53 protein-coding genes (2 of these 53 cut by a window edge) are annotated in these 55,087 nt (G+C 71.8%); 29 read left to right on the top strand and 24 right to left on the bottom strand.

From position 1 onward, the window contains the following. Window positions 1-544 carry the beginning of an MFS transporter gene (locus ACZ5PB_RS23550; RefSeq protein ID WP_468693695.1) on the bottom strand. It extends 803 nt beyond the left edge of the window, so the window shows 544 of its 1,347 coding nt (coding positions 1-544); its start codon is at window positions 542-544; its stop codon lies off the left edge, out of view. Between the two features lie 62 nt (window positions 545-606). Here ACZ5PB_RS23550 and ACZ5PB_RS23555 point away from each other — a divergent pair, with 62 nt between their 5' ends. Further along, window positions 607-1,608 (top strand): LysR family transcriptional regulator, encoded by a 1,002-nt coding sequence (locus tag ACZ5PB_RS23555; protein WP_468693696.1) that lies wholly within the window; start codon window positions 607-609, stop codon window positions 1,606-1,608. On the opposite strand, the gene ACZ5PB_RS23560 is transcribed toward ACZ5PB_RS23555, so the two are convergent. Both ACZ5PB_RS23560 and ACZ5PB_RS23565 read right to left on the bottom strand, forming a co-directional pair. Then, window positions 1,598-2,713: a calcium:cation antiporter gene (locus ACZ5PB_RS23560; protein WP_468693697.1), complete on the bottom strand. Its 1,116-nt coding sequence runs from the start codon at window positions 2,711-2,713 to the stop codon at window positions 1,598-1,600. The two genes, ACZ5PB_RS23555 and ACZ5PB_RS23560, sit on opposite strands and share 11 nt — an antisense overlap. A gap of 97 nt (window positions 2,714-2,810) precedes the next feature. Then, entirely contained in the window at window positions 2,811-3,554 is a 744-nt protein-coding gene (locus tag ACZ5PB_RS23565; RefSeq protein ID WP_468693698.1) for an alpha/beta hydrolase, read from the bottom strand. A gap of 103 nt (window positions 3,555-3,657) precedes the next feature. Here ACZ5PB_RS23565 and ACZ5PB_RS23570 point away from each other — a divergent pair, with 103 nt between their 5' ends. Both ACZ5PB_RS23570 and ACZ5PB_RS23575 read left to right on the top strand, forming a co-directional pair. Continuing rightward, complete coding sequence (locus ACZ5PB_RS23570; RefSeq protein WP_468693699.1) at window positions 3,658-4,776, top strand: adenosine deaminase; 1,119 nt, start codon at window positions 3,658-3,660, stop codon at window positions 4,774-4,776. A 170-nt stretch (window positions 4,777-4,946) separates the two neighbouring features. Next, entirely contained in the window at window positions 4,947-5,300 is a 354-nt protein-coding gene (locus tag ACZ5PB_RS23575; RefSeq protein WP_468693700.1) for an ATP-binding protein, read from the top strand. A gap of 117 nt (window positions 5,301-5,417) precedes the next feature. On the opposite strand, the gene ACZ5PB_RS23580 is transcribed toward ACZ5PB_RS23575, so the two are convergent. From ACZ5PB_RS23580 to afsQ1, 5 genes are all read right to left on the bottom strand, one after another. Then, a complete protein-coding gene (locus ACZ5PB_RS23580) occupies window positions 5,418-5,618 on the bottom strand; it encodes a PspC domain-containing protein (protein WP_398417384.1) in 201 nt (66 codons plus the stop codon). 102 nt (window positions 5,619-5,720) lie between these two features. Further along, window positions 5,721-6,281, bottom strand: a complete 561-nt coding sequence (locus ACZ5PB_RS23585) for a VanZ family protein (protein ID WP_468693701.1) — start codon at window positions 6,279-6,281, stop codon at window positions 5,721-5,723. A 79-nt stretch (window positions 6,282-6,360) separates the two neighbouring features. After that, the gene (locus ACZ5PB_RS23590) at window positions 6,361-7,059 is read right to left on the bottom strand and encodes a hypothetical protein (RefSeq protein ID WP_468693702.1); all 699 of its coding nucleotides are present in this window, start codon (window positions 7,057-7,059) and stop codon (window positions 6,361-6,363) included. Continuing rightward, complete coding sequence (locus ACZ5PB_RS23595; protein WP_468693703.1) at window positions 7,059-8,618, bottom strand: ATP-binding protein; 1,560 nt, start codon at window positions 8,616-8,618, stop codon at window positions 7,059-7,061. Before ACZ5PB_RS23595 ends, ACZ5PB_RS23590 begins: the two co-directional genes overlap by 1 nt. Then, window positions 8,615-9,292, bottom strand: a complete 678-nt coding sequence (gene afsQ1, locus ACZ5PB_RS23600) for a two-component system response regulator AfsQ1 (protein ID WP_384358726.1) — start codon at window positions 9,290-9,292, stop codon at window positions 8,615-8,617. Before afsQ1 ends, ACZ5PB_RS23595 begins: the two co-directional genes overlap by 4 nt. A 549-nt stretch (window positions 9,293-9,841) precedes the next feature. On the opposite strand from afsQ1, the gene ACZ5PB_RS23605 reads away from it, so the two are divergent. Beyond that, the gene (locus ACZ5PB_RS23605; RefSeq protein WP_468693704.1) at window positions 9,842-10,645 is read left to right on the top strand and encodes a SigE family RNA polymerase sigma factor; all 804 of its coding nucleotides are present in this window, start codon (window positions 9,842-9,844) and stop codon (window positions 10,643-10,645) included. Window positions 10,646-10,915: 270 nt separating this feature from the next. Here the strand turns inward: ACZ5PB_RS23605 and ACZ5PB_RS23610 are convergent, their stop codons facing one another. Beyond that, window positions 10,916-11,605 (bottom strand): uridine kinase family protein, encoded by a 690-nt coding sequence (locus ACZ5PB_RS23610; RefSeq protein ID WP_468693705.1) that lies wholly within the window; start codon window positions 11,603-11,605, stop codon window positions 10,916-10,918. Window positions 11,606-11,734: 129 nt separating this feature from the next. Here ACZ5PB_RS23610 and ACZ5PB_RS23615 point away from each other — a divergent pair, with 129 nt between their 5' ends. Continuing rightward, on the top strand, window positions 11,735-12,145 hold the full coding sequence (locus ACZ5PB_RS23615; protein ID WP_468693706.1) for a hypothetical protein: 411 nt from the start codon (window positions 11,735-11,737) through the stop codon (window positions 12,143-12,145). Between the two features lie 32 nt (window positions 12,146-12,177). On the opposite strand, the gene ACZ5PB_RS23620 is transcribed toward ACZ5PB_RS23615, so the two are convergent. Continuing rightward, on the bottom strand, window positions 12,178-12,948 hold the full coding sequence (locus tag ACZ5PB_RS23620) for a PH domain-containing protein (RefSeq protein ID WP_468693707.1): 771 nt from the start codon (window positions 12,946-12,948) through the stop codon (window positions 12,178-12,180). Window positions 12,949-13,106: 158 nt separating this feature from the next. On the opposite strand from ACZ5PB_RS23620, the gene deoC reads away from it, so the two are divergent. The 4 genes from deoC to ACZ5PB_RS23640 all read left to right on the top strand — a co-directional run bounded on the left by deoC (window position 13,107) and on the right by ACZ5PB_RS23640 (window position 17,899). Continuing rightward, window positions 13,107-14,069, top strand: coding sequence for a deoxyribose-phosphate aldolase (deoC, locus tag ACZ5PB_RS23625; protein ID WP_468693883.1), 963 nt, complete (start codon window positions 13,107-13,109; stop codon window positions 14,067-14,069). 1 nt (window position 14,070) lies between these two features. Then, a complete protein-coding gene (locus ACZ5PB_RS23630; protein WP_468693708.1) occupies window positions 14,071-15,501 on the top strand; it encodes an aldehyde dehydrogenase family protein in 1,431 nt (476 codons plus the stop codon). Continuing rightward, the gene (locus ACZ5PB_RS23635; protein ID WP_468693709.1) at window positions 15,494-16,402 is read left to right on the top strand and encodes an aldehyde dehydrogenase family protein; all 909 of its coding nucleotides are present in this window, start codon (window positions 15,494-15,496) and stop codon (window positions 16,400-16,402) included. The genes ACZ5PB_RS23630 and ACZ5PB_RS23635 overlap by 8 nt, the downstream gene beginning before the upstream one ends. Before the next feature lie 189 nt (window positions 16,403-16,591). Further along, window positions 16,592-17,899, top strand: a complete 1,308-nt coding sequence (locus ACZ5PB_RS23640) for a papain-like cysteine protease family protein (RefSeq protein ID WP_468693710.1) — start codon at window positions 16,592-16,594, stop codon at window positions 17,897-17,899. Window positions 17,900-17,956: 57 nt separating this feature from the next. On the opposite strand, the gene ACZ5PB_RS23645 is transcribed toward ACZ5PB_RS23640, so the two are convergent. Next, window positions 17,957-18,982: a GlxA family transcriptional regulator gene (locus ACZ5PB_RS23645; RefSeq protein WP_468693711.1), complete on the bottom strand. Its 1,026-nt coding sequence runs from the start codon at window positions 18,980-18,982 to the stop codon at window positions 17,957-17,959. 154 nt (window positions 18,983-19,136) lie between these two features. On the opposite strand from ACZ5PB_RS23645, the gene ACZ5PB_RS23650 reads away from it, so the two are divergent. Continuing rightward, entirely contained in the window at window positions 19,137-19,727 is a 591-nt protein-coding gene (locus tag ACZ5PB_RS23650; protein ID WP_468693712.1) for a cysteine hydrolase family protein, read from the top strand. Window positions 19,728-19,895: 168 nt separating this feature from the next. On the opposite strand, the gene ACZ5PB_RS23655 is transcribed toward ACZ5PB_RS23650, so the two are convergent. The 3 genes from ACZ5PB_RS23655 to ACZ5PB_RS23665 all read right to left on the bottom strand — a co-directional run bounded on the left by ACZ5PB_RS23655 (window position 19,896) and on the right by ACZ5PB_RS23665 (window position 23,249). Then, window positions 19,896-21,584 (bottom strand): phospho-sugar mutase, encoded by a 1,689-nt coding sequence (locus ACZ5PB_RS23655; protein WP_468693713.1) that lies wholly within the window; start codon window positions 21,582-21,584, stop codon window positions 19,896-19,898. 172 nt (window positions 21,585-21,756) lie between these two features. Further along, entirely contained in the window at window positions 21,757-22,566 is an 810-nt protein-coding gene (locus ACZ5PB_RS23660) for a purine-nucleoside phosphorylase (protein WP_468693714.1), read from the bottom strand. A gap of 245 nt (window positions 22,567-22,811) precedes the next feature. After that, on the bottom strand, window positions 22,812-23,249 hold the full coding sequence (locus ACZ5PB_RS23665) for a gamma-glutamylcyclotransferase family protein (protein ID WP_266659360.1): 438 nt from the start codon (window positions 23,247-23,249) through the stop codon (window positions 22,812-22,814). Between the two features lie 276 nt (window positions 23,250-23,525). Between ACZ5PB_RS23665 and ACZ5PB_RS23670 the strand changes: the two genes are divergently transcribed. Together ACZ5PB_RS23670 and ACZ5PB_RS23675 are read left to right on the top strand one after the other, a co-directional pair. Further along, window positions 23,526-24,965, top strand: coding sequence for an NAD(P)H-quinone dehydrogenase (locus tag ACZ5PB_RS23670; protein WP_468693715.1), 1,440 nt, complete (start codon window positions 23,526-23,528; stop codon window positions 24,963-24,965). Between the two features lie 148 nt (window positions 24,966-25,113). Further along, entirely contained in the window at window positions 25,114-26,094 is a 981-nt protein-coding gene (locus ACZ5PB_RS23675) for a DeoR/GlpR family DNA-binding transcription regulator (protein ID WP_468693716.1), read from the top strand. Between the two features lie 48 nt (window positions 26,095-26,142). On the opposite strand, the gene ACZ5PB_RS23680 is transcribed toward ACZ5PB_RS23675, so the two are convergent. Then, window positions 26,143-26,709 carry a TetR/AcrR family transcriptional regulator gene (locus ACZ5PB_RS23680; RefSeq protein WP_468693717.1) on the bottom strand — a complete coding sequence of 189 codons (567 nt, stop codon included), beginning with the start codon at window positions 26,707-26,709 and terminating at the stop codon, window positions 26,143-26,145. 347 nt (window positions 26,710-27,056) lie between these two features. After that, window positions 27,057-28,811, bottom strand: a complete 1,755-nt coding sequence (locus ACZ5PB_RS23685; RefSeq protein ID WP_468693884.1) for an acetyl/propionyl/methylcrotonyl-CoA carboxylase subunit alpha — start codon at window positions 28,809-28,811, stop codon at window positions 27,057-27,059. 482 nt (window positions 28,812-29,293) lie between these two features. Here ACZ5PB_RS23685 and ACZ5PB_RS23690 point away from each other — a divergent pair, with 482 nt between their 5' ends. Next, complete coding sequence (locus ACZ5PB_RS23690) at window positions 29,294-29,758, top strand: hypothetical protein (protein WP_468693718.1); 465 nt, start codon at window positions 29,294-29,296, stop codon at window positions 29,756-29,758. A 3-nt stretch (window positions 29,759-29,761) separates the two neighbouring features. On the opposite strand, the gene ACZ5PB_RS23695 is transcribed toward ACZ5PB_RS23690, so the two are convergent. The 4 genes from ACZ5PB_RS23695 to ACZ5PB_RS23710 form a co-directional block, all read right to left on the bottom strand. Next, window positions 29,762-30,367: a Maf family protein gene (locus ACZ5PB_RS23695; RefSeq protein ID WP_468693719.1), complete on the bottom strand. Its 606-nt coding sequence runs from the start codon at window positions 30,365-30,367 to the stop codon at window positions 29,762-29,764. 46 nt (window positions 30,368-30,413) lie between these two features. After that, window positions 30,414-30,542, bottom strand: a complete 129-nt coding sequence (gene mmpB, locus ACZ5PB_RS23700; RefSeq protein WP_453326256.1) for a morphogenic membrane protein MmpB — start codon at window positions 30,540-30,542, stop codon at window positions 30,414-30,416. A gap of 117 nt (window positions 30,543-30,659) precedes the next feature. After that, window positions 30,660-30,893: an acyl-CoA carboxylase epsilon subunit gene (locus ACZ5PB_RS23705; protein WP_468693720.1), complete on the bottom strand. Its 234-nt coding sequence runs from the start codon at window positions 30,891-30,893 to the stop codon at window positions 30,660-30,662. A 16-nt stretch (window positions 30,894-30,909) separates the two neighbouring features. Then, on the bottom strand, window positions 30,910-32,502 hold the full coding sequence (locus tag ACZ5PB_RS23710; protein ID WP_468693721.1) for an acyl-CoA carboxylase subunit beta: 1,593 nt from the start codon (window positions 32,500-32,502) through the stop codon (window positions 30,910-30,912). A gap of 149 nt (window positions 32,503-32,651) precedes the next feature. Between ACZ5PB_RS23710 and ACZ5PB_RS23715 the strand changes: the two genes are divergently transcribed. The 6 genes from ACZ5PB_RS23715 (at window position 32,652) to ACZ5PB_RS23740 (ending at window position 38,707) form a co-directional block, all read left to right on the top strand. Next, window positions 32,652-33,557 (top strand): biotin--[acetyl-CoA-carboxylase] ligase, encoded by a 906-nt coding sequence (locus ACZ5PB_RS23715; RefSeq protein WP_468693722.1) that lies wholly within the window; start codon window positions 32,652-32,654, stop codon window positions 33,555-33,557. 160 nt (window positions 33,558-33,717) lie between these two features. After that, entirely contained in the window at window positions 33,718-34,911 is a 1,194-nt protein-coding gene (locus tag ACZ5PB_RS23720) for an adenylate/guanylate cyclase domain-containing protein (RefSeq protein ID WP_468693723.1), read from the top strand. Between the two features lie 147 nt (window positions 34,912-35,058). Beyond that, a complete protein-coding gene (locus ACZ5PB_RS23725) occupies window positions 35,059-35,865 on the top strand; it encodes an enoyl-CoA hydratase-related protein (RefSeq protein ID WP_468693724.1) in 807 nt (268 codons plus the stop codon). Between the two features lie 83 nt (window positions 35,866-35,948). Further along, on the top strand, window positions 35,949-37,127 hold the full coding sequence (locus ACZ5PB_RS23730) for a GGDEF domain-containing protein (protein ID WP_468693725.1): 1,179 nt from the start codon (window positions 35,949-35,951) through the stop codon (window positions 37,125-37,127). Window positions 37,128-37,425: 298 nt separating this feature from the next. Next, window positions 37,426-38,172, top strand: coding sequence for a class I SAM-dependent methyltransferase (locus ACZ5PB_RS23735; protein ID WP_468693885.1), 747 nt, complete (start codon window positions 37,426-37,428; stop codon window positions 38,170-38,172). Continuing rightward, a complete protein-coding gene (locus tag ACZ5PB_RS23740) occupies window positions 38,165-38,707 on the top strand; it encodes a DUF1990 family protein (protein WP_468693726.1) in 543 nt (180 codons plus the stop codon). Before ACZ5PB_RS23735 ends, ACZ5PB_RS23740 begins: the two co-directional genes overlap by 8 nt. Here ACZ5PB_RS23740 and ACZ5PB_RS23745 read toward each other — a convergent pair. Continuing rightward, window positions 38,668-40,053 (bottom strand): DUF2079 domain-containing protein, encoded by a 1,386-nt coding sequence (locus ACZ5PB_RS23745; RefSeq protein WP_468693727.1) that lies wholly within the window; start codon window positions 40,051-40,053, stop codon window positions 38,668-38,670. The two genes, ACZ5PB_RS23740 and ACZ5PB_RS23745, sit on opposite strands and share 40 nt — an antisense overlap. Before the next feature lie 93 nt (window positions 40,054-40,146). Here ACZ5PB_RS23745 and ACZ5PB_RS23750 point away from each other — a divergent pair, with 93 nt between their 5' ends. The 5 genes from ACZ5PB_RS23750 (at window position 40,147) to ACZ5PB_RS23770 (ending at window position 47,159) form a co-directional block, all read left to right on the top strand. Beyond that, window positions 40,147-40,824: a response regulator gene (locus tag ACZ5PB_RS23750; RefSeq protein ID WP_468693728.1), complete on the top strand. Its 678-nt coding sequence runs from the start codon at window positions 40,147-40,149 to the stop codon at window positions 40,822-40,824. A 112-nt stretch (window positions 40,825-40,936) separates the two neighbouring features. Beyond that, window positions 40,937-43,066, top strand: coding sequence for an ATP-binding protein (locus tag ACZ5PB_RS23755; RefSeq protein ID WP_468693729.1), 2,130 nt, complete (start codon window positions 40,937-40,939; stop codon window positions 43,064-43,066). A 64-nt stretch (window positions 43,067-43,130) separates the two neighbouring features. Further along, on the top strand, window positions 43,131-44,699 hold the full coding sequence (gene hutH, locus ACZ5PB_RS23760) for a histidine ammonia-lyase (protein WP_468693886.1): 1,569 nt from the start codon (window positions 43,131-43,133) through the stop codon (window positions 44,697-44,699). Between the two features lie 109 nt (window positions 44,700-44,808). Next, window positions 44,809-46,494, top strand: a complete 1,686-nt coding sequence (locus ACZ5PB_RS23765; RefSeq protein ID WP_468693730.1) for a DHA2 family efflux MFS transporter permease subunit — start codon at window positions 44,809-44,811, stop codon at window positions 46,492-46,494. A gap of 59 nt (window positions 46,495-46,553) precedes the next feature. Further along, window positions 46,554-47,159, top strand: coding sequence for a MarR family winged helix-turn-helix transcriptional regulator (locus ACZ5PB_RS23770; protein WP_468693731.1), 606 nt, complete (start codon window positions 46,554-46,556; stop codon window positions 47,157-47,159). Between the two features lie 15 nt (window positions 47,160-47,174). Here the strand turns inward: ACZ5PB_RS23770 and ACZ5PB_RS23775 are convergent, their stop codons facing one another. Next, the gene (locus tag ACZ5PB_RS23775) at window positions 47,175-47,552 is read right to left on the bottom strand and encodes a hypothetical protein (protein ID WP_468693732.1); all 378 of its coding nucleotides are present in this window, start codon (window positions 47,550-47,552) and stop codon (window positions 47,175-47,177) included. Between the two features lie 423 nt (window positions 47,553-47,975). On the opposite strand from ACZ5PB_RS23775, the gene ACZ5PB_RS23780 reads away from it, so the two are divergent. Then, window positions 47,976-49,247 carry a L,D-transpeptidase gene (locus tag ACZ5PB_RS23780; protein ID WP_468693733.1) on the top strand — a complete coding sequence of 424 codons (1,272 nt, stop codon included), beginning with the start codon at window positions 47,976-47,978 and terminating at the stop codon, window positions 49,245-49,247. Window positions 49,248-49,361: 114 nt separating this feature from the next. On the opposite strand, the gene ACZ5PB_RS23785 is transcribed toward ACZ5PB_RS23780, so the two are convergent. Beyond that, on the bottom strand, window positions 49,362-49,859 hold the full coding sequence (locus ACZ5PB_RS23785) for a GNAT family N-acetyltransferase (protein ID WP_468693734.1): 498 nt from the start codon (window positions 49,857-49,859) through the stop codon (window positions 49,362-49,364). Window positions 49,860-49,968: 109 nt separating this feature from the next. Between ACZ5PB_RS23785 and ACZ5PB_RS23790 the strand changes: the two genes are divergently transcribed. Beyond that, on the top strand, window positions 49,969-50,316 hold the full coding sequence (locus tag ACZ5PB_RS23790; protein WP_468693735.1) for a DUF1330 domain-containing protein: 348 nt from the start codon (window positions 49,969-49,971) through the stop codon (window positions 50,314-50,316). Window positions 50,317-50,320: 4 nt separating this feature from the next. On the opposite strand, the gene ACZ5PB_RS23795 is transcribed toward ACZ5PB_RS23790, so the two are convergent. Then, window positions 50,321-51,268, bottom strand: a complete 948-nt coding sequence (locus tag ACZ5PB_RS23795; protein WP_468693736.1) for a GntR family transcriptional regulator — start codon at window positions 51,266-51,268, stop codon at window positions 50,321-50,323. 246 nt (window positions 51,269-51,514) lie between these two features. On the opposite strand from ACZ5PB_RS23795, the gene ACZ5PB_RS23800 reads away from it, so the two are divergent. From ACZ5PB_RS23800 to ACZ5PB_RS23810, 3 genes are all read left to right on the top strand, one after another. After that, window positions 51,515-53,005 carry an MFS transporter gene (locus ACZ5PB_RS23800; RefSeq protein ID WP_468693887.1) on the top strand — a complete coding sequence of 497 codons (1,491 nt, stop codon included), beginning with the start codon at window positions 51,515-51,517 and terminating at the stop codon, window positions 53,003-53,005. Window positions 53,006-53,019: 14 nt separating this feature from the next. Continuing rightward, window positions 53,020-54,330: an alpha/beta hydrolase family protein gene (locus ACZ5PB_RS23805; RefSeq protein WP_468693737.1), complete on the top strand. Its 1,311-nt coding sequence runs from the start codon at window positions 53,020-53,022 to the stop codon at window positions 54,328-54,330. A gap of 217 nt (window positions 54,331-54,547) precedes the next feature. Further along, window positions 54,548-55,087, top strand: the 5' portion of a protein-coding gene (locus ACZ5PB_RS23810; protein WP_468693888.1) for a GNAT family N-acetyltransferase. The gene runs 270 nt beyond the window's last position; the window shows 540 of its 810 coding nt (coding positions 1-540); its start codon is at window positions 54,548-54,550; its stop codon lies beyond the right edge, outside the window.

The raw sequence follows: 55,087 nt of genomic DNA on the forward strand, positions 1-55,087 counted from the left end.
TCGCCGCGACCAGCGCCTTCGGCCGCACCTCCTCCGCCAGATAGGCCATGGCCGAGGCCGGCAGCCCGGCCAGCGCCGCACCCTGCACCGCGCGCAGCGCGATCAGCCAGCCGACGTTCGGCGCGAGCGGGATCAGTACGGCGACCCCGACCGCCACCACCAGGGAGTACGTCATCAGGGTCCGCCGCCCGAACCGCTCGGACAGCGCACTGAGCGGCAGCACGAACAGGGCGAGCGCCCCGGTCGCCGCCGACACCGTCCAGCTCGCCTGTGCGGCACTGACGTTGAGGTCGGCGGAGATCGCGGGCAGCAGTGCCTGCGTGGAGTAGAGGAGCGCGAAGGCCGCCATGCCCGCCGCGAAGAGCGCGAGGCTGATGCGCCGGAAGGCGGGGGAGGAGGGGCTGAGCCGCGTATCGGCAGGCGCTCCGGTCCCACCGGCAGCAGAAGTGCCACGGGACTCGGCGGAAACAGAGGAATCGAAGGAATCAGAAGGCTCGGCGCCCACAACAACAGGCATGGACGCCGTGGTACTGGCGGAAGGCATGCCAAGAACCTAGACCTGGCCTTCTCATGCGTCCAATGCACAAACCCGCGATAATTCATCCCATGCAGCATCAGCACAGCTCACAGCGTCGGCTGTCACCGAGTAGTTACGAAGAAGACATCCAAAGCAGGAGTACCGCCCAGGTACTGGCGCCGCGACTCGCCCAGTTCGCCGCGGTGGCCCGCCACGAGCACGTCACCCGCGCCGCCCACGAACTCGGCGTACCCCAGTCGACCCTCTCGCGGGCGATGGCCCGCCTCGAACAGGACCTGGACGTCGCCCTGTTCGCCCGCAAGGGCCGCACCCTCTCGCTCACCCCGGCGGGCCGCACCTTCCTCACCACCGTCGAGCGCGCCCTCGCCGAGGTCGAGAAGGCCGCCGATTCGGTCCGCGCGGACGCCGACCCCACCTCCGGCAAGGTCGCCTTCGGCTTCCTGCACACCATGGGCTCGGAAACCGTCCCTGCCCTGATCCGCGCCTTCCGTGCCGACCACCCCCACATCCGCTTCCAGCTCGTCCAGAACTACGGCGAGGCGATGCTGGAGCGCCTGCGGGCCGGCGAACTCGACCTCTGCCTCACCTCACCCGTCCCCGAGGCCCCCGATCTGGTTGCCCGACGCCTCGACGAGCAGCGCCTGCGCCTGGTCGTCCCCGACGACCACCGCCTCGCCACCCGCAAGCGGGTCCGCCTCGCCGAGGCCGCCGAGGAAACCTTCGTCACCCTGGAGCCCGGCTACGGTCTGCGCCGCATCACCGACGACCTGTGCGCCGAGGCCGGCTTCCGCCCGAGGGTCGCCTTCGAGGGCGAGGAGGCGGAGACCCTGCGGGGGCTGGTGGCGGCGGGCCTGGGCGTGGCCCTGCTGCCCCCGCCCGCGGTGGCCCGCCCCGGGGTGGTGGAACTGACGGTCACCGCCCCCAGGGCCGCCCGCGAGATCGGCGTCGCCTGGCTGGACGGCCACCCCGACACCCCACCGGTGGCCGCCTTCAAACGCTTCCTGCTCTCCCGGCGGGGCCACCTGCTCCCCACCTCCCTGACGGAAACCCTGGAAGCTCCTACGGACTGACCGCCAGCACCAGGTACGCCGCGAACAGCGACAGGTGCACGCCGCCCTGGAGCGTGGTCGCCCGCCCCGGTACGAGCGTCAGCGTGCCCACCGCCACGGTCAGCGCCAGCAGCACCAGGTGCGTGGCCCCGAGCCCGAGCAGCAGCGGCCCGTCCATCCAGATCGACGCGACGGCGACCGCCGGAATGGTCAGTCCGATGCTCGCCATCGCGGACCCGAGCCCCAGGTTGAGGCTGGTCTGTACGCGGTCGCGCCTGGCGGCCCGTACGGCGGCGATCGACTCCGGCAGCAGCACCAGCAGTGCGATCACCACACCGACCACGGACGCGGGCAGCCCGGCGGCGTCCACCCCGGCCTCGATGGTCGGCGAGACGCCCTTCGCGAGGCCGACGACGGCCACCAGCGACACGGCGAGCAGGGCGAGGCTGACGAGGGCGACGCGCCTGGTCGGCGGGTCGGCGTGGTCGTCCCCGTCCTCGTCGTTGATGACCTTCCCCTGCTGGGTGACGGGGAGGAAGTAGTCGCGGTGCCGGACGGTCTGCGTGAGCACGAAGAGTCCGTAGATCAGTACGGCGGCGAGGGCCGCGAAGATCAGCTGGGTGGGGCTGAACTCGGGGCCCGGCGCGCTGGTGGTGAACGTCGGCAGCGCCAGGCTCAGCCCGGCCAGCGTCGCCACCGCGCCGAAGGCGGCCACCGACCCCTCCGGGTTGAACACGGCCACCCGCCGCTTGAGCGCCCCGACCAGGAGCGAGATGCCGACGATGCCGTTGAGCGTGATCATCACGGCGGCGAAGACGGTGTCCCGGGCGAGCGACGCGCTCTTCTCGCCGCCATCGGCCATGAGGGTGACGATGAGCGCCACCTCGATGATCGTCACGGCGACGGCCAGCACCAGCGAGCCGAAGGGCTCGCCGACGCGGTGGGCGACGACCTCCGCGTGATGCACCGCGGCGAGCACGGCTCCGCCGAGGAAACACGCGAGCAGGGCGACTACGGGGCCCGGCATCTCCCGGCCCCAGGAGAAGGCGAGGAGGACGAGGGCGAGAACGGGGACGAGGGAGGCCCAGTGGGTGGGGCTGACGCGCTGATGACTGCTGGTGCTCATGCTCCCGAGGGTGTCAGAAGTGATCATATTCGGCCATGTCCGGCCGTATGCCACGGGCCCGCGAGAGCCCCGCGAGAGGCCACAGGCCCTACGACGGCTACCCCCGCCCGAACCCCAGCGCCAGCGGCATTCTCAGCCCCAGCGGCGGCGGAGCCGCCAGCGCGTCGGCGAGCGGGCGGGCGTACGGGCGGCCGAAGACCGCGCCCAGCACGAAGTCGGTGACCAGGGCACGGACCTCGGCCCGGTGCTGCCGCATGCCGTGGCCGTCGGAGTGGACCTCGAAGCGGCAGGTGTCCCGGTTGGCCTTCTTGGCCCGTTCCGCCAGCCGGAACGACAGCTCCGGATCGGCGCGTTCGTCATTGGTGCCGTGGACGACCAGGACCTGCCTGCCGACCAGCTGCCGTACCGGCTCGGCCTCGGCCGCCGCCCCCTCGGGCAGCCACGGCGCCAGCGCCGCCACCGCCCCGACCGCCTCGTGACCGGCCGCCCGCAGCGCCGCCCGGCCGCCCATGTCGAGGCCGGTCAGGCACACCGGTACGTCCCCGTACCGCCGTACGACCTCCTCCACCGCCCACCGCGCGTCGGCCGCCAGCCGTGCGGCGTCACCGTTCCACCCCCGGCCCCGGTAGCGCACCAGATGCACCGCCAGGCCCTCGGCGGCGCCCGCCGAGGCGAGCTCGCGGGCGAGCGGGCGGGCAGCCGCGTAGGCCCAGGGAGAGGGGCCCTTGGCGGACTCCGGCTCCCCGCCGGGGAGTACCAGCACCACCCCGGTCACCGTGCCCGAAGTCCCAACGGCCCGTCCCAGCCGGGCGGTCGGGCCCGGCTCGACTTGCTGTGTCATGGCAGAACAGTCTCAGAAGTCGAGATGGACTCCACCCGTCCGCACGGTCACTGTTACGTATCGACCGGGCGCGATCTACGCGCGTAGGGGCTACAGTGCCCAGATGACGAGCCAGACCACCCTCAACACGCCCACCGTGGACCAGATTCGCCGCGCACCGAAGGTGCTGCTGCACGACCACCTCGACGGCGGCCTGCGCCCCGGCACGATCGTCGAGCTCGCCCGCGAGAACGGCTACGAGAACCTCCCGGAGACCGACGCCGACAAGCTCGGCATCTGGTTCCGCGAGGCCGCCGACTCCGGGTCGCTGGAGCGCTACCTGGAGACGTTCGCGCACACCTGCGCCGTCATGCAGACCCGCGACGCACTGTTCCGGGTGGCCGCCGAGTGCGCCGAGGACCTCGCCGAGGACGGCGTCGTCTACGCCGAGATCCGGTACGCCCCCGAGCAGCACCTGGAGAAGGGCCTCACCCTCGAAGAGGTCGTCGAAGCGGTCAACGACGGCTTCCGCGAAGGCGAGCGGCGCGCCCGTGAGAACGGCCACCGGATCCGCGTCGGCGCCCTCCTCACCGCGATGCGGCACGCCGCCCGCGCCCTGGAGATCGCCGAACTCGCCAACCGCTACCGGGACTCCGGCGTCGTCGGCTTCGACATCGCGGGCGCCGAGGCCGGCTTCCCTCCCACCCGCCACCTCGACGCCTTCGAGTACCTCAAGCGCGAGAACAACCACTTCACCATCCACGCCGGTGAGGCCTTCGGACTGCCCTCCATCTGGCAGGCCCTCCAGTGGTGCGGCGCCGACCGCCTCGGCCACGGCGTACGCATCATCGACGACATCGAGGTCGCCGACGACGGCAGCGTCCAGCTCGGCCGCCTCGCCGCGTACGTGCGCGACAAGCGCATCCCGCTGGAGATGTGCCCCACCTCCAACCTGCAGACCGGGGCCGCCACCTCCTACGCCGAGCACCCCTTCGGCCTGCTGCGCAAGCTCCAGTTCCGGGTCACGGTCAACACCGACAACCGGCTGATGTCCGGCACCAGCATGAGCCGCGAGTTCGAGCACCTGATCGGCGCTTTCGGCTACACGCTCGACGACATGCTGTGGACCACGGTCAATGCGATGAAGAGCGCTTTCATTCCTTTCGATGAACGACTCGCCATGATCAGCGACGTCATCAAGCCCGGTTACGCCGAGCTGAAGTCGGAGTGGCTCTTCCAGTAAGCCACCCTGACCAGCGGTTTTACCGTACGGGAGCAACTGGTCTCAGGTGGATCACAAGCGGCCGGGAATATCAACTCCCGGCCGCTGAGTGGTGTTTGCGGGGCCCCTGGCGCTCTGACTAGCTTGCAGAGCCGCTCACTTCCCCCCCCATTTCTGAGGACGTTGTTTTCATGAAGCAGCTCTCTGCCAAGACCCTCGGTACCGCCGCCCTCGGCGCGGCCTTCGTCGCCGCCGCCGCAGGTTCGGCCAGTGCCGCGGCCGTCCCCGCCGTACCGGACGCGGCCGGCGCCCTCAGCGCCGTCACCTCGGCCCTCCCGGTCGACCAGGCCACCAAGGCCCTCCCGGGTGCCCCCGAGGCCCTGAGCGCCGGCAAGGACGCCCTCGGCAAGAGCGCCGCGACCGCCCCCACCGCCGCCGCGCAGGCCCTCCCCACCGGTGACAAGGCGGACCCGGTCAGCGGCCTCCTGGGCGGTCTGCCCACCAAGGGCCTGCCCACCGGCGCGGTCCCGGGCCTCGGCGGCTGATCCACCGGCCCGCCGAGCCGAGCACGCGAAAGGGGCGCACCTCCCGGACCGGGAGGCGCGCCCCTTTCACGTATCGCGTACGCACGTATCGCATACGCACACATCGAGTACGGACGGTTACCAGGCGGTCTTCGCCGTCTTCTCGCCCGGCAGGAAGACCCACAGTCCGAGGTAGATCAGGAACTGGGGTCCCGGCAGCAGGCACGAGGCCAGGAAGATCACGCGCATCGTGGTCGCGGAGGTGCCGAAGCGCCGTGCCAGCGCTGCGCACACTCCGCCGATCACACGGCCGTCGCGGGGGCGGACAAGTGCGGTCATGGCGGGCTCCTTCGCGAGCATCAGAGGCTCAGTGGGGGAACCTCCGTAGCGGGCTCCCGATGTCTTCCATACTCCCTCGGCAACGCCCTGACCGGCATCGCTCTACGGGGCGACGCCGACCCTGGAAATACTCGGGGTAGCCCCTACCCTCGTCTCGCCCTCAGTGAGGGGAGCACCCCCTACCCGAGTACGGGACGCCGCCCACCTGCGCCGCAGCCGGGCCCGCGACAGGGGTACGACGGCGAGGTGGGCGAGCGCCACCCCGACCGTGTTCAGCAGCAGCGAGTCGATGTCCACGACCTGGCCGGGCACCCCGGTCTGCCACAGCTCGATGCCGAGCGACAGCATCGCCCCGGCGGACACCGTACGGAGCAGGGAGACGAACGGCGTCGCGTTCAGCCGCCCGCCCGCCATCGGCAGCAGCACCCCCAGCGGCGCGAGCAGCAGCAGCCCCTCACCGATCCGGCGGGCCGCCTCCACGGGGCCCAGCGCCAGGTCGGCGCGGATGCCGGCCAGCGGCTGGAGATTGGGTGCGGTCACCCAGAGCACGTCGTCGAGGGGACGCAGGGTCACCCAGGCGACGAGCACGAGATGCGCGAGGAGGAGAAGACTCCCCGTCACGCGGAAGCGGATGACGGCACTGCTGCTCGGACCTGGACGCACGCCCCCCAAGACGCGGGGCGTGCGCGGATCGGTTCCCCGCGGACCGAAGTGGACCCGGAAGGTTCACCCCGAGGGCCCCTCAGGGCAGCCGCGGCGCCGACCCGGAAGGCTCGACGGGTGCCCCCGTCGCCGAGGCGGCCGACGCCGTCGGGCGCAGGTCACCGAGCGTCGGCACCCCCTCGGGCCGCGCCTTCAGTGCCGCCGTGCACTGGTACTTGCGCGGCGGGTCGTCCGAAGGGCCGCCCAGCTCCACCGAGCCCCCGCCGTCGTCCGCCGCGCTCCCCGAGTACGTACAGACGATCTGGGCCAGCGCGTGCGGCGGCAGGTCGTCGGGCTGGCGGCTGAGCCGCAGGGACTGGGCCGGATCGCCCTTCCGGGGCCCGGACACCGTCAGCGACCCCCGTACGTCCGTACTGAAACCGGCCTGCTCCTCCTGCTCGGAGGGCTCCTCCCGCAGCTCGTCGAGGAGCGCCCGCGCGGCCAGCATCCGGTCCGCCGCCATCTTCTCGGCGGACACGTTCACCACCCGCTGTACGGAGACCAGGCCGGCCCCGCAGACCAGGAAGACCCGCACCGTGGTGCCCGCCTCGGGACGGTCGGCGGCCGTCACTCCGGGCACGTCGCAGGACACCCGGGACGGCGCGGCGCCCGCGTCCACCGGCACCTGCGTGCTGCGGATCCCGCACCCGGCCACCGTGCCCGCGAGGGCGCCGAGCGCGGCGAGGGCGGCGGCGGTCCGCCGTCGTACGGACAGGGCTTTCGCGGCCGACGCGGTCATCAGGTCTCCTCCCGAACCGGGCCGTGGGCGGCTGCACCGTCGCCGGCACCGCTGTCGTCGCCCTCGCCGGGCTCCTCCGGCGACACGTCCCTGGGCAGCCGCAGCGTGAACACCGCGCCGCCCTCCAGGGAGTTCGCGGCGGTGATGGTGCCGCCGTGGATCAGCGCGTTCTCCATGGCGATCGACAGGCCGAGCCCGCTGCCCTCGGAGCGCGGGCGCGAGGCGCTCGCCTTGTAGAAGCGGTCGAAGACGTGCGGCAGGACGTCGGACGGGATGCCGGGGCCGTGGTCACGTACCTCGATCACCAGCTCACCGTCCACGGCCCGCACCGACACCCCCACCGGCGATCCGCCGTGCTTGAGCGCGTTGCCGACCAGGTTGGCCAGGATGACGTCCAGCCGGCGCGGGTCGAGCCGCACCATCAGCCCGCGCTCCGCGTCGAGCTCGACGGCGTCCAGCCAGGCCCGCGCGTCCAGACAGGCGGTCACCTGGTCGACCACGTCCACGTCGTCCAGCACCAGACGGGCCGTCCCCGCGTCGAAACGCGTGACCTCCATCAGATTCTCGACCAGGTCGTTGAGCCTGCGCGTCTCGCTCACCACCAGGTGCACGGCGGGCGCGATCATCGGGTCGAGGCTGTCCGCCTCGTCCTCCAGCACCTCGGCGACCGCCGTGATCGCGGTCAGCGGGGTGCGCAGCTCGTGCGACATGTCGGCGACGAAGCGGCGGCTCGCCTCCTCGCGCGCACTCATGTCGGCGACCTTCTTCTCCAGCTGGGCGGCCGTCCGGTTGAACGTCCGCGAGAGATCGGCCAGTTCGTCGGTGCCGGACACCCGCAGCCGGGTGTCCAGCTTGCCCTCGCCCAGCCTGCGGGCGGCGTCCCCCAGCCGCTGCACGGGTTTCAGTACGGTCGTGGCGGCGGCCTGCGCGAGCAGCGCGGACCCCAGCAGCGCCAGCCCCGTCGCGATCCCCAGCGACCAGGCCAGCGAATTCAGGTCGTCCCGCTCCTGCCCCAGCGAGGTCAGCATGTAACCGGTCGGCCCGCCGCCGATCACCTTGGCCCCGCCCACCAGGTAGGGGGTCCCGCCGTGCAGCTTCGTACGCACCCAGAACAGGTGGTACGGGTAGGCGTTGCCCGCCGTGACCGGCTGCGCCCGGTTCACCTGCTCCTGAAGCTTCGCCGGTACGTCGTCCAGGGTGAAGGCGTCCAGGTCCGAGTAGCCGACCACCGGCTTGCCGCCGTCCGTGCTGCCCACCAGCAGCACGCTGTAGCCGGGGCTGCTGCTCATCGCCGCCATCTGCTCGGCGGCGCTCTGGAGTTCGGACTGGGTGGGCTGGAGCGGGAGGGTGGCCACCCGGCTCTGCATGGACTGGCGGAAGTCGTTGAGGGCGCTGTCCTGGGTGCGGGTCAGGACGGCTTCCCGGTTGAGCCAGTACGCGATCCCGGCCACCGACACCGCCGCCGTCAGCGCCACCAGCGCGAACACCACCACGAGCCGCAGCCGCAGGCTGGTCCAGCGCAGCCCGGCGATCAGGGCGCGCTTCACCCGCGTACTCACGAAGGCGAGTCCAGCCGGTAGCCGACGCCCCGGACCGTACGGATCAGCGTCGGCGAGGACGGTACGTCCTCCACCTTCGCGCGCAGCCGCTGCACGCACGCGTCGACCAGCCGGGAGTCGCCGAGGTAGTCGTGCTCCCACACCAGCCGCAGCAACTGCTGCCGGGAGAGCGCCTGTCCGGGCCGCCGGCTCAGTTCGAGCAGCAGCCTCAGCTCGGTCGGCGTCAGCTGCAGGTCCTCGCCGTTCTTCGTTACGGTCATCGCGGACCGGTCGATCACCAGCGAGCCGAACGCCGCCGCGTCGTTGGCCTCCCGCTCACCGCGCCGCAGCACGGCCCGGATCCGCGCGTCGAGCACCCGCCCCTGCACCGGCTTGACCACGTAGTCGTCCGCACCGGACTCAAGACCGACCACCACATCGATGTCGTCACTGCGTGCGGTCAGCAGGATGATGGGGAGTTGGTCGGTCCGTCTGATCCGCCGGCACACCTCGAAACCATCGATTCCGGGCAGCATCACATCCAGCACGATCAGATCGGGCCGCTGTTCGCGCAGCAGCTTCAGACCGTCCTCACCGGTTGCCGCCGTGGCAACACGGTGTCCCTGGCGCGTGAGCGACAGCTCAAGCGCCGTACGGATGGCGTCGTCGTCCTCGATCAGCAACAGGAAGGGCACCCGCTCATTCTGGCCCATGGGGGCGTACGAGTTCGACAGTTGGAGCGCTCCCATCGCCCGAACCCCATGTCGCAGCCGGTACGAACGCCCCGTTCCGCTTCCTCCCAGAGGTCAATCCGCCGCCGGGAACGGCCTTGTGACACTCGCCGGACACCGTGTCGCTGTGCCTGTCCGGGGGCTGGGCGGTGTGTGTCGGGTGGAGGTCGTGGGCGGTATGAACGGCTGGTTCCGGTTCTTTGTCGGGGGCAATTCAGCGCCTGGGGTGGGGGCTGTGACAGTCGACGGACACCGCGATGCTGTGTCTGCCCGGGGGCAACCCCCGGACCCCCGGCCGGTGCGGGGTCCGGGGTTCGGGGCGGTGTTGGGGGCTGGGCGGGGTGTGCCGGGTGGAGGTCGTGGGCGGTATGAACGGCTGGTTCCGGTTCTTTCTTGAGGGTGATCCGGGCCCTGTGACGCGGCTGTGACAGTCGACGGACACCGCGATGAAACTGCGCGGGCAAAGTCTTCTGCACACGGACCGATACGGACTCCACCGACGGGGGGCGCGAGATGAACGCACTGCACAGCACCAACTCAAGCGCAGTTGTCACGCGTCTCCACGACGTCGTACGGAGCATCGAGAAGTCCGGTGCTGTGACCGGGCGGGGGTGCGGTCGTGGCACCGGGCGTCAGCGGTCGTCTGCGTACAACACGTACATGACGGTCGTCGACGTGCCGGGGGGGAACACCGGGGGGAACGGGGAAGCTGCCGGGGGGACGCTCGGGGGAGCGTCGGCAGCACAGCCGGTGACGTACGGGGAGGGCTCGGGGGAGCGGGCACACGCCACTGCGGCGGAGGCGGAGTTCACCGCCTACGTCCAGGAGCGCCGCGCCTCCCTGTACGCGACCGCATACCACCTGACCGGCGACCGCTTCGAGGCCGAGGACCTGCTGCAGAGCGCCCTCTTCTCGACGTACCGCGCCTGGGACAGGATCAGCGACAAGGCCGCGGTCGGGGGCTACCTCCGCCGCACCATGACCAACCTGCACATCAGCCAGTGGCGCCGCCGCAAGCTGAACGAGTACCCGACGGAGGAGCTGCCGGAGACGGCTCTCGACACGGACGCCATGCGCGGCACCGAACTGCGCGCCGTCCTGTGGCAGGCCCTGGCCCGCCTCCCCGAACTCCAGCGCACGATGCTCGTCCTGCGCTACTACGAGGGCCGCACCGATCCCGAGATCGCGGACATCCTCGACATCAGTGTCGGCACGGTGAAGTCCAGCATCTGGCGGTCGCTCCGCCGGCTGCGCGAGGACGAGGTCCTCAGCTTCGGCCGTGACGAGGAAGAGTCCTTCGGCGAGCTGGTCGCCTGAAGGGCGTGAGGTGCTCGGGGACGAGAGCTGGTCGTCCCCGGGTCACGGGGGAACCGCCGTGTCGGGGGAGACGGCGGTAGCACGGGGGAACACGGGGGAAGCGGAGCGGGACCACGTCGGCCGGGGGGTCTGACGAGGTCCCGCTTTTCGCGTGCGCCGTGCCGTTCTCGGGTGCGGTGCTTCGTGCGCGATACGCCGATTCGTCGCGCGGTACGCGGCTTCCATGCGCGTCACGTCGCTTCCACGTGTGCCACGCGGCTTCCGGGCGCGCTACGCCGCAGGGTCTGCCGCGTTGACCGCAGGCGCCGGCTTGCCCGCCGGGACGGCCGCTCCGGGGCGCGCCGCCCCGGGACACCGCCCGGCTGCCGCCGCGGCCAGCCGTCCCAGTGCCTCGTCCTTGCCGCACGGATGCGCCCCCAGCGCCGCCTGCCGCGCCACGATGCCCCGCTCCGCCCGCATCAGCCGCCACCCCCGCCGCAGCAGGAACAGCACCGACTTGCGCCCCTCCCGCAGGTCCCGGGCGAGCCGCCGCCGGAAAGTGGTCGAAGGACGCCCCCGCAGACACAGCGCGTCCGCCAGCACCCCCAGGTCCCGGCAGCGCGCCACGATGTCCGCCGCGAAGATGCCCTCCGCGATGAACAGGGGCGTGCGCTCGATGTCGAGCGCCTCCTCGTCCACCCGTGAGCTGGTGGCGATGTCGTACACCGGCACGGTCGTACGACCGGTCCGGCAGAGCTGTTCGATGGCGGCGACCGCCTCGTCCGCGTCCCACGACAGCGGTGAGTCCCAGTCGATGTCCGTGGAGCCCGGCACCTGCGGCAGCGTCGGGTCGTCGCACTCCTTGTAGAAGTCGTCGAGCCGCAGCACGGGCAGGCCCGCCCGCGCGGCGAGGGAGGACTTTCCGGAGCCGGAGGGCCCTGCGAGGAGGACGACGCGGGCAGGTATGGGAGATGAGCTCACGGGAGACAAGTGTGCGGCATGGTCACCCTGCCGGTCTCCCCGGGCGATGTCGCAGACCTCATCCCGCCCGTCTCAACTACGCTGCGTACCCGACTGATCACCCCCGATCGCAGATGGGTAGCCCACCACATGGCACGTCACTCAGCCCCCAGGCCTCCGCGCCGCGCTCTGCTCCAGGCCGGTCTCACCGTGACCGCGGTCGGTGCGGCCCTCGCGGCCGGAGCCGGAGCGGCCCAGGCGGCTCCGGCCGTTCCCCTGGCCGGGGTCGGCCAGACCATCGACGACGTCGGTACGACGCCGGGCGAGGCCCTCACCGACGCGCTCAAGCACTCCGCGGCCGCCGGCCTCGGCCCGGCCCAGAGCCTGCGCCTGGACCCGCTGGCGGGCACGGACGTGGACCCCCTGAACAACACGGTCGGCACCCAGGTGGCCGACTTCAAGCCGGTCTCCACGAGCGCCGCCACGGGCGCGCTGGCGAGCGGGGGCGCGCTGAAGGACCTCCCGGTCGCGAGCGAGGTCGCGAACCTGCTGCCGGGCTGAGAGCTCCCGGCCCCGCCGCCGCGCCCGGGCCGCTAGGACGCCAGGAGCACGATCAGGGCGATCAGGCCCACCACGCACGGGGCGATGACCTCGAACGCCCAGCGGACCGAGGCCTTGCCCTGTGCGCCCGGCCGGGTCGCGTTCGTCTCGGCGAGCTCCTGGAGGTCGCGGACAGTCTGGTCGCTCGCGGCCAGGTGGCTCGTCGAGGGGGCCCGCCCCAGGGACGTACGGCTGTTGCTGGGGTCGTCCGCGGCGGCGGCCCTCGCCTGGTTGCGGACCGCCTTCTTCCGCTGCCGGAGCGAGACGGGCACGGCCCACAGCTGGTACTTGGCGCCGTCGGCCAGGACCTCGCTGGAGTAACCGGTGCGGACCGCGTCCACGACCGACCAGGGCAGCACGATCGTCCGGAACGGGTTGCGGATCCGCAGCCGGTCGTCGTTCGCGTACACCGCAGGGCGCACCAGGAACGCGACCACCAGCGGCACCGCGAACAGCAGCCCCGCCAGAACCGTCCACACCGTCCGCGCCTCGCTCTTGAGCATCGCGTCCACCGCGAGCCAGGCCGCGACCGCGAGCATCAGGACGCCCCAGAAGACATTGGCGCCGGAACGGAAGACCCGGTCGGCGTAGACGGTCGTACCGTCCGCCGCCTTGTCCGCCGTCCTGCCGGCCGTCCGGTCCGTCGTCTTGTCCGTCGGCGCGTCCGCCGTTTCGGCCGCCGTTTCGTCCGTCGGCGCGTCCTTCGGGGCGCCCTTCGACTCGTCGGGGCCGTCGGCGGCGGGAGAGGGGCCGGTGCTTGTCATGCGCCCGATTCTGCCCGACGCCGGTTCAAGGGCGGGTCAGGGCATCCCCGACCGGTTCCCGGGCCGTCCCCCGGCCACCTCTTCCACCGCTCTTGCGATCCCTTCCGTTCTCAGGCTGTACAGGCCGCTACGCGCGTAGATATGCTCCAGTGGTGACCATGCCCCTCTCCGCATCCGCTCCCGCATCCGCATTTGTCGACGCGACCGCGTCCGACAGCGCACTGCGCCGCTTCCTGCACGGGCTGCCCGGCGTCGACGCCGTGGGCCTGGAGGCTCGCGCCGCCGCGCTCGGTACGCGCTCGATCAAGACCACGGCCAAGGCGTACGCCATCGACCTGGCCATCTCGATGATCGACCTGACCACGCTCGAAGGCGCGGACACCCCCGGCAAGGTCCGGGCGCTGTGCGCCAAGGGCGCCCACCCGGACCCCACCGACCGCACGACCCCCACGGTCGCCGCGATCTGCGTGTATCCCGACATGGCCGCCACCGCCAAGGAGGCCCTGGCCGGTACGGGGATCAAGGTCGCGTCCGTCGCGACCGCGTTCCCGGCGGGCCGCGCCGCCCTCCCGGTCAAGCTGGCGGACGTGCGTGACGCCGTCGAGGCGGGCGCGGACGAGATCGACATGGTGATCGACCGGGGAGCCTTCCTCGCCGGGCACTACCTCAAGGTCTACGAGGAGATCGTCGCCGTGAAGGCGGAGTGCGGGGACAAGGCCCGCCTCAAGGTCATCTTCGAGACCGGCGAACTGTCCACGTACGACAACATCCGCCGCGCCTCCTGGCTCGGCATGATGGCCGGCGCGGACTTCATCAAGACCTCCACGGGCAAGGTGGCGGTCAACGCCACGCCCCCCAACACCCTCCTGATGCTCGAAGCGGTACGGGACTTCCGCGCGCAGACGGGCATCCAGATCGGTGTGAAGCCGGCCGGCGGCATCCGTACCACCAAGGACGCGATCAAGTTCCTGGTGCTGGTGAACGAGACCGTGGGCGCGGACTGGCTGGACAACCACTGGTTCCGCTTCGGCGCCTCCAGCCTCCTCAACGACCTGCTGATGCAGCGTCAGAAGCTCAGCACCGGCCGATACTCCGGCCCTGACTACGTTACGGTGGACTGAAATGGCATTCGAGTACGCGCCAGCTCTGGAGTCGCGTGCGGTCGTTGACATCGCACCGTCTTACGGACTGTTCATCGACGGAGAGTTCGTCGAAGGCTCGGGTGAGGGTCTAAACAAGACGGTCAGTCCGTCCACCGAAGAGGTGCTGTCGGAGTACACGCAGGCCGGTGAAGCAGACGTCGACCGGGCCGTGAAGGCGGCTCGGAAGGCGTTCGAGAAGTGGTCTGCGCTGCCCGGCTCGGAGCGCGCCAAGTACCTCTTCCGCATCGCCCGCATCATCCAGGAGCGCTCGCGCGAGCTGGCCGTCCTGGAGACTCTGGACAACGGCAAGCCGATCAAGGAGACCCGCGACGCCGACCTCCCCCTGGTCGCCGCCCACTTCTTCTACTACGCGGGCTGGGCCGACAAGCTCGACCACGCGGGCTACGGCGCCAACCCCCGCCCGCTGGGCGTCGCGGGCCAGGTCATCCCCTGGAACTTCCCGCTCCTGATGCTGGCCTGGAAGATCGCCCCGGCGCTCGCCACCGGCAACACGGTCGTACTGAAGCCGGCGGAGACCACCCCGCTCTCGGCGCTCTTCTTCGCGGACATCTGCCGTCAGGCAGGGCTCCCTCGGGGCGTCGTCAACATCATCACGGGTGATGGCTCCACCGGCGCGGCCCTGGTCAACCACCCCGACGTCAACAAGGTCGCCTTCACGGGCTCGACCGCCGTCGGCAAGGCCATCGCCCGCTCCGTCGCGGGCACGAGCAAGAAGGTCACCCTCGAACTGGGCGGCAAGGGCGCCAACATCGTCTTCGACGACGCCCCCATCGACCAGGCCGTCGAGGGCATCGTCACCGGCATCTTCTTCAACCAGGGCCAGGTCTGCTGCGCGGGCTCGCGCCTGCTGGTCCAGGAGTCGATCCAGGACGAGCTGCTCGACGCGCTGAAGCGCCGTCTGTCCACGCTCCGCCTGGGCGACCCGCTCGACAAGAACACCGACATCGGCGCGATCAACTCCGCCGAGCAGCTCGCCCGGATCACCGCGCTCGCCGACCAGGGCGAGTCGGAGGGCGCCGAGCGCTGGTCCGCCCCGTGCGAACTCCCGTCCTCCGGCTACTGGTTCGCCCCGACGCTCTTCACGAACGTCACCCAGGCGCACACGGTGGCGCGGGACGAGATCTTCGGCCCGGTCCTGTCGGTCCTGTCCTTCCGTACGCCCGACGAGGCCGTCGCCAAGGCCAACAACACGCAGTACGGCCTCTCCGCCGGCATCTGGACGGAGAAGGGCTCGCGCATCCTCGCGGTCGCGAACAAGCTCCGGGCGGGCGTCGTCTGGGCCAACACATTCAACAAGTTCGACCCCACGTCGCCGTTCGGCGGCTACAAGGAGTCGGGTTACGGCCGCGAGGGCGGTCGCCACGGCCTGGAGGCGTACCTCGATGTCTGAGTCGACCGACGTGAAGCGCCTGAGCGTTTTCAAGACCTACAAGCTGTACGTCGGGGGCAAGTTCCCCCGTTCCGAGAGCGGCCGGGTGTACGAAGTGAGCGACAGCAAGGGCAACTGGCTGGCCAATGCCCCCCTCGCCTCCCGCAAGGACGCCCGTGACGCGGTCGTCGCGGCCCGCAAGGCCTTCGGCGGCTGGGCGGGCGCGACGGCGTACAACCGCGGCCAGGTCCTCTACCGCGTCGCCGAGATGCTCGAAGGCCGCCGCGACCAGTTCGTCCGCGAGGTCGCCGAGGCCGAGGGCCTCTCGAAGTCCAAGTCGGCGGCGGTCGTCGACGCGGCCGTCGACCGCTGGGTCTGGTACGCGGGCTGGACGGACAAGATCGCCCAGATCGCGGGCGGCGGGAACCCGGTGGCGGGCCCCTTCTTCAACCTCTCCACCCCGGAGCCGACGGGTGTGGTGGCGGTCGTCGCCCCGCAGGAGTCGTCCTTCCTCGGGCTGATCTCGGTGATCGCCCCGGTCATCGCGACCGGTAACACGGCGGTCGTGATCGCCTCGGAGAAGTCCCCGCTCCCCGCCCTCTCCCTGGGCGAGGTCCTGGCCACCTCCGACCTCCCGGGCGGCGTGGTCAACATCCTCACCGGCAAGCCCGGCGAGATCGCCCCCTCGCTCGCCGCCCACCAGGACGTCAACGCCATCGACCTCACGGGCGCGGGTGCGGGCTCCGACCTGGCACGCGACCTGGAGATCGCCGCGGCCGACAACCTGAAGCGCGTCCTGCGCCCGTCGGCCGATCCCGACTGGACGGCCCCCCAGGGCACGGACCGCCTGATCGCCTTCCTGGAGACCAAGACGGTCTGGCACCCGACGGGCTCCCTGGGCGCATCGGGCTCGGCGTACTGACCGGCCCAACGCCCTGACAGGCCGACAAGCCCCGCCTTCCCTCCCCGCCGGGGGGAAGGCGGGGCTTTCTCGTGCTCGCAGGTCGGCCGGTCGGGCCAAGATGAGGGCTTCCGCCGAGCATGTACCGCTCAATGGGGATCTGGTGAGGTTTCATCACTTTCGTTACGGAACCTCACGGAAGAGACCTCGATGAAGAGCTCCAGACGGGCCGCCGCGTTCGCGGCCGCCCTCGCCACCGCCGCCGCGCTGCTGAGCCCGGCGGCAGTCGCTGCCTCCCCGGCCGGTGACCCCGCGCCGCAGCCCGTGCAGCACAGTCAGAAGTGGGTCGACGCGCCCCTGGCCGACCGGGCGTCCTCGCGGGTGCTGCGGCTGGAGCAGCAGGCGCAGGAAACCCCGTCGTGGGACTGGGTGGCGGTGGCCGCCTCCGTCGCCGGGTACTACGGCAAGCCGGTCTCCCAGGCGGACCTGTGCCGCCGTACGGCTGCCGAGCACCCGTCGTACTCGTACGAGAACAACGGCACGGTGAAGAAGGCCGCCGGTGCGGACTGTGACCGGCGCGGCGGTGACATCCGCGACGTCCGCGACGCGCTGGAGACGGCCGGGGTCACCGGCAGCAAGGTGTCCGCGAGCAACTTCAGCTACCAGCGGCTGCGCAAGGAGATCGACGCGGGCCGTCCCGTCGTCGGCCACCTGGAGGCGCCGGGCAGCGACGTCACCCACACCCTGGTCGCCTACGGCTACAACGCCGCCAAGAACTGGATCTACTGGGCCGACTCCTGGCCCACCGCCTCCCGCTACAACTGGGGCGACTTCCGCACCGTACTGAAGAACTCCGAGTACCGGCTGACCTCCGTCCTGGTCGACGTCGGCCCCGGCAAGGCCCCCGACGCCCGCACCGCACTGCCCGCACCGCGCTCCGCCGTCCTGCCCGAGGGACTCGGCGGCGGCATGACCTTCGACGAGGCGCGCGACAGCTCCAAGACCGCCAAGCTGCTGCCCATCGCGATGCGCAAGCAGGAGCACGACCAGTGGTGCTGGGCGGCCAGCGGCTCCACCCTCGCCCAGTTCTGGGGCCGGCAGTTCACCCAGAACCAGTTCTGCAACATGGGCCACGGCAAGAGCGCCGACTCCTGGCTGCTCGACTGGCCCTGCGAGAACAACCCCGGAACCCTCAACCAGGAGCAGTCCGCCCTGCGTGCCGCCGGTGTGAACCCCGGCGAGCAGTACGCCAAGCCGCTCACCTTCGACCAGGTCAAGACGGAGATCGACGCCGGGCGCCCGGTCTACAGCGGCATCAGGTGGACCAGCGGCGGCGGCCACGCCCAACTGATCTTCGGGTACGACCAGGCCACCGAGTCCCTCTACTGGGGCGACCCCTGGATGACGGCGAACCGCTACAACTGGGCGCCGATCAGCTACTACACCAAGAACGACTCGTACCGCTGGAACCACGGCGTCAAGAACGTCTCGCGCGTCAAGCGCACCGCCGGGGTCTGAGGGCCCGGAGCGACCGGGAGGGGGTGCGGCCCCGGGGCCGCACCCCCTCCCGCGTCGTCAGGCCGCCGGGTGGGCGCGGAAGCGGTGGCGGTATTCCGTGGGGGTGGTGTTCAGGGTGCGGCGGAAGGCGCGGATGAGGGTGTCGGTGGTGCCGAAGCCGCAGGTGGTGGCGATGCGGTCGAGGGTGGCGTCGGTGGATTCGAGCTGGTTGCGGGCGCGTTCGACGCGGACCGATTCGACGTACGCGCTGGGCGTCATGCCGAGTTCGGACTTGAAGATGCGGGTGAGCTGGCGGTCGCCGACGTGGGCGTGGGCGGCGAGGTGGGCGACGGTCAGGGGCTGATCGATGTTGTCCATGATGTGCAGGCGCAGGTCCTCGATCCGGCGGGTGGTGGTGACCGGCTGGAGGGGAACGCTGAACTGGCTCTGGCCGCTGGGGCGTTTGAGGTACATGACCAGCTGACGGGCGATGCTCATCGCGACGGCCTCGCCGTGGTCGTCGGCGACCAGGGCGAGCGAGAGGTCCAGGCAGGCGCTGATGCCGGCGCCGGTCCATACGTTGCCCTCGCGGATGAAGATCGGGTCCGGGTCGACCTCGATCAACGGGTGCTCCGCGGCGAGCTGTTGGGCGGTCGACCAGTGGGTGGTGGCCCGCTTGCCGTCCAGGAGGCCGGCGGCGGCGAGCAGGTGCGCGCCGACGCAGACGGAGGTGACGCGGCGGGAGCGGGCGGCGAGCTTCTTGACCCAGGCGACGATGTGGGGGTCGGTGAGCGCGCGCACCCGCTGGCTGGTGTCGACGTCCACGGAGCCCGGCACCAGCAGGGTGTCGATGGGGAGGGCGGCGACCTCGTCGAAAGTGGCGTCGGGGAGGATGCGTACGCCCGCCGAGGTGGTGACGGGGTCGGTCGTCTCCGCGGCCAGCAGGACCCGGTAGCCCGCCGACGCGTCCCCCAACTCCCTTCGCAGGAGCGCGAACACCTCCGGTGGGCCGGTGACGTCGAGGAGGTCGACGCCCTCGAAGAGGAGGATGACGACGGTACGTTGCACGGCACTGGTGGCATCGGTGGGACTGGCGGGGCTCATGGTGTCTCCGGCGGTCGACGGGGCGAGCTCGATGTCGGTATCTGCATGTTAGATGGCATTGCCGACATGAGGGAAGGCTCGTAGCGTGGTGAGTGTGGCTCGCCGGTGACGGCGGTCACGGAACCCCCGACCACACCTCCCGAGGCGGTACTCCATGCCCAGAACCACCCTGCGCACCCTCAGCGGCCTGGACGAGACGCCTGCGACGCTCGCCGGCTCGACCCTGATCCTGGTCGACTACCAGAACACCTACGTGGGCGGAGTGATGGAGCTGGAAGGCTGGCAGGCCGCCCTCGACTCCGCCGCCGAACTCCTGGGCCGGGCCCGGGAAGCCGGGGCCCACGTCATCCACGTCATGCACGACAGCGGCCAGGGATCGCCGTACGACATCCGCGCGGAGATCGGCCAGATCCACCCGCGGGTGGCCCCGGTCGCGGGCGAGCCGGTCGTCGTCAAGGCGGCCCCGAACGGCTTCTTCGGCACCGACCTGGGCGAGCACGTCGACGCGGCGGGCAACGAGGACGTCATCATCGCCGGATTCATGACGCACATGTGCGTCACGTTCACCGCCGAGGGCGCCTTCCTGCGCGGCAACCGTCCCACCGTCGTCGCCGACGCGTGCGCGACACGGGCGCTGCCCTCCGTGGTGGGCGAGGTGTCCGCCGAGCAACTGCACCGCAGCGCGCTGGCCACGATCGGTGACATCTACGGCGTCGTCGTACCGGACGGGAAGTCACTGGTCTGAGCCGGCCAGGGACCACCCGCCGCACAAGCCCACGGGGGAACGAGGGGGGCACGGGGGAGCACGGGGGAACGGGGGATGAGAAAGGGAGCGCAGACACGGGGCTGCGCTCCCTTTTCGTCGTGCGTACGGGGCTTGTACGAGGCCCGTACAGGGGGCCGGACGGGCCGGTCAGATGCCGGCGGCCGCCGACAGGTCCCGCTTGATCGCGGCCAGCGTCTCCGCCGCCCGCTCGCGCGCCGCCGGGAGCGCGGACGTGTCCGCGACCGGGACGACGACCTCCAGGTAGCACTTCAGCTTGGGCTCGGTGCCGCTCGGACGCACGATGACCCGCGCACCGTCGAGGTGGTAGCGCAGACCGTCGGTAGGCGGCAGCGACTCCGTACCCCGGCTGAGGTCCTCGGCCGAGGTGACCGCCAGGCCCGCGAGGGCGGTGGGCGGCGTCTCGCGCAGCCGCGCCATGGCGTCGGCGATGATGCTCAGGTCCTCGACGCGCACCGAGAGCTGGTCGGTGGCGTGCAGGCCGTGGGTGACGGCCAGGTCGTCGAGGAGGTCGAGGAGGGTGCGGCCCTCCTCCTTGAGCTCGGAGGCGAGCTCGGTGATGGCCAGGGCGGCGGTGATGCCGTCCTTGTCGCGCACGCCGGCCGGGTCGACGCAGTAGCCGAGCGCCTCCTCGTACCCGTAACGCAGGTTCTCCACGCGGGCGATCCACTTGAAGCCGGTCAGGGTCTCCTCGTAGCCGATGCCCGCCTTCTCGGCGATCCGGCCGAGCAGGGAGGACGAGACGATCGACTCGGCGAAGACGCCCTCCGTCTCACCCTTGCGGACGATACGGGCGGCCAGCAGCGCACCCACCTCGTCGCCGCGCAGCATCCGCCAGCCGCCCTCGACGGCCGCGTCCGGGACGGCCACGGCGCAGCGGTCGGCGTCCGGGTCGTTGGCGACGATCAGGTCCGGGGCGGGCTCGGTGCGGCGGGCCGTCGCGAAGGCGAGGTCCATCGCGCCGGGCTCCTCCGGGTTGGGGAAGGCGACGGTGGGGAAGTCCGGGTCGGGCTCGGCCTGCTCGGCGACCAGCACCGGGGCGGGGAAGCCCGCGCGGGCGAAGGCGGCGAGCAGGACGTCCTTGCCGACGCCGTGCATCGCGGTGTAGACGGTGCGGGCGGTGCGCGGGGAACCGGCGGTCAGGACGGCGTCCGTACGGGCGAGGTAGGCCTCCAGCACCTCCTCGTCCAGGACGAACCAGCCCTCCTCGGGACGCGGTACGTCGGCCAGCGCCTCGACGGCGTCGATCTCGCCCGCGATCCCGGCGTCGGCGGGCGGCACGATCTGCGAGCCGTCGCCCAGGTACACCTTGTAGCCGTTGTCGCGCGGCGGGTTGTGGCTGGCCGTGACCTCGACGCCCGCGACGGCGCCCAGGTGCCTTATGGCGAAGGCCAGTACGGGGGTGGGCAGCGGGCGGGAGAGCACCGCGGCGCGCAGCCCGGCGCCGGTCATCACGGCCGCCGTGTCGCGCGCGAAGTCGGCGGACTTGTACCGGGCGTCGTACCCGATGACGACCAGGTCGTCGGTGGAACGGGCGTGGCCGGGCTGCTTCTTGAGGTACGAGGCGAGACCGGCGGCGGCGCGGATGACCACGGCGCGGTTCATCCGCATGGGTCCGGCACCGAGCTCGCCGCGCAGGCCGGCGGTGCCGAACTGGAGGGTGCCGGAGAAGCGGTCCGCGAGGTCGGCCGTGGCGTCGGCGTCACCGGCGGCGGTGTCGATGAGCTTGGCGAGCTCGTCGCGGGTCTCGGGGTCGGGGTCCTCGGAGAGCCAGGCGCGGGCACGGGCGAGGAGGGCCGAGGTGGGGTCCTGGGTCACGGGGTCGCCTTTCGGGGGCGGTGAGATCGGGCGGTGAGATCGGGGGGAGGGATCGGGGGAGAGAGGACGGGTGGGGCGGGGGCGGGTGGAGGGGGTGCCGGGGAACGAAGGAGGGCGGGCGGGGCAGCGGCCCTCTGGGGCCGTCTACCCGCGCCCGCCCCCGATGCCTCGGTCAGATGCGCTCCAGCACGCGCGCCAGCAGCGAGCCCATCCGGGCCGCCGAGTCGCGCCCCGCCTGGAGCACCTCCTCGTGGTTCAGCGGCTCGCCGGACAGACCGGCGGCGAGGTTGGTGACCAGGGAGATGCCGAGCACCTCGGCACCCGCCTCACGTGCGGCGATGGCTTCGAGCACGGTGGACATGCCGACCAGGTCGCCGCCCATCACGCGCACCATGTTGATCTCGGCCGGGGTCTCGTAGTGCGGGCCGGGGAACTGGACGTAGACGCCCTCCTCCAGGGTCTCGTCCACCTCCTTGCACAGTGCGCGCAGACGCGGCGAGTAGAGGTCGGTGAGGTCGACGAAGTTCGCGCCGATGATCGGCGAGGTGGCCGTCAGGTTCAGGTGGTCGCTGATCAGGACGGGCTGGCCGGGGCGCATGCCCTCGCGCAGACCGCCGCAGCCGTTGGTCAGGATGATGGTCTTGCAGCCGGCGGCGACGGCGGTGCGCACGCCGTGCGCGACGGCGGCGACACCGCGGCCCTCGTAGAAGTGGGTACGCCCGAGGAAGACCAGCGCGCGCTTGTCGCCGATCTTGTACGAGCGGATCTTGCCGCCGTGTCCGACGACGGCCGCCGGGGGGAAGCCGGGGAGCTCGGTGACGAGGAATTCGCTCTCCGGCTCGCCGAGGGCATCCACGGCGGGCGCCCAGCCGGAGCCCATCACGAGGGCGACGTCGTGGGTCTCGGCGCCGGTGAGCTCACGCAGGCGCGTGGCCGCGGCGTCGGCGGCGGCTTGGGGGTCCGTAATTACAGATGCGTTCACGCGGAAGAGGGTAGCCGGTCCGGCCCTACGCGCGTAGATGTCACGGCGGACGGCAACGTGATTGTTGCGTTGGAGGAAGTGACGAAGGGGTGGTGGGGGTGGGTGGGGCGGAGGTGGGGCCGGGGCGAGGGGTGCGACTCCGTCGGGGGCCGCCCCCTTGCCCGCCCGTTCCGCCCCCGGGGGGCGGCCCCGCCGCCCAAGGGGGCGGGGCAACGTGGGCGGCCCCGCCGCCTGAGGGGGCGGGGTCAGCAGGGGCGTTTGCGGAGTTCCATTACGTAGTCGTGGGGGGCGCCGGCGGATTCTGCGGCGTCGGCGATCTCGCCCAGGTAGCGGGCGGAGGGCAGGCCGCCCTCGTAGCCGTTGAGTACGTACATCCAGGTCGCCTCCTCCCCGTCCAGCGTGTGCACGCGCACCCGCATGCGGCGGTAGATGTCGAGGCCCACGCCCTCCCACCGGTCCATGGAGTCCTCGTCCATGGGGGCGATGTCGTAGAGCGCCACGAAGACCTGGGAGCGCGGCGCCTCGACCACCGTGGCGAGCGAGCCCTCCCAGCCCATCTGCTCGCCGCCGAAGGTGAGCCTCCAGTCGTTGAGCCATCCCGTGCCGCGCAGCGGCGAGTGCGGTGCGCGGCGGGACATCAGCCGCGCGTCGAGGTTGCCGGCGTACGCGGCGTAGAGCGACATGCGTCCGAGGGTACGGGAGGGGCGCCGCTCCCGTAGGAACGCCGGTGATCCCGTGCCCGGAACCCAGGAACAACGACCGCCGTCCCGTCCGGGTTCCCGTATGGAGGGCCCCGGGGCGAAGCCCGGGTCCGCGTGCGGGACAATGAAGTACGTACTGCACTCCTCCGGGGCGATCCCCCGGCTCCCCGGCCGGGGCGGCAGACGGACCGGGCGGATGTTGTGGTGCGGCGGAACCCAGCGAATTTGAGCACCAAACGAACGCGAGGCGGACTTTTCGTGACCCGGATCGTGATCATCGGCGGCGGACCCGGCGGGTACGAGGCGGCCCTGGTGGGCGCCCAGCTCGGCGCAGAAGTGACCGTGGTCGACTGCGACGGACTCGGCGGGGCGTCGGTGCTGACCGACTGCGTACCGTCCAAGACCCTGATCGCCACGGCCGAGGTGATGACGACCTTCGACTCCTCGTACGAGGAACTCGGCATCCTCGTCGCCGACGACACCCCGCCCGAGGAGCAGTCCGCGCGTGTCGTGGGCGTGGACCTCGGCAAGGTCAACCGACGGGTCAAGCGCCTCGCGCTCGCCCAGTCGCACGACATCACCGCCTCCGTGACGCGGGCCGGCGCCCGGGTCGTACGCGGCCGTGGCCGGCTGGAGGGCCAGCAGGCCAACGACGGTTCGCGGACCGTCGTCGTGACCGCGGCCGACGGTACGGAGGAGCGGCTGACCGCCGACGCCGTGCTCATCGCGACCGGCGGCCACCCCCGCGAGATCCCGGACGCGCAGCCGGACGGCGAGCGCATCCTCAACTGGACGCAGGTCTACGACCTCGACGAGCTCCCCGAGGAGCTCATCGTGGTCGGTTCCGGTGTGACGGGTGCCGAGTTCGCGGGCGCCTACCAGGCGCTCGGCTCGCGCGTCACGCTCGTCTCGTCGCGCGACCGGGTGCTGCCGGGCGAGGACCCGGACGCCGCCGCCGTGCTGGAGGACGTCTTCCGGCGCCGCGGCATGAACGTGATGGCCCGCTCCCGCGCCCAGTCCGCCAAGCGCGTCGGCGACCGCGTCGAGGTCACCCTCGCCGACGGCCGCGTCATCTCCGGCTCGCACTGCCTGATGGCGGTCGGTGCCATCCCCAACTCCGCGGGCATGGGCCTGGAGGAGGCCGGGGTCAAGGTCAAGGACAGCGGTCACATCTGGACCGACCGGGTGTCCCGCACCTCCGCGCCCGGCGTGTACGCGGCCGGCGACGTGACGGGCGTCTTCGCCCTCGCCTCGGTCGCGGCGATGCAGGGACGTATCGCCATGTACCACTTCCTCGGTGACGCGGTCGCCCCGCTGGACCTCAAGACGGTCTCCTCCAACGTCTTCACCGACCCCGAGATCGCCACTGTCGGTTACACCCAGGCGGACGTCGACGCGGGCCGGATCGACGCCCGCGGCGTCAAGCTCCCGCTGCTGCGCAACCCGCGCGCCAAGATGCAGGGCATCCGGGACGGCTTCGTGAAGCTGTTCTGCCGCCCGGGCACCGGGATCGTCGTCGGCGGCGTGGTCGTCGCCCCCCGGGCGAGCGAACTCATCCACCCCATCTCGATCGCCGTCGACAACAGCCTGACCGTCGAACAGATCGCGAAGGCGTTCACCGTGTACCCGTCCCTGTCGGGTTCGATCGCCGAGGTGGCCCGCCAGCTGCACACCCGCAAGACGTCGGGCGACAACTGACCGTACGGGTGGGGATGTTGACCGGCCGGGGCTGGAACTCGCCTCGGCCGGAGGTCATATACCACTTCTGAGAGCGGTTTGCGACCAACTTCTGTTATTCGGCGCAAACTGCTGAAAACTATCGGCCGGTCAGGTTACTGTCAGTTTCGTGTTCGCTGCAGAACGTCGTCAATTGATCCTCGAAATGGTGCGGGCCAACGGGGCGGTATCGCTCCGGGAGCTCGCCCGCGTCGTCCAGACCTCCGAAGTGACCGTACGGCGGGACGTGCGGGCGCTGGAGGCAGAAGGACTCCTCGACCGTCGGCACGGCGGTGCGGTACTGCCGGGCGGGTTCACCCGTGAATCCGGCTTTCCGCAGAAATCCCACCTCGCGACCGCGGAGAAGACGGCCATCGCCGACCTCGCCGCAGGGCTCGTCGAGGAGGGGGAGGCCATCGTCGTCGGCGCCGGTACGACCACTCAGGAGCTGGCGAGACGGCTGGCCCGGATCCCCGGGCTGACCGTCGTGACCAACTCCCTCCTGGTCGCTCAGGCGTTGGCGCACGCCAACCGCGTCGAAGTCGTCATGACCGGTGGAACGCTCAGGGGTTCCAACTACGCGCTGGTGGGAAGCGGTGCCGAGCAGTCCCTCCAGGGGCTGCGGGTGTCCCGTGCCTTCCTGTCCGGGAGCGGGCTGACCGCCGAGCGCGGGCTCTCCACGTCCAACATGCTCTCCGCGAGCGTGGACCGGGCGCTGGTGCAGGCCGCGGCGGAGGTGGTGGTCCTCGCCGACCACACCAAGCTGGGCACCGACACCATGTTCCAGACCGTGCCGACCGACGTCATCACCCGCCTCGTCACCGACGAGCCGCCGGCTCATGACGAGCGGGCGGCGACGGAGTTGCAGGCGCTGGCCGACCAGGGCGTACAGATCGCGGTCGCGGGGACGGGGCCCGGAGCGTCCGGGGCCGGCTCCGTGGGTGACGGTGTCCCGCCGGGGCGTCAGCAGCCGCGTCGGGACATGCCGTTGCCGGGGCAGCGCAGGACCCACCCGGGTGGGCCCGGGGCACAGCTGCGCAGTGCGGCGGCCCTGGCCGACCAGCAGTCGCCCGCGGAGCGGGCCAGGGTGGCCGATATGCGGCGTCGGTAGGGCTTGTTGGTGCTTGGTGCTTGGTGCCGCCGCCGGTGATTCTTCGGTTTAGCGCGGGCGCAGTCCCCGTACGGCCAGGGAGAGCAGGCGGTCCGCCAACTCCGGGTCGTCGGGCGACTGTTCGGCGGCCAGTGCGATGGCGTTGGTGAGCTGCATGAGGTCCCGGATCGGGACGTCGGGGCTCACGGCGCCGGCCTCCTGTGCGCGTACGAGCAGGGCTGTGCCCGCCTCGCGCATCGGGATGCTGCACGCGGCCATCGCCGCGCCCTCGCCGGTGCCGCCGTCGGGGCAGGCGGAGGCCACCATCAGGGCCCGGGCCAGTCCCCGGTACTCACCCGCATGAGTGATGATGGCGCGCAGCCAGGTGACCAGTGCCTCGCACGGGGCGGGGTCCTGGGCCAACTCCTCCGCGCGGGAGAGCAGTTCGTCCACCGCTTCCTGGAACACCGCGCTCAGCAGTGCGTGGCGGGTGGGGAAGTGGCGGTACAGGGTGCCGATTCCGACGCCTGCGCGGCGGGCGACCTCCTCCAGTGAGGCGTCGGTGCCGTGCTCTCCGAAGGCGGTACGGGCCTCGGCGAGGAGCTTCTCGTAATTGCGGCGGGCGTCTGCGCGCATGGGGCGGGGGGTGGGGACGGCGCGGGGGGTGGGGGGACTGGTGGTCGCCATTACCCCAGCATGCCATTGGGGGTGGGTGGGGGTGTCATGGGTGGGGCGGGGTGGGGGTGCGGGCCCTGGCGGAGGTGGGGCGGGGGCGAGGGGTGCGACTCCGTCGGGGGCCGCCCCCTTGCCCGCCCGTCCCGCCCCCGGGGGGCGGCCCCGCCGCCCAAGGGGGCGGGGGCGTACAGGCGGCTTCGCCGCCCAAGGGGGCTCGGCGGGGGTAGGGGCGGCTCCGCCGCCCGAGGGGGCTCGGCAACGGGACGGCCCCGCCGCCCGGAGGGGTGGCGGGGCCGGAGGGGACTTGGTCAGTCCTTGATTTCGCAGATTTGGGCGCCGGAGGTTACCGAGCCGCCTACCTCTGCCGTCAGGCCCTTTACCGTGCCCGCGCGGTGGGCGTTCAGGGGCTGTTCCATCTTCATGGCCTCCAGGACCACGATCAGGTCGCCCTCGTTGACCTGCTGGCCCTCCTCGACCGCGACCTTCACGATCGTGCCCTGCATGGGCGAGGCGAGGGTGTCGCCCGAGGCGGCCGAGCCGGCCTTCTTCGCGGCGCGCCGCTTCGGCTTGGCACCGGCGGCCAGGCCGGTGCGGGCCAGCGTCATGCCGAGGGAGGACGGGAGGGAGACCTCAAGGCGCTTGCCGCCGACCTCGACGACGATCGTCTCGCGGCCGGACTCGTCCTCGTCGCCCTCGGCACCGGGGACGGTGAACGGGGGGATCTCGTTGACGAACTCGGTCTCGATCCAACGGGTGTGCACCCGGAAGGGGTCCGCCGTGAAGGCCGGGTCAGCGACCACCGCACGGTGGAAGGGGATGGCGGTGGCCATGCCCTCCACGTTGAACTCGGCCAGTGCGCGGGCGGCCCGCTGGAGGGCCTGCTCGCGGGTGGCGCCGGTGACGATCAGCTTGGCGAGGAGGGAGTCCCACGCCGGGCCGATGACCGAGCCGGACTCGACGCCCGCGTCCAGCCGGACACCGGGGCCGGTCGGCGGGGCGAAGAGGGTGACCGTACCGGGGGCGGGCAGGAAGCCCCGGCCCGGGTCCTCGCCGTTGATGCGGAACTCGAAGCTGTGGCCGCGTACCGCCGGGTCGTCGTAGCCCAGCTCCTCGCCGTCGGCGATGCGGAACATCTCGCGGACCAGGTCGATGCCGGTGACCTCTTCGGTGACCGGGTGCTCCACCTGGAGGCGGGTGTTGACCTCCAGGAAGGAGATCGTGCCGTCCGCGCCGACCAGGAACTCGACCGTGCCGGCGCCGACGTAGCCGGCCTCCTTGAGGATCGCCTTCGAGGAGGCGTACAGCTCCGCGTTCTGGGCTTCGGAGAGGAAGGGGGCCGGGGCCTCCTCCACCAGCTTCTGGTGGCGGCGCTGGAGCGAGCAGTCACGGGTGGAGACGACGACCACGTTGCCGTGCTGGTCGGCCAGGCACTGGGTCTCGACGTGCCGCGGCTTGTCGAGGTAGCGCTCGACGAAGCACTCGCCGCGCCCGAAGGCGGCGACGGCCTCGCGGACCGCCGAGTCGTAGAGCTCCGGGACCTCTTCGAGGGTGCGGGCGACCTTCAGACCGCGACCGCCGCCACCGAAGGCGGCCTTGATCGCGATGGGCAGGCCGTGCTCCTTCGCGAAGGCGACGACCTCGTCCGAGCCCGAGACCGGGTCGGGGGTGCCCGCGACGAGCGGGGCGCCGGCGCGCTGCGCGATGTGCCGGGCCGCCACCTTGTCGCCCAGGTCGCGGATGGCCTGCGGCGGCGGGCCGATCCAGGTCAGCCCCGCGTCGAGCACGGCCTGCGCGAACTCGGCGTTCTCCGACAGGAATCCGTAGCCGGGGTGGATCGCGTCCGCACCCGAGTCCTTGGCCGCCTGGAGCACCTTGGCCATGTCCAGGTAACTGGCGGCCGGAGTGTCACCGCCCAGGGCGAACGCCTCGTCGGCCACGCGGACGTGCAGAGCGTCCCGGTCCGGATCGGCGTACACGGCGACGCTCGCGATACCGGCGTCGCTGCAAGCGCGGGCGACGCGGACAGCGATCTCGCCTCGGTTGGCGATGAGCACCTTGCGCACGATGGCTCCCTCCATGCTGTGTCTGTGTCCCGGGGGTCGAACCCCGGTCCCCCGGCCGGATTCACCCGAGCCAGGGAGCTCGGCGGATCATCGTGCCGAAAGGCTTCGCTGAAACATGCTGAGTTTAGGGACTGCCGACACGACCGCACGAGCGGCCCCCAGGGGTGAGCTTGCCCACACACAGGGTGAACCCGAGGTCGCTCCAGTCGTGAAAACCCTTGTCGCACCACGGTACGACGGGTTGCCACCTCGCACAGTAGTGCCGTGATGTGGTCAAGGTCTCTGTCCGGGCGGCCAGCGGGGCGGGGGGATTCTTTGTGGGATCCCTACGAGTGGCCAAGGCTTTCTTTGCCCGGACGAGAGCGGGGCACGAGCGCGTCACCAGCCGCGCCCAACCCCTTGTTGAAGCCATTACCCGTTAGTAGCCTGCGCGATGCAGCCATACGTGACGACGGGTAACACCGGAAAGACAGGTGGGGCGGATGGTCCGCAGGCCGATAGCCGTGGTGACCGGGGGCGTGCTGATCGTGGAGGCCGTCGCGGTCGTCTTCGTCAACATCGTGCTCGGCAAGGTCGTCGCGAACCAGTCCATGTCGCTCGCGGGCTCCGACCCCGACAAGGTCTCGGACGCCACCTTCGCCCTCGGCGCCGTCTGTGGCCTCTACCTCGCCGCCTGCGCGTTCTTCCTGATCAGGGCCGCGATCACCGACCGCGCCCCGGGCCGCGTCGGCCGCATCCTGCTCGTCGTGGCGGCCGTGATCCACGGGGTGCTGGGCGCGGCGGCGGTCGGCCTGGTGAGCTGGTGGGCGTTCGCGTACATGATGACCGTGCTCGGTCTGCTCGTACTGAGCCTGATGCTGTACGGGCGCCAGGACGACCGCCTGCACGACCCGTCGGCGGACGGGAAGGCCGTCCCGCCGGGGAACGGGTCGCCCGCCACCGCGTGATCCCTACGACGCCCAGAGGTCCGTGATCCGCACGTCCAGCTCCGCGAGCAGGGTGCGCAGCAGCGGGAGCGACAGCCCGATGACGTTGCCCGGGTCGCCCTCGATGCCGCGTACGAAGGGGGCCGAGCGGCCGTCCAGGGTGAACGCCCCCGCCACGTGGAGGGGTTCGCCGCTCGCCACGTACGCCGCGATCTCGGCGTCCGACGGCTCGGCGAAGTGCACGGTCGTCGAAGCGGTCGCGGACGCGCGCCGGCCCGTCGCCGTGTCGATGACGCAGTGACCGGTCTGGAGGACCCCCGAGCGCCCGCGCATCGCCTTCCAGCGGGCCGTCGCGTCCTCCGCGTCGTCCGGCTTGCCGAGGGCCTGCCCGTCCAGTTCCAGTACGGAGTCGCAGCCGATGACCAGGGCGCCGGCCGCCTCCGGGAGCGCGGCCACCACGTCCGCCTTCGCCGTCGCCAGTACGAGGGCCAGCTCGCCCGGCGTCGGGGCGCTCAGCGCGTCCTCGTCGACGCCACTGACGATCACCTCGGGCGCGAGCCCCGCCTGCCGCAGCAGGCCCAGCCGGGCGGGGGAGGCGGAACCGAGCACGAGGCGGCGCGAAGAAGTCATGGAACAAGGCTAGCCAGTGCGCGAAGCCCCCCGGACCGGGCCCGCCTCAGCGCACCCCCGCCACGAACATCGCCACCACCATCGCCAACGCCAGCACCAGCCCCGCGCGGCGCAGCATCGCCTGCATGTCGCGGAGCTCCTTGGGCGGCTCATTCTTGGGGTCGGACCACAGCATGCCTTCGATAGTGCTGCCGGGACGCCGGTGGCGCCTGAGTACGTGTACTCAGGCGCCACCGTGCGGAATGACTAATTCAAGGCCCGCCCAGGAGGGCCGGGCTCAGCAGGGCCGGGCTCAGGAGGGCCAGTACGTACGGCCCCACGCGGTCGGCCCCGGCTGCGGCAGCCGGTGGGCGGCCACCCGGGACGGGTCCGACCAGGCCGGGCGGGGAGCGGCGGGGCCGGGCGCCGCGCTGCCCGAGGCAGCGGCGCGGGCCTGGACCACCGCCAGTGCGGCGGCCAGCTCCTCCGGGGTCGGATTGCCCCGGACCACCTTGATCATGTCGAACCCTCCGGTCACGTCCGTCATGGCGTCGACTCCCTTTCTAGAGCGGGATGTTGCCGTGCTTCTTCGGCGGCAGGGACTCGCGCTTGGTGCGCAGCTGGCGCAGGCCGCGGACGACGTGGGCGCGGGTGTCCGAGGGCATGATCACCGCGTCGACGTAACCGCGCTCGGCGGCCACGTACGGGTTGAGGAGGGTGTCCTCGTAGTCCGCGATCAGTTCGGCGCGCTTCGCCTCCGGGTCCTCGGCCGCCGCGATGGTGCGGCGGTGCAGGATGTTGACCGCGCCCTGGGCGCCCATGACGGCGATCTGGGCGGTCGGCCAGGCCAGGTTGAGGTCCGCGCCCAGGTGCTTGGAGCCCATGACGTCGTACGCGCCGCCGAAGGCCTTGCGGGTGATGACGGTGATGAGCGGGACGGTCGCCTCGGCGTACGCGTAGATCAGCTTGGCGCCGCGCCGGATGATGCCGCCGTACTCCTGGTCGACGCCCGGCAGGAAGCCGGGGACGTCCACGAAGGTGAGGACGGGCACGTTGAAGGCGTCGCAGGTGCGCACGAAGCGCGCGGCCTTCTCACTCGCGTTGATGTCCAGACAGCCCGCGAACTGCATCGGCTGGTTGGCGACGATGCCCACCGGGTGGCCCTCGACGCGGCCGAAGCCGGTGAGGATGTTCGGCGCGAACAGGGCCTGGGTCTCCAGGAACTCGCCCTCGTCCAGGACGTGCTCGATGGCCGTGTGCATGTCGTACGGCTGGTTGGCGCTGTCCGGGATGAGGGTGTCGAGCGCCCGGTCCTCGTCCGTGGTCTCCAGATCGGCTTCCTCCGGGAAGGCCGGGGCCTCGCTGAGGTTGTTCGAAGGGAGGTAGGACAGCAGCGACTTGACGTACTCGATGGCGTCCTTCTCGTCGCCCGCCATGTGGTGCGCGACACCGGAGGTGGTGTTGTGGGTGCGCGCGCCGCCCAGGTCCTCGAAGCCGACGTCCTCACCCGTGACGGTCTTGATGACGTCGGGCCCGGTGATGAACATGTGCGAGGTCTGGTCGACCATGACCGTGAAGTCGGTGATGGCCGGGGAGTAGACCGCGCCGCCCGCGCACGGGCCGACGATCAGCGAGATCTGCGGTACGACGCCGGAGGCGTGGACGTTGCGCCGGAAGATCTCCGCGAACAGGCCGAGCGCGACGACACCCTCCTGGATGCGGGCGCCGCCACCGTCGTTGATGCCGACGACCGGGCAGCCGGTCTTCAGCGCGAAGTCCATGACCTTGACGATCTTCTCGCCGTACACCTCGCCGAGCGAGCCGCCGAAGATGGTGAAGTCCTGCGAGTACACGCAGACCGGGCGGCCGTCGACGGTGCCGTAACCGGTGACGACGCCGTCCCCGTACGGGCGGTTCTTCTCGATGCCGAAGTTGGTGGAGCGGTGCCGGGCGAACTCGTCCAGCTCCACGAACGAACCCTCGTCCATGAGGAGTTCGATCCGCTCACGGGCCGTCAGCTTGCCCTTGGCGTGCTGCTTCTCGACCGCGCGCTCGGAACCCGCGTGCGTGGCCTCTTCGATGCGGCGACCGAGATCCGCGATCTTCCCTGCGGTGGTGTGGATGTCGAACTCTGCGGGCTCTGCGGCTTCGGACACGAGGGTGCGGCTCCCTGCTTCGGCTGCGTACGCCTCGGTGCCCGGTGCACGGCTGGGCAGGGAGACGGTACGGACGGCTACTGGTCCGTAGCGTAATGGCGGTACCGCCGGTCGGCAGTGCGTCGTTTGCCACACCTAGGCTGCCTTGCATGACGCCTCCTTCTGATGCTTCGGACCACACGCCGGACCACTCCTCGGACCTCCCCTCCGGCCTCCCGCGGGCCAACCCCTGGAGCGACCTCGCCCGGCCGCCGCTGAACGCGGCGGGGCTGCGGCGGGCGCTGGTGCGCGAGGGCGGGCTGTGGACCTCGCTCGACGTCGTGCCGTCGACCGGCTCCACCAACAGCGATCTGGCCGGGCGGGCCGGGGAACTGACGGAGGGCGCCGTGCTGGTCGCCGAGGAGCAGACCAAGGGCCGCGGCCGACTGGACCGCACCTGGTCGGCCCCCGCCCGCTCCGGGCTCTTCTTCTCCGTCTACCTGGAGCCGGGCGACGCGGTGCCCGTCGAGCGGTGGGGCTGGCTGCCGCTGCTCACCGGCGTGGCGGTGGCCACCGCCCTGTCGCGGGCGGCGGGCGTGGACACGGCACTGAAGTGGCCGAACGACCTGCTGGTCACCGTGGACGGCGAGGAGCGCAAGGCGGGCGGCATCCTCGCTGAGCGGGTGGGTCCCGGCGTCGTCGTCGGCGTCGGCCTCAACGTGTCGCTGGGCGCCGGGGAACTGCCGGTGCCCACGGCCGCCTCGCTGGCACTGGCGGGCGCCACGACGGTGGACCGCGACCCGCTGCTGCGGGCCGTGCTGAGGTCCCTGGAGGAGTGGTACGGCGACTGGCGCACCGCGGGCGGCGACCCGGCGGGCAGCCGCCTCCAGGAGGCGTACGCGGTCGGCTGCTCGACGCTGGGCCGGATGGTCCGCGCGGAACTGCCCGGCGGCCACGCGCTGACCGGGGAGGCGGTGGCCATCGACGGGGACGGGCGGCTGGTGCTGGGAACGGCGGAGGGCGTCCAGCGGCCGGTGGGCGCGGGCGACATCGTGCACCTGCGGCCGGGGGTGTAGCGATCCGGGTGGTGGCCGCCGGTGAGAAGCGGCCGGGTGGGCCAGGAGTGAGCCACGGCACATCTGCCGTATCGTTGACGCGACCCGCCCCGAGCGGGTCGGGCGACAGATCGACAGGCGGCGGTAAGGCAGTGCGCAGGGAACGGGCAGGAGGCGGCAGGTGACCGTCGAGGACACCACGTCCGACGGGGACTCGGACCCCCACCCCACTACTCCGGCGACCCCGGAGCCCGCCAAGGGCCCCGTGTTCCACGAGGTCGACCACACCGCCGAACCCTCCGACGACCCCCTGGCCATCCGCCTCGAACAGCTCATCCTCGGGGCCGAGCGCCGCTACACCGCCTTCCAGGCGGCCCGTACCGCAGGCGTCTCGATGGATCTGGCCTCCCGGTTCTGGCGGGCCATGGGATTCCCCGACATCGGCCAGGCCAAGGCGCTCACCGAGGCCGACGTCCTCGCCCTGCGCCGCCTCGCCGGACTCGTCGAGGCGGGGCTGCTCAGCGAGCCGATGGCCGTACAGGTGGCCCGGTCCACCGGGCAGACCACCGCCCGGCTGGCGGAATGGCAGATCGACAGCTTCCTGGAGGGGCTCACCGAACCGCCCGAGCCCGGCATGACCCGTACCGAGGTCACCTATCCGCTGGTGGAGCTGCTGCTCCCGGAGCTGGAGGAGTTCCTCGTCTACGTGTGGCGCAGGCAGCTCGCCGCCGCCACCGGGCGCGTCGTACAGGCCGCCGACGACGACGAGATGGTCGACCGGCGCCTCGCCGTGGGCTTCGCCGACCTCGTCGGATTCACCCGGCTCACCCGCCGCCTGGAGGAGGAGGAGCTCGGCGAGCTGGTCGAGGCCTTCGAGACCACCTGTGCCGACCTCGTCGCCGCGCACGGCGGCCGGCTCATCAAGACCCTCGGCGACGAGGTCCTCTACTGCGCCGACGACGCCGGTACGGCGGCCGAGATCGCGCTGCGCCTCATCGAGACGCTCTCGCACGACCAGACCATGCCCGCCCTGCGCGTCGGCATCGCCTTCGGCACCGTCACGACCCGGATGGGCGACGTCTTCGGTACGACGGTGAACCTGGCCAGCCGCCTCACCTCGATAGCGCCCAAGGACACCGTCCTGGTCGACGGCGCACTCGCCGAGGAGCTCTCCCGCACCGGTGACGCACCCGTTTCGGAGGCCGAGGCCGCGACCGAGGCGGAGAAGGCGGCACAGGAGGGCACCGAGGCCCCCACCTACCGCTTCGGCCTCCAGCCGATGTGGCAGCGCCCGGTGCGCGGACTCGGAATAGTGGAGCCGTGGATGCTGAACCGGCGCGCCAAGCCGGACCCGGAGCCCGGCAGCCCTTCCTGAGCCAGGAGCCCGGCAGCCCTTCCTGAGCCAGGAGTACGACAGCCCTTCCTGAGCCCGTACGCCCCTGCCTAAGATCGCCCGGACACCGGAAAAGAACGATCGTTAACCGGCGACACGTGACACGCGATACGCGACAGGGGTACGGGCATGGGCGACGAGCAGCGCTTCGGGGAATTCGTGGCGGTACGGCGGCACGGCGACGGCGGCCACGTCGCCGAGCTGGTCCTGGACCGGCCCAAGGCGATGAACGCGGTGTCCAGCGCCATGGCCGCCGCCATCGCCGCCGCCTGTGACGCCCTCGCCGCCGACCCCGCCGTCCGCACCACCGTCCTCACCTCCTCGAACGACCGCGCCTTCTGCGTCGGCGCCGACCTCAAGGAGCGCAACTCCTTCACCGACGCCGAGCTGGTCCGCCAGCGGCCGACGGCCCGCGCCGCGTACACCGGGGTCCTCGACCTCCCCATGCCGACCGTCGCCGCCGTCCACGGCTTCGCCCTCGGCGGCGGTTACGAACTGGCGCTCGCCTGCGACGTGATCGTGGCCGACTCGACCGCCGTGGTCGGCCTCCCCGAGGTGTCCGTCGGCGTCATCCCGGGCGGCGGCGGTACGCAGCTGCTGCCGCGCAGGGTCGGGGCGGCGCGGGCGGCGGAGCTGGTGTTCAGCGCACGCCGGGTGGAGGCGGCCGAGGCGGCGCGGCTGGGCATGGTCGACTTCCTGGCCGAGTCGGACGACGCCCGCGAGGAGGCCCTCGCCCTGGCCGCCCGCATCGCCGCGAACTCGCCCGTGGGGCTGCGTGCCGCGAAGAAGGCGCTGCGGCTGGGGCAGGGGCTCGACCTGCGGGCCGGGCTTGAGGTCGAGGACGCGGCGTGGCGTTCGGTGGCGTTCTCCGGTGACCGGGCGGAAGGCGTGGCGGCCTTCAACGAGAAGCGGAAGCCCGCCTGGCCGGGGGAATGAGCACGCCCCGGGGGTGAGGCGCCCGGGTGAGGTTGCCGCCGCCCCGGCAGGGAGAACGTACAGAACCGGCCTAACCTGTACGAATGGGTGAGGACGTACGGGTGCGGGCCGTGGTCGCGCTGGCACAGGCGATGGCGGCCGCGCACACCCCGCGCGAGAGCTGGCGGGCAGCGGCACTGGGGGCGCGGGACGCCCTCGGCGGCAGCTTCGCGGCGCTCTCGGTCTGGGAGCGCGAGGCGGGCCGACTGCGGGTCCTGGTCAACGAGGGGGAGCGGGCGCCCGGCGAGGAGGAGTTCCCGGACGACGAGACGTACCCCGTCCACCAGTTCCCCGAGATCACCGAGTTCCTGCACGAGCGCTGGGTGGGCGGCGGCGAGCCCAACGCCTGGGTGGAGACGGCGAGCGAGCCGGGCGAGGGGTCGTCCTGCGCATCGGTGGTCGCGGGCGGCCCGGAGGGCTACTGCCACCAGCGCGTGGCCGCACTGCGCCGCCGGGGCCGGGGCTGCTGCGTGGTCGCGCCGATCGTGCTGCACGGGCGGGCGTGGGGCGAGCTGTACGTCGCCCGGCGGCCCGGGGAGACGGTGTTCGGGCGGGCGGACGCGGACTTCGCGACCGTACTGGCGTCGGTGATCGCGGCCGGGATCGTCCAGACCGAACGCCTGGAGGAGGTACGGAAACTGGCCTTTACCGACCCGCTGACCGGCCTGGCCAACCGGCGCGCCGTCGACATACGCCTCGACGAGGCACTGGAGGCGCACCGGGTGGGCGGCGCGGTGGTCAGCCTGGTCGTCTGCGACGTGAACGGGCTCAAGCGGGTCAACGACACCCTCGGCCATGCGACCGGCGACCGTCTGCTGGAACGTTTCGGTGGGGTGCTCTCGCTCTGCGGGGCGATGCTCCCCGGCACCCTGTCCGCCCGGCTCGGCGGCGACGAGTTCTGCCTGCTCTCGGTGGGCCCCGGCGCCGATGAAGTGGTCGCCGTGGCGGACGAACTGTGCCTGCGGGCCCTGGAGTTGGAGTACGGGGACGGGGTCGCGTGCGGCGTCGCCTCGACGGGCGACCCGATCGGCGAGGTCACCTCCGCACGCCGGCTGTTCCGCCTGGCGGACGCGGCCCAGTACCGCGCGAAGGCGGCCCGCTCGCGCAAGCCGGTGGTGGCGGGCCGGGACGGGGCGGTGCTGCCGCTGGCGGAGTCGGGGGGCAAGAGCGTGACGGGGGAGCGGAGGCGGTTCAGGGGGGCGGGGCGGGGGCCGCGGAACTGAGGGGGCGGGAGGGGCCGGAAAGGTGGCTCAGAGGTGTCCGCGGAGGGCCTCCGAGGAGGGCTGGGCGGCCTGCTGACGTGGTCGGTGCCCGACGCCGGAGGCCTGGGCAGGGCACTCGCGCGGGGGTCGGCAGAGGGGCTCCCAGGGATTCGCCCGACGGCCGCCACAACCCACCTGACCTGGTCTTTCGCCTCCCTCGCGGATAAAATTCGGGCATCAACGGAACACCTGCTTGGGGGCCTCTGTGGACCGTGTTCATGACCGTGACATCCGTACCGTCGACGACGTGCTCGACCTGATGGACGGCCTGTTCGCGAAGGAGGCGGACCGGTGGACGGGGGAGGCCTCCGGGTGGTGGGACGGCTTCTACGCGGACCGCGACAAGGGGATTCCGTTCTTCGTCGCGAAACCGGACGAGAATCTGGCGTCGTACCTGGAACGCGGGCTGATCCCCCCGCACGGCCGCGCCCTCGACCTGGGGTGCGGGCCGGGGCGCAACGCGCTGCACCTCGCCGCCGCCGGTTACCAGGTGGATGCCGTCGACCTGTCCCCGGCGGCCATCGCGTGGGCCGAGGAGCGGGCGGCGGAAGCGGGCCCCGGGGTGCGCGACCGGATCCGCTTCTACTGCGGTGACGCCTTCACACTCGAAGCCGGCAGCTCCGGCAGCTCTGACGACTCCGGCGACTTCGGCCCGTACGACCTCATCCACGACTCCGGCTGCTTCCACCACCTGCCCCCGCACCGCCGCGTCAGCCATCTCGCCCTGGTGGAGCGGATGTTGGCGCCCGGCGGGCACTTCTCCCTCGCCTGTTTCGCGGCGGGCGAGGGCGGCATGGGCTGCGAGCTGCCCGACGCCGAGCTGTACGGGCAGGGAGCGCCGCACCTGCACGGCGGACTCGCGTACACCCCGGAAGCCCTGCGCCGGATATTCGGCGCAGAGCCCGGACTTGAGGAGATCGAGCTGCGCCGGATGCGCGACGAGCCCGACGGTTCGGCGTACTTCGGCGAGAGCTTCCTGTGGACGGCGTTGTTCCGCCGTGGCTGAGTTCTCGTACGAGCAGGTGGGCGCGACCCGCGACGACCAGTACGCCTGCGCCGAGGGGTTCCGGCCGCTGCGGGTGCGGACCCGGCTGGGGGAGGGGGAACGGGTCCAACGGGAGGCGGGGCGCGCCGTGCTGGAGTGGCGGATGCATCGGGACGTCGGGGTCTCGATCGACGCGGAGGCGGCCGTCGCCGCGCCCGGGGTCGGGGTGGTCGTCGGGCTCGGTGCGGGGCGCCGGCGGATCGAGGCGCCCTGCCGGGTGGTGTGGGCGGTGGACGAGGAGCGGCGGGCCGGGTTCGCGTACGGGACCCTGCCCGGGCATCCCGAGTGCGGCGAGGAGGCGTTCCTCGTGGAGACGGCCGACGACGGCAGCGTGTGGCTGACGGTGTACGCCTTCAGCCGGGCGGTGGCCTGGTACGCCCGGGCCGCGGGGCCGTTCGCCAGGGTGCTCCAGCGGGCGTACGCACGGCGGTGCGGGCGGGTGCTGCGGCGGCTGGTTCAGGGCGGCGAAGGGGCGTCCCGGCGGAGCACGACGTAAGTGCCGGCCGCGTACACCTGGTGGAAGCCGGGGCGGGTCCGGGCGGCCGGGGTGCCGGAGAACGTGGTCTCCGTCGTGTCCAGGACCATCCAGTCGACCCGGGCGCCCGGACGCCCCGGTACGTGCAGGAACACCGTGGTGCGGTCGGTGAGTTGGGGCGCGAGACGGTTGGATGCGGCGACCCGGGCGCCGTCCGGCACCAGGGCGACGGCCTGGCGGGCTGCCGCCGCCGAGGGGGTGTCCCGCCAGAAGGAGGGGCGTGCGACTTCGGCGAGCGGCAGCGCGGTGGCCAGCAGGGCGGCCACGGTCACGACTGCCGTACGGAGATGGGGAACAGGGGGCCGCTTTCGGTCCATGCGGTCCAGGCCGTCGATCAGGGCGAAGAAGAGGATCGGCATCAGGACCGCCGAATAGTGGTGGTCGGTGGTCCAGTACATCGGGTTCGCCGAGCCGAACCGCCAGGCCAGGGTGGGGAGTACGAGCAGCAGCAGCGGGCTGCGCAGGGCGACGAACAGGGTCGGCAGCAGCAGGACGAGGAGGGTGTTCGCCTTGGTGTCCAGGCCTGCGGGGAGGCCCGGTGCCCCCGAGCCGACGCCCGCCGTGGCCAGGTAGGTGTAGGTGCCGCTCGGGTTGAAGTGCGGGAGGACGACGAGCACGGCGAGTGCCGTAGCCGCCGGACCCAGTACGCACAGGGCCAGGCCCGCCCGCCGGTCGCGGCGCAGCAGGAGCAGCCCGAGCACGAGGACCGTGGCACCGAGGTCCTCCTTGACCAGCACCAGCCCGGCCGCCCACGCCGCGCACGCCCGCCACCTGCCCGCGCGGTACGCGGACAGGGACAGCGCGAGGAGCGGCAGTGCGAAGGCGACCTCGTGGAAGTCGAAACCGATCATCTTCTGCACGCCCCAGCAGAGCGCGTACGCGACCCCGATCCGGCGCCCGCCGGCCCGCGTGACCACGTACACCGACCAGGCCGCCAGGGCCGCCTGGGCCAGCAGCAGGGTCTCGATGTGCGGGGCGATGCGGTAGAGCGGGGCGAGGGTGGCCAGGACCGGGTGGAAGTGGTCGCCGAGGAGCGGGAAGGGGGTGTCCTGGTCGGGCCCGGAGGACGCCCGGATCGCGGAGGAGGGCAACTCGAACTCGGCGTAGGCGCGCACCGCCTGGCCGAAGATGCCGAGGTCGTAGCCGGTCGTACGGAAGCGGGCGTGGAGCTGGAGCGCGTAGGCGGCGTACACGGCGAAGGCGAGGGCGGCGGTGAGGGCGGCGGCGCGGCGGGAGGCGCGGGGTGGACGGTGGGCGGCCGGGGCCGGGGCCGGGGCGGCTGTGGTGCGGGGCAGGGTGGCGGACATCGGGGGAGCGTGGCTGCCGCCCGCTGAGATGACCCTGAAGCTCCCTGAAGATCCCTTCAGGGAAGATCCGCCGCCGTATGAATACTGAGCAGCATGAGACTGCTGGTGGTGGAGGACGAGGAGCGGCTCGCCGCGTCCCTGAAACGGGGCCTGAGCGCGGCCGGTTACGCGGTCGACGTCGTGCACGACGGCCTCGACGGGCTGTGGCACGCCACCGAGCACCCGTACAGCGCGATCGTCCTGGACATCATGCTGCCCGGCCTCAACGGCTACCGGGTCTGCGAGCGGCTCCGCCGGGCCGGGAACGACACCCCGATCCTGATGCTCACCGCGAAGAACGGCGAGTACGACGAGGCGGAGGCGCTCGACACGGGCGCCGACGACTACCTGGCGAAGCCCTTCTCGTACGTGGTGCTGGAGGCGAGGCTGCGCGCCCTCCTGCGCAGGGGCGGCGCCCGCCGCCGGACGGTGTTGCGCCTGGGCGACCTGTGGCTGGACCCGGCGGCCAGGGAGTGCGGCCGGGGCGAGACCCGAATACCCCTGACGGGCAAGGAGTTCGCGGTACTGGAGTGCCTGGCGCGACGCTCGGGGGAGGTGGTGCCGAAGGTGGACGTGGTCGACGAGGTGTGGGACGCGTCGTACGACGGGGACCTCAACATCGTCGAGGTGTACGTGAGCGCGCTGCGCAAGAAGATCGACGTGCCGTTTGGGCGGGCGGCGATCGAGACGGTGCGGGGTGGGGGGTATCGGGTGGGGAGTGATGGTGGCTGAGGGGGGCGGTGCCACGGAGGGTGGTTCCGTCCGGACGGGCGCGCGTACCGCTGCGCTCCGGCTCCGCGTCACCTGGGTGGCAGGGCTGGCCGCCGCTCTGGTGGGGGGACTGATGACGACCGCGTGGGTCGTTGCTGATCAGGTGGCGCCCCAGGGGCAGCGTGCGCAGCTCAATCCGTTCGAGCCGACCCGGCTTTCGTCGGTCGTCGACGGGCTGCTGACGTTCGGCGTGCCGGTCGGCGTGTTGCTCGTCGCCGCCGCCATGTGGTTCGTGGCCCGGCGGTGGCTGGTGGTGCTGACCGTGTCCGGTGTCACCGCCACGCTGCTCTGGGCGCACGCGATCTGGGCGCAGCACCTCAACCAGCAGGCCCCCGAGGAGACCGCCAGTGCGGCGTTGCGGGCAGGGTACGGGTTCGCCGTTCCCGTGACCGCGCTTGTCGTCGGGTTCACCGCCTGGGTGGTCGTCGAGCCGCTGGGCCGTACGGTGCCCTGGCAGCGCGGCTCCCGACTGGTCCCCGCCGTCTTCGGTGCGATGCTCGTCGCTGCCGGGGTGACGTGGGGTTTCGTACGCCCGTGGAACCGGCTCCCCGACTACGACAACGGCAGCTTCCTGTGGCTACTCATCGTCGGTGTCACCCTCCTCTTCGTCGGCACGGGCTGGGTCGCCGCCCGCCTCACCCTCCGCCCCATCGAGGCGATGCGCGCCGAACTCGCCGACATCACCGCCCGTTCCCTGGACCGCCGCGTTCCGGTGCCCGCCTTCGGCGGCGTACCGCAGCAACTCGCCCGTACCCTCAACGCCACACTCGACCGGCTCCAGTCCGCCGCCGACAGGCAGGCCCGCTTCGTAGCCGACGCCTCGCACGAACTCCGCAGCCCCATCGCCAGCCTGCGCACCTCGCTGGAGTCCTCGCTCACCCACCCCGACGGCGTGGACTGGCCGCACACCGTGCGCGGCACCCTCGACGACGTCGGGCGCATCCAGCACCTCACCGACGACCTGCTGCTGCTCACCCGGATCGACGGGCCCGCGCCCAACGCCGATGAGCAGGTACAACTCGCAGATCTGGCAGGTGACTTGGTCGAGGAGCTTCGTCACCTGCGCCGCAACAGCTCCCTGCGAGTCAGCAGTACGGCACCCGCCGACCTGCCCCCGCTGACCGGCAGCCCCCTCCGGTTGGAACGGCTGCTGCGCAACCTCCTGGAGAACGCCTGCCGACACGCCCGCACCGAGGTGGAGATCGTGCTGAGCGTGGACGGGGCGGGCGAGACCGTCCGCGTCGAGGTGCGGGACGACGGCCCCGGCATCCCGCCCGCCGACCGCGAGCGCGTCTTCGAGCGCTTCACCCGGCTCGACGACTCCCGCACCCGGGCCGACGGCGGGGGAGCGGGACTCGGGCTCGCCATCGCGCGCGAGATCGCGGTGCGGCAGGGCGGATCGCTGTACGTGGCGGACGGCGAGGGGCCCGGTGCGGTGCTGGTCGCGGAGTTCCCGGTCGTACGGGGAGAAGAGGGCCCCCTGGGTGACGACCCGGGTGACGAGGCCCCGGCGGGGCGCCCTCCTCGTACGGTGAACTGGATGGTGGGGGCGGCGGTGGCCCTGGTGGTGCCACTGCTCGCGGTGGCCTTCGCACTGTCGGTGCGGGGGGCCTGGCCGCCTGACGAGATCGTGCCTTCGGCGGTCCCCGCGCCGGTCGACAGCGGGGGGTGGCAGGCACCCGTCGACGCGCTGACGGCGGCGACCACCCAGCTCGTGGACGGGAATCTGACCGCCGACCTTTCGCTCTACGCACCGGCCCGCACCGAGTTGGAGGCCTGGATCCAGCTGGCGGCGATCCAGGATGCCTGGCCCGCGGCCATGCCCGGGGGCGCGGTGCGCACGCCGGGCGCCAAGCTGCCCCACCCCCTGGGCAGCACCCTTTTCGTCGTCCGGCAGAACCCCGAGGCAACCCCCTTCGCGTTCGGCGCGCTGCCCGCCCAAGGCCAGGGCGAGACCAGGACCGCCGGGGTCAAAGTCCCTGCCCCGGACGGCGGGACCGCCGAATTCGTCGTCGGCTGGGCGCCTCCTTCGGTCGGCGCCATCGCCTACCGGTGGTCCGACGGGACGGTGGACCGGCCGGAATTGCGCAAGGTGCCCGGATCCGATCGCCTGTGGTTCCTCGTGCAGGGTCCGTCCGGTGCCCACTCGCAGGGCTACGACCTCTACTCCCTCACCGACCGCCACACCGTCGGCAACCGGTAAGGGGCCAACCCGCCCACCACTAGTGACAGCCAAGCATTCAAACCGTAGGCTCCTGAATATGGATATGCACACTGCCGCCCCCGCTGCACCGGCCGTCTCCACCGTCCTCCTCGGTACCTCCGGCACCACCGTCGAGGACGTCATCGCCGTCGCCCGGGGCAACGCCCGTATCGAGATCTCCGCCGAAGCCGTCGCCGCGCTCTCCGCCGCGCGCGAGATCGTGGACGCGCTGGCCGCCAAGCCGGAGCCGGTGTACGGCGTCTCGACCGGGTTCGGGGCGCTCGCCACCCGGCACATCGGGCACGAGCTCCGCGCCCAGCTGCAGCGCAACATCGTGCGTTCGCACGCGGCCGGCATGGGGCCGCGCGTGGAGCGCGAGGTGGTGCGGGCGCTGATGTTCCTGCGGCTGAAGACCGTGGCGTCCGGGCACACCGGCGTACGGCCCGAGGTCGCGCAGACCATGGCGGACGTGCTGAACGCCGGGATCACGCCGGTGGTGCACGAGTTCGGGTCGCTCGGGTGTTCCGGCGACCTCGCACCGCTGTCGCACTGCGCGCTGGCGCTGATGGGGGAGGGCGACGCCGAGGGTCCCGACGGGACCGTCCGCCCCGCCGGCGAGCTGCTCGCCGAGCACGGCATCGCCCCCGTCGAGCTCAAGGAGAAGGAGGGGCTCGCCCTCCTCAACGGCACCGACGGCATGCTCGGCATGCTGATCATGGCCATCGCCGACCTGAAGCGGCTCTACACCTCCGCCGACATCACCGCCGCGCTGAGCCTCGAAGCCCTCCTCGGTACGGAGAAGGTGCTCGCGCCCGAGCTGCACGTCATCCGCCCGCACCCGGGCCAGGGCGCCTCGGCCGACAACATGCTGCGGGTGCTGGCCGGTTCGGAGCTGACCGGGCACCACCAGGACGACGCGCCGCGCGTCCAGGACGCGTACTCGGTGCGCTGTGCGCCGCAGGTCGCGGGTGCCGGCCGGGACACCATCTCGTACGCGATCACCGTCGCGGAGCGGGAGCTGGCGGCCGCCGTCGACAACCCGGTGGTGCTGCCCGACGGCCGCGTGGAGTCCAACGGCAACTTCCACGGCGCGCCGGTCGCGTACGTCCTGGACTTCCTCGCCATCGCCGCCGCCGACCTCGGCTCGATCGCCGAGCGCCGCACGGACCGGCTGCTGGACAAGAACCGCAGCCACGGGCTCCCGGCCTTCCTGGCCGACGACGCCGGTGTGGACTCCGGGCTCATGATCGCCCAGTACACCCAGGCCGCCCTGGTCAGCGAGATGAAGCGGCTCGCCAATCCGGCCTCCGTCGACTCCATCCCGTCCTCCGCGATGCAGGAGGACCACGTCTCGATGGGCTGGTCGGCGGCGCGCAAGCTGCGCACCACCATCGACAACCTCACCCGCATCGTCGCCGTCGAGCTGTACGCGGCCACGCGCGGCATCGAACTGCGCCACGGGCTGACCCCGGCACCCGCCTCGCAGGCCGTCATCGCGGCGGTCCGCGCGGCGGGCGTACAGGGCCCGGGCCCGGACCGCTTCCTGGCGCCGGACCTGGCGGCGGCGGACGCGTTCGTACGCAGTGGGGCGCTGGTCTCGGCTGTGGAGCCGGTGACGGGCGCGCTGGCGTAGTCAGCACGGCACCACCGAAGGGGCGTCCGGCGTAGTCAGCCGGGCGCCCCTTCCGCATGCTCACCCCGACAGCGCTTTGACTTCTGACTGCCTGCAAATTACCTTCACCATGGAATTACTTCACCATGGAGGAATCGTGAGCGAGCAAGCTCCACCCCCGAAGAACACCCCCACCCGCCGCTGGCTCGGCCTCATCGCCATCGCGCTCGGCGTGGCCCTGATCGTCGTCGACACCACGATCGTCAACGTGATCGTCCCGTCCGTCATCGAGGACCTGGACATCAACTCCGGCCAGGCGCAATGGGTCCAGGAGTCGTACGCGATCGTCTTCGCGGCCCTGCTCCTGCTGGTCGGCAGGTTCGCCGACCTCGTCGGCGCCCGCCGGATCTTCCTCGCCGGCGTCGTGCTCTTCGGCGCCACCAGCGTGCTGGCCGGACTCGCGCCCAACGGCGAGCTGCTGATCGCCGCCCGCTTCCTCCAGGGCGCGAGCGGCGCGATGATCCTGCCCACCTCGCTCGCCCTGCTGAACGCCACCTTCACCGGCAAGGCCCGGGGCCAGGCCTTCGCCGTCTGGGGCTCCACCATCGGCGCGGCCTCCGCCCTCGGCCCGCTGCTCGGCGGCTGGCTGGCCGAACACACCTCCTGGCGCTGGGCGTTCGGCATCAACATCCCGCTGTCGATCCTGATCGCGGTGGGCGCGGTGCTCTATCTGGCCCCGTCCCCGCGCACCAAGGGCCGCATCGACGTCATCGGCGCGCTGCTGTCCGTCGTCAGCCTCGGACTGCTCGCGTTCGGGCTGGTGGAAGGGCGCACCTACGGGTGGTTCGCGACGACCCGGCCGCTCGACCTGTTCGGTCTCCACTGGGCGGGCGGGCCCTCGCCCGTCCTGGTCGCGCTGGTGCTGTCCGCCCTCACGATGCTCGCCTTCGTCGTCCGGCAGGTGGCTCTGACCAGGAGCGACGACCCGTCCCGCGCGCTGATGGACGTGACGCTCTTCTCGATCTCGTCCTTCCGCAACGGCAACGTGGCGACGCTGATCATCGGCCTCGGCGAGTTCGGCATCATCGCCGTACTGCCGCTGTGGCTGCAGTTCACGCTCGACTACAGCGCCGTACAGGCCGGGCTCGCGCTCGTGCCCATCGCGGTCGGCAGCTTCGTCGCGAGCGGGGCGAGCTTCGGACTGGCCGCGAAGCTGGGCTCGCTCGTCCAGCTCCGCATCGGGCTCGCCCTCGAAGTCGTCGGACTGGCCGGACTCGGGCTGATCGCCGCCACCGACAGCCCGTGGTGGACGGTGGCGCTGGTGCTCTTCCTGTACGGAATCGGCGTCGGTTTCGCCACCGCCCAGGTGACCAGCGTCGTCCTCGCCGAGATCCCCGACAGCAGCGCGGGACAGGGCTCCGGCATCCAGAGCGTCTTCCGCCAACTGGGCTCCGCGCTGGGCATCGCCGTACTGACCACGCTGTTCTTCACCACTCTGGGCAACAAACTGGACGACCGGCTGGACGGCATGGGCGGCCTGACCGCCGACCAGGCGGGCCGGCTCACCCACGCCGTCACCGACAGCGCGGGCGCCGCCATCGGCCCGCTCTCGCAGCAGCCGCAGACCGCGCCGGTCGCGGACGCCGCGCGCTGGGCGATGACCGAGGGCATCACCCTCGGCGGCTACGTCGCGGCCGGATTCCTCGTCCTCGGACTGATCGCCACCGCGCTCATCCCGTCGGTGTCCGTACGCGCCGCGGCTCCGGCCCCGGCAGAGGAGGAGCGCACCGCGGACCCGGTGGGCGGCGGCCGGTAGGTTGGCGGGGGAGAAGCGGCGCCGGTGAGCCGGTACGGGAGAGAAAGCGGAATGCCTCGATGGACGTGACGGAAGCGACGGACTCCCCGGAACCGACGGACCCGACGGACTCCTCGGAACCGATGGAACCGACGGACCCGACGGACCCCCGACCCCTCCAGCGGCGGCACGAGCAGCGGTCCGACACCCAGCGCGACCGCCTCACCGAGGGCCTGCGCGGCTACGGCGCCGACTACGAGGAGATCGGCCGCCGCTTCGCCACCTGGCTCGGCCTGCACCTCACCGACGCCAACGCGCTCGTCCAGATCCTGTACGGCGAGGAGCGCGGCAGGCCGCTCTCCCCGGCCCGCCTCAGCGAACGCATCGCCCTCTCCTCCGGCGCCACGACCGCCCTGCTCAACCGGCTGGAGAAGGCCGGACACGTCGTCCGCACCCGCGAGCACCCGGACCGCAGGATCGTCACGCTGCGCGGCAGCGAACACGTACAGCAGCTCACCGACGACTTCTTCACCCCGCTCGGCGCGCGGGTGGACGCGATGCTGTCGCGCTACTCGGCGGAGCAGCTCCAGCAGTTCGAGGTGTTCCTGGGCGATCTGCACACCACGATGAACGACTTCCTGACCGCGCTCGACGAGGAACAGCAGGAACAGCGGCCGGAGCCCTAGACGGTCCTAGCGGCCCTAGGCGGGAGCCCCGCCGCCCGCCGCGCCCCTGCGCCGGATCGAGTACGTCATGAAGCCCGCGCCGATGCCCAGGAACGCCGTACCGCCGATGAGGTAAGGGGTGGTGTCGACGCTGCCGGTGTCGGCGAGGGCGAGGTGCTGGTCCGAGGCGGAACCGGTGGCGGCGGTACCGGCCGCGGGGCCGGAGCCGACGGTCTGCGCGGAGGGCTGGTTCGGCCCGTCCGGCTTGCCGGCCGGGGAGCCGGCGGCCTGCTGCCGCAACTCCCGCGCCTGCTCCGGGGTCTCCCCGGTCGCGTTCGCCGACGGTACGAACCACAGGGCGGCCAGCAGCCCACCGGCGGCGGTGGCGGTCAGCAGCGGTCGGAGTGCGGCCACGGTATTGATCCCCCTTGAGGCACCCGCGAATTGGTCGTACGTGCCGATGCTAATGAAAGCAGCGGGTCCTGGGAAAGGGATGTGGGGATGGAACTCTTCGTTCCGCCCCAACAAAGCAACTCAAAAGCCACGCAAGGTGACTCCGCCGTCACTCCGGCGGCACCCCCGTGTCCCGCCTCCGCGGCGCGACCCCGCCCGAGCGGGGGCAAAAGGGGCGGCGTAGCGTCGGAAGGGAGAGTGACTCAGGGCGGACGCCCTCGACAGTGGCGTTGGCCACACTTTCGCGGAAAGTGGAACGGCAGCGCCCCATCGGGGGTTGTAACAGCATTGACAGGGGATCTGCGGGCCCGTCGGGGTCTTGGCGGCCGGTCGCCTGGGTACCTGGGTAGCAGCCCCCGGGGAGATCGTGGGGTATCGGCAACGATGGAGAAGCGTGTGATCACGAACAGCAAGCGGCGCAAGGGTCTGATAGCCGCGTCCGCGCTGCTCGGCGGCGTTCTGGTGCTTACGGGTTGTAGCGACGACGGCGGGAGCGGCGGCGGGAACGGCAACGCCGACAGCGCGAAGAAGTCGCAGGAGCAGGCGGACGCCGCAGCCGCCAAGGACACCTCCAAGGCCCGAATAGAGATCACCCCCAAGTCCGGTGCCACCAACGTCGGCATCAACAACGACACCAAGGTCACCGTCAAGGACGGCAAGCTCACCGAGGTCAAGCTCACCGACGCCGCCGGGAAGGCCGTCAAGGGCACCATCTCCGCCGACGGCACCAGCTGGGAGCCGGACGGCCGCCTTGAGCGCGCCACCGTCTACAAGCTCTCCGCGACCGCCGAGGACGCGGACAAGCGCTCCGCGCACGAGAACCGGTCATTCACCACCGTTTCCCCGAAGAACAGCTTCATCGGCAACTTCACGCCGGAGGACGGTTCCAAGGTCGGCGTCGGCATGCCGGTCTCGATCCGCTTCGACAAGGCCATCACCAACAAGAAGGCCGTCGAGAGCGGGATCACCGTCACCTCCAGCAGCGGCCAGGAGGTCGTCGGCCACTGGTTCGACGCCAAGCGCCTCGACTTCCGCCCCCAGGACTACTGGAAGGGCGGCTCCCAGGTCACCATGAAGCTCGCACTGGACGGCGTCGAGGGCGCCGACGGCGTGACCGGTGTCCAGGACAAGACGGTGAAGTTCACCGTGGGCCGCAACCAGGTCTCCACGGTCGACGCCAAGACCAAGCAGATGACCGTCACGCAGGACGGCAAGGTCGTCAAGACCATCCCGATCTCGGCCGGTTCGCCCGACAACCCGACGTACAACGGCAAGATGGTGATCTCCGAGAAGTTCAAGGAGACCCGGATGGACGGTGCGACGGTCGGCTTCACGGACGACGACGGCAAGGGCGAGTACGACATCAAGGACGTCCCGCACGCCATGCGGCTGTCCACGTCGGGCACCTTCATCCACGGCAACTACTGGGGCAAGGGCATCTTCGGCAACGCCAACACCAGCCACGGCTGCGTCGGCCTCCAGGACACCCAGGGCGCCAACGACCCCAACACGCCCGGCTCCTGGTTCTTCAACAACTCGATCGTCGGCGACGTCGTGATCGTGAAGAACTCCCCGGACAAGACCATCAAGCCGGACAACGGCCTCAACGGCTGGAACCTGGACTGGTCGGCCTGGAAGGCGGGCTCGGCGGCCTGAGCCCCGGCTCTCCGGCTCTCCGCACGTACGGCTGACAAGGGCGGGCGGCACCCCACTTCCCGGGGTGCCGCCCGCCCTTCGTGTCTCTGCGGTGTGTGTCTCGGCGGTGTGCCGCTACGGCTTCCAGACGAAGCGGACGTCCGGCTCCCGCTCCTCGTTGCGTGCGCCGTCCGTGCGCTCGGCCTCGGTGAAACCGTGGCGGAGGTAGAAGCGGTGGGCGCTCTCGTTCACCTGGAAGGTCCACAACTCGATCCCCGCGGGCCGCAGTTCCTTGGCCTTGGCCACGAAGAGGTCACCGAGGCCGTGGCCGCGCAGCTCGGGGGAGAGGTAGAGCTGGTCGATGCCGGCCTCGTCCAGCACCATGACGCCGACGACCGAACTTCCCGCGCCCTGCGTGTCCTCCGCGACCCACGTCTCGCAGTCCGGCACCACGACGTACCGGAACCAGTCCCGCACCCCGTCGTCGTCGTGCGCCCGCCGCACGCTCGGCAGCGCCGCGTCGTACGACCGCAGCCACACGTCCGCGGCGGCCCCGGCATCCCCGGCCACGGCCCGGCGCAACACGAACCGCGCCCCGCCGCCGTCCCCACTCCCACCACTCGCAAGATCCATCCCGCCAACCTACCTCCCGGGTAATCGACGCCCCCACCGTCCTGCGGCAGTCTTGAACCCGGCGGAACACAGCGCCACTTACCCTCCGAAATCCGGAAACGAGGACACCATGACCGCGTACGCCATCGCCCACATCGGCCCGGCCGACGGTCCGCTCCACGAGGACGTGCTCGTCTACATGGACCGCATCCAGGACACCTTCCGCCCCTTCGGGGGCCGCTTCCTCGTCCACTTCAGGCAGCACGAGGTGGTGGAGGGGAAGTGGCACGGTTCCCCGGTCCTGGTCGCCTTCCCGGACATCGAGCGGGCGCGCGGCTGGTACAAGTCGGCCGCGTACCAGGAGATCATCCCGCTGCGCACCCGCCATCTGCCCGGCGACATCATCCTGGTGGACGGCGTACCGGAGGACTACGACCCGAAGGTCACGGCGGCGCAGCTCCGCGAGATGCAGGCGTAGGACGTCAACCGGCCTCGCTGTTGCGGGAGATGAGGACCTGCACCCCGTCCAGGAGGCGTTCCACCCCGAAGGCGAAGAGGGTGTTCAGGTCGAGTTCGAACTCGTCCTGCCGGAAGAGCCCGCCGAGGATCGGATAGGCCCCGGACGCCTGGACGGCCTCCGCGCGCGGCTCGTTGGAGGCCATCCACTCCTCCCCGGTCATCCCGGTGTCCTGCCGGGCGCGGTTCTCCAGTTCGAGCGCGGCGGCCAGCCCCTGGACGTGCCCGAACAGGGTGAGGTGGACGTGCAGCATTTCGTACGGGCTGAGGTGCTGCCCGCTCAGTGCGCGCAGCACCCACTCCGTGTACCGCATCGCCTCCCGGGCGGCGGTCGGCCGGGTGAGCGAGGCCATGGCCTGGGCCATCCACGGGTGGCGCTCGTACATCTGCCACAACCAGTTGGCCGCGTACGCGAGTTGGGCACGCCAGCCGGGGAGGTCGCCGGTGCTGCGCGGGTCCTCCAGGGGGCGTTCGGCGAAGACCGCCTCCGACATGAGATGGACCAGGTCCGCCTTGCCGGGGACGTGCCGGTACAGCGCCATGGTGGACACCCCGAGGTCGGTGGCGACCCGGCGCATGGTGAGGGTGGCCAGGCCCTCGGCGTCGGCGATGGCGAGCGCGGTGCGGACGATCCGGGCGCGGGTCAGACCGCCGGTGCCGGGCGTCCTGTCGTACGGCGGGGCCGCCGCCCCCGCCGGGTCCACGACGACCGTGCCGACCCCGGGCACCGCCCGCACCAGCCCCTCCTGCGCGAGTGCGGCCAGGGCCTTGCTCGCGGTGGCCATGGCGACCCCCCACTCCTGGGTGATGCGCCGGGTGGAGGGCACCTTGTCGCCGGGGGAGAGCTCGCCGGAGGAGATCCGGCGGCGGATGTCCTCGGCGATGCGGGCGGAGGGAGTGGTGGGAGCGGTCATGCGGGCAGCGTACTCGTAGGCGGGTAGTGCACTAGTGCACCAAGGTGGTGCACCAGGCGTCAACTGGGCCAGTGGATCGGTGTACTAGGTCACTCATTGCCGAGCGACGGTGGCCCTGTTTATGTCGTACGCATGCAGCGGCGTACGCCGTACAGACACTCACTCGGGGAGTCCACCGTGACCACCGCACCGACCAGCCCGCCGCCCCTCGCGGGCCGCAGGGAATGGACCGCGCTCGGCATCCTGATGCTGCCGCTCCTCCTCGTCTCCATGGACGTCTCCGTCCTCTACTTCGCGATCCCCGCCATCAGCCAGGACCTGGCCCCGAGCGCCACCCAGCAGCTCTGGATCCTGGACGTGTACGGGTTCGTCCTGGCCGGACTGCTCATCACCATGGGCGCCCTGGGCGACCGCATCGGCCGGCGCAGGCTGCTGATGCTCGGGGCGGCCGCCTTCGGGGCGGCCTCGCTGGCGGCCGCGTACGCCTCGACCCCCGAAATGCTCATCGCCGTACGGGCGTTGCTCGGCATCGGCGGTGCCACGCTGATGCCGTCGACCCTCGCCCTGATCCGCAACCTCTTCCGCGACCCGGGCCAGCGCACCAAGGCCGTCACCCTGTGGACGACCGTCATGGCGGCGGGCATCTCGCTCGGCCCGGTCCTCAGCGGCATACTCCTCGAACACTTCTGGTGGGGCTCGCTCTTCCTGATCAACCTGCCCGCGATGGTCCTCCTGCTGGTCCTCGCACCGCTCCTGCTCCCGGAGTTCAGGAGCGCGGCGCGCGCCCGCTTCGACATCCTGAGCGCGCTGCTGTCGCTGGCCGCCGTGCTCCCCGTCGTCTACGGCATCAAGGAGACGGCCAAGGCGGGGGTCGAGCCGCTTCCGCTGCTGTACGTCGCCGTGGGCGTGGCCGTCGGCATCCTCTTCGTACGCAGGCAGCGCACCCTCGCCCACCCGATGATCGACCTCGCACTGATCCGCCGCAGGACCTTCGGCGGGGCGGTCCTGACGAACCTCCTCGGCATGTTCGCCACCGTCGGCTTCTCGGTCTTCTTCAACCAGTACCTCCAGTCGGTACGGGGAATGCAGCCGTTGGAGGCGGCACTGTGGAGCCTGGTGCCGTCGGGGGCGGCACTCCTGTGCGCCCCCGTGGGGGCGGTGCTGGCGGGCCGGTTCGACCGGGCGTACGTCATGACCGGCGGATTCCTCCTCGCGACGGCGGGCTTCGGCTGGCTGACCCAGGTCGCTGTCGACTCGCCGCTGTGGTTCGTGCTCACCGGCTGCGCGATCTACGTGGGCGGCATCGTCACGGCGATGACCCTCGCCAACGAAATGGCCCTGGGCGCCGCCCCGCCGGAGCGGGCGGGCGCGGCGGCGGCGGTCCTCGAATCGGGGACGGAGTTCGGCGGGGCGCTGGGGATGGCGATCCTGGGCAGCATCGGGGCGGCGGTCTACACGCGGGACATGGCGGAGTCGGCACCCGGCGCTTCGGAGGCGGTACGGGAGACGCTGGGCGGGGCACTCGCCGCCGCGCAGCGGCTGCCCGCCGGGGAGGCGGAGCCCTTGCTCGCCGCCGCCCGCGAGGCGTTCACGCACAGCCTCGACTACGCGGCGCTCGGCGCGGGGGTGTTCATGCTGGTGGCGGCGGGATTCGCCGTCGCGGTACTGCGGCGAAGGGAAGAACCGGGCGAACCGGCTCAACCTTCCGCACCGCTTGAGCGGTCTGGTGGGGTATGACGCGCAAGGAACGAGTGAACCCCAACAGGCGTGGCGTGCCAGTGAGTTGGGCGATCCGGGCGGTGGCGGCCGGGGCGGCGGTGACACTCGCCGCGCTGAGCGCCACCGCCGGTCCGGCGGGGGCGGCACCGCGCGCGGACACGCCTTCCGTCTCCGTGCGGTCGGCGACCGCGGAGTCCGGCCCGCGGGTGGTGTCGGTCGTACCGCTCGGGGTCCGCACCCGGGCCCAGCTCGTCGAGACGGCCCTCAAGCACGGCTTCCGGGGGACGGAGGCGGAGCTGCGGGCGGTGACGCGGTACGACGTGGCGACGTGGCGGGTGGTCTACCGGACGAGCGCTGCGGGTACCGGAACCCGCACCACTGCTTCCGGCCTTGTGGCCCTCCCCGCCGGACCTGCCGGGCCCCGGGCCGGCGCGGCGCGGCTCCCCACGGTCGTCCACACCCACGGCTCGATGACCTTCCGCGGTCGGGCCCCCTCCGTGGCCCCGCAGGGCCCGGACGGCACCACCGCGCAGGTGTACGCCGCCGGGGGCCGTGCGGTCCTCGCCCCCGACTACCTCGGTCTGGGCGAGGGCCCCGGCCGGCACCCGTTCATGGACAACGCGTCGGCCGTCTCCGCCACCCTCGACCTCCTCCGGGCGGTCCGCACCCTCCCCGGCACCGGCGCCCGCCTGTCGCCCCGTACGTACGTCACGGGCTTCTCGCAGGGCGGCCAGGTCGCGATGGCGGTGGGCGGGGCGGTGGCCGCAGGGCAGGTCCCGTACGCCCGCCTGGCAGGACTGCGCACGGGGGCGGGCCCGTACGACATCCTCAACGAGCAGCTCCCGGCGTCGGTGGAGGGCAGGGTGCCGGGCCGGAGTGCGGTCATCCTGCTCGCGTACGTGATCACCGCGCAGAACCGCCTCCACTCGCCGCCCTTCTACCGGGACCCGGCGGAGGTGTTCCGGGCGCCGTACGCGGCCAGGGTCGAGGCGCTCTTCGACGGCACGCACAAGGAGGAGGAGATCGTTCCGCAGCTCCCTGGCACGCTCGCGGAACTCTTCACGGCCACCTGGTTCGAGAACCTCCGCAACCCGAAGGGCGCGTTCCGGGACGCGATCCGGGAGATCGACACCACCTGTGCCTGGACGCCGCCGGTCCCGGTCACCCTCTACAGCGCATCGGGCGACACCGACGCCCCGATCGCCAACACGCGCAGCTGCGAACGGCAGTTGAAGCAGCGCGGAGCCGCGGTGCAGGTGACCGACCACGGCCCCGGGGTGAACCACTTCGGAGTCTTCCAGCACTCGATGCTGGACGTGGCGCGCGCCTTCCCGACGGCATAACCGGCCCGCGCACGGGCCAGATATCAGGCACCCCATTCAGCAACGACAGGGAGCCAAAGTGCACCCCGCGAGCCAGACTCCGAGCCACTCCCAGAATGACGGCGTCCAGGACGGAGGCAGCCAGGACGACGACATCCGGAATCCCGAATCCCGGCGCGCCGACCCCCGGAACGCCACCGTCCAGGTCTCCCCGGCCAGCATCCAGGACCTCCACCTGATGCGCGCCTGGGCCCAGGCCGAGGGCTGGAACCCGGGCCTGGCCGACGCCCAGCCCTTCTTCGCCGCCGACCCGACGGGCTTCCTGGTCGCGCGCCGCGAAGGCGACGAGACCCCGGTTGCCTGCATCTCCGTCATCCGCTACGGAGCGGACTTCGGCTTCCTCGGCCTCTACCTGGCCCGCCCCGACGTACGCGGCCAGGGTTACGGAATCCAGGTCTGGAACGCGGGCACGGCCCGCCTCTCCGGCCGTACGGTCGGCCTGGACGGCGTAGTGGCTCAGCAGCCCAACTACCGTAAATCCGGCTTCATTTCGGCCTGGACGAACACCCGCTACGAAGGCATCCCGGCCGGCACCGCCACGCCCCCGCCCGGCGTCACCCTCGTCGACGCCACGACGCTCCCCTTCTCCCACCTCGCCGCGTACGACCGGCACTTCTTCCCGGCCCCCCGGGAGACCTTCCTCGCGGCCTGGCTGGCCGCACCCCAGCGGCACTCCCTGGCAGCGATCCAGGACGGCCGACTGGTCGGAATGGGCACG

Source organism: Streptomyces sp. NPDC032721, assembly GCF_055579625.1.

Bases quoted from the DNA above. Each gene is read 5' to 3' on its own strand.
- ACZ5PB_RS23620 (WP_468693707.1), bottom strand. From the start codon at position 12,948: ATGACAAGCACCGGCCCCTCTCCCGCCGCCGACGGCCCCGACGAGTCG.
- ACZ5PB_RS23725 (WP_468693724.1), top strand. From the start codon at position 35,059: ATGGGCGACGAGCAGCGCTTCGGGGAATTCGTGGCGGTACGGCGGCAC.
- ACZ5PB_RS23680 (WP_468693717.1), bottom strand. From the start codon at position 26,709: ATGCGCGCAGACGCCCGCCGCAATTACGAGAAGCTCCTCGCCGAGGCC.
- ACZ5PB_RS23705 (WP_468693720.1), bottom strand. From the start codon at position 30,893: ATGACGGACGTGACCGGAGGGTTCGACATGATCAAGGTGGTCCGGGGC.
- ACZ5PB_RS23755 (WP_468693729.1), top strand. From the start codon at position 40,937: ATGACGACCGCGTGGGTCGTTGCTGATCAGGTGGCGCCCCAGGGGCAG.
- ACZ5PB_RS23665 (WP_266659360.1), bottom strand. From the start codon at position 23,249: ATGTCGCTCTACGCCGCGTACGCCGGCAACCTCGACGCGCGGCTGATG.
- ACZ5PB_RS23745 (WP_468693727.1), bottom strand. From the start codon at position 40,053: ATGTCCGCCACCCTGCCCCGCACCACAGCCGCCCCGGCCCCGGCCCCG.
- ACZ5PB_RS23555 (WP_468693696.1), top strand. From the start codon at position 607: ATGCAGCATCAGCACAGCTCACAGCGTCGGCTGTCACCGAGTAGTTAC.
- ACZ5PB_RS23800 (WP_468693887.1), top strand. From the start codon at position 51,515: ATGCTGCCGCTCCTCCTCGTCTCCATGGACGTCTCCGTCCTCTACTTC.
- ACZ5PB_RS23565 (WP_468693698.1), bottom strand. From the start codon at position 3,554: ATGACACAGCAAGTCGAGCCGGGCCCGACCGCCCGGCTGGGACGGGCC.
- mmpB (WP_453326256.1), bottom strand. From the start codon at position 30,542: ATGCTGTGGTCCGACCCCAAGAATGAGCCGCCCAAGGAGCTCCGCGAC.
- ACZ5PB_RS23770 (WP_468693731.1), top strand. From the start codon at position 46,554: ATGGACGTGACGGAAGCGACGGACTCCCCGGAACCGACGGACCCGACG.
- ACZ5PB_RS23645 (WP_468693711.1), bottom strand. From the start codon at position 18,982: ATGAGCCCCGCCAGTCCCACCGATGCCACCAGTGCCGTGCAACGTACC.
- ACZ5PB_RS23790 (WP_468693735.1), top strand. From the start codon at position 49,969: ATGACCGCGTACGCCATCGCCCACATCGGCCCGGCCGACGGTCCGCTC.
- ACZ5PB_RS23560 (WP_468693697.1), bottom strand. From the start codon at position 2,713: ATGAGCACCAGCAGTCATCAGCGCGTCAGCCCCACCCACTGGGCCTCC.
- ACZ5PB_RS23590 (WP_468693702.1), bottom strand. From the start codon at position 7,059: ATGACCGCGTCGGCCGCGAAAGCCCTGTCCGTACGACGGCGGACCGCC.
- ACZ5PB_RS23615 (WP_468693706.1), top strand. From the start codon at position 11,735: ATGGCACGTCACTCAGCCCCCAGGCCTCCGCGCCGCGCTCTGCTCCAG.
- ACZ5PB_RS23750 (WP_468693728.1), top strand. From the start codon at position 40,147: ATGAGACTGCTGGTGGTGGAGGACGAGGAGCGGCTCGCCGCGTCCCTG.
- ACZ5PB_RS23785 (WP_468693734.1), bottom strand. From the start codon at position 49,859: ATGGATCTTGCGAGTGGTGGGAGTGGGGACGGCGGCGGGGCGCGGTTC.
- ACZ5PB_RS23570 (WP_468693699.1), top strand. From the start codon at position 3,658: ATGACGAGCCAGACCACCCTCAACACGCCCACCGTGGACCAGATTCGC.
- ACZ5PB_RS23690 (WP_468693718.1), top strand. From the start codon at position 29,294: ATGGTCCGCAGGCCGATAGCCGTGGTGACCGGGGGCGTGCTGATCGTG.
- ACZ5PB_RS23730 (WP_468693725.1), top strand. From the start codon at position 35,949: ATGGGTGAGGACGTACGGGTGCGGGCCGTGGTCGCGCTGGCACAGGCG.
- ACZ5PB_RS23795 (WP_468693736.1), bottom strand. From the start codon at position 51,268: ATGACCGCTCCCACCACTCCCTCCGCCCGCATCGCCGAGGACATCCGC.
- ACZ5PB_RS23580 (WP_398417384.1), bottom strand. From the start codon at position 5,618: ATGACCGCACTTGTCCGCCCCCGCGACGGCCGTGTGATCGGCGGAGTG.
- ACZ5PB_RS23715 (WP_468693722.1), top strand. From the start codon at position 32,652: ATGACGCCTCCTTCTGATGCTTCGGACCACACGCCGGACCACTCCTCG.
- ACZ5PB_RS23650 (WP_468693712.1), top strand. From the start codon at position 19,137: ATGCCCAGAACCACCCTGCGCACCCTCAGCGGCCTGGACGAGACGCCT.
- ACZ5PB_RS23575 (WP_468693700.1), top strand. From the start codon at position 4,947: ATGAAGCAGCTCTCTGCCAAGACCCTCGGTACCGCCGCCCTCGGCGCG.
- deoC (WP_468693883.1), top strand. From the start codon at position 13,107: ATGCCCCTCTCCGCATCCGCTCCCGCATCCGCATTTGTCGACGCGACC.
- ACZ5PB_RS23630 (WP_468693708.1), top strand. From the start codon at position 14,071: ATGGCATTCGAGTACGCGCCAGCTCTGGAGTCGCGTGCGGTCGTTGAC.
- ACZ5PB_RS23780 (WP_468693733.1), top strand. From the start codon at position 47,976: ATGGAGAAGCGTGTGATCACGAACAGCAAGCGGCGCAAGGGTCTGATA.
- hutH (WP_468693886.1), top strand. From the start codon at position 43,131: ATGCACACTGCCGCCCCCGCTGCACCGGCCGTCTCCACCGTCCTCCTC.
- ACZ5PB_RS23605 (WP_468693704.1), top strand. From the start codon at position 9,842: ATGAACGCACTGCACAGCACCAACTCAAGCGCAGTTGTCACGCGTCTC.
- ACZ5PB_RS23635 (WP_468693709.1), top strand. From the start codon at position 15,494: ATGTCTGAGTCGACCGACGTGAAGCGCCTGAGCGTTTTCAAGACCTAC.
- ACZ5PB_RS23765 (WP_468693730.1), top strand. From the start codon at position 44,809: ATGGAATTACTTCACCATGGAGGAATCGTGAGCGAGCAAGCTCCACCC.
- ACZ5PB_RS23640 (WP_468693710.1), top strand. From the start codon at position 16,592: ATGAAGAGCTCCAGACGGGCCGCCGCGTTCGCGGCCGCCCTCGCCACC.
- ACZ5PB_RS23695 (WP_468693719.1), bottom strand. From the start codon at position 30,367: ATGACTTCTTCGCGCCGCCTCGTGCTCGGTTCCGCCTCCCCCGCCCGG.
- ACZ5PB_RS23735 (WP_468693885.1), top strand. From the start codon at position 37,426: ATGGACGGCCTGTTCGCGAAGGAGGCGGACCGGTGGACGGGGGAGGCC.